Here is a 57,671-nt window from a genome sequence, read left to right as displayed (position 1 = left end):
TGAAGTACCTGGAAATTCGTTCGTCTCGGGCCGTCCCCCGGGTCGTCCATTCCCCAAATCCCGCGTCCGTGAGGACGGTTCGCGGGTGCCCCTTTGAACCTTGGGAGATGGCACCATGACCCACCAGTCAGTGGAGCCCAGGACCGCCGCCGAGGACGCAGGCGAAGGCAGCCGCGTCCCCGCGGGACGGTCCTGGCTCGACCGGTACTTCCACATATCCAGAAGAGGATCCACGGTCGCGCGCGAGGTGCGCGGCGGCATCACCACCTTCATGGCGATGGCGTACATCCTCCTGCTCAACCCGCTCATCCTGTCCGGCAAGGACGCGGCGGGGGACACGCTGGCCCAGAAGGCGGTGATCACCGCGACCGCGTTCGCGGCGGCCTTCACCACGCTGCTGATGGGCTTCGTCGGCAAGGTGCCGCTGGCCCTGGCCGCCGGCCTGTCCGTCTCCGGCGTGCTGTCCACCCAGGTCGCGCCCGAGATGACCTGGCCGCAGGCCATGGGCATGTGCGTGATGTACGGCGTGGTCATCATGCTGCTCGTCGTCACCGGCCTGCGTGAAATGATCATGAACGCGATCCCGCTCGCGCTCAAGCACGGCATCACGATGGGCATCGGTCTGTTCATCGCGTTCATCGGTTTCTACAAGGCCGGCTTCGTCCACCAGGGCAAGGGCGGCCCCGTCACCCTCGGCCCCGCCGGAGAACTGACCGGCTGGCCGGTCCTGCTGTTCGCCGGCACGCTCCTGGTGATCTTCATGCTCCAGGCCCGGAACTTCCCCGGCGCCATCCTCATCGGCATCGTCAGCGGAACCGTCGTCGCCCTGATCCTGAACACCGCCGGTGTCATCGACCCCGAGCAGTGGGCCAACGGCACGCCCGAACTGCACGGCAGCGCGGTCTCCATGCCCGACTTCTCGCTCTTCGGCGACGTCGAGTTCGGCGGCTGGGGCGAGGTCGGCGCGATGACCGTCGGAATGATCGTCTTCACCCTGGTGCTGGCCGGCTTCTTCGACGCGATGGCCACCATCATCGGCGTCGGCACCGAGGCCGACCTCGCCGACGACAAGGGCCGGATGCCGGGCCTGTCCAAGGCCCTGTTCATCGACGGTGCCGGCGGTGCCATCGGCGGTGTGGCGGGCGGCTCCGGCCAGACCGTGTTCGTGGAGTCGGCCACCGGTGTCGGCGAGGGCGCCCGCACCGGGCTCGCCTCGGTCGTCACCGGACTGTTCTTCGCGGCCTGCCTGTTCTTCACCCCGGTCACCGCGATCGTGCCGCAGGAGGTCGCCTCCGCCGCCCTGGTCGTCATCGGCGCCATGATGATGATGAACGCCCGCCACGTGGACTGGGCCGACCGCGCCACCGCGATCCCGGTCTTCCTGACCGTCGTCCTGATGCCGTTCACGTACACCATCACCACCGGTGTCGCCGCGGGCGTCATCTCCTACGTCGCCATCAAGACGGCCCAGGGCAAGGCGCGCGAGATCGGGGCCTTCATGTGGGGTTTGACGGTGGTGTTCCTGGTCTACTTCGCCCTCAACCCCATCGAGGGCTGGCTGGGAGTCCACTAGCCCGCCCTCGGAGCCCCCACACCCCGGGAGACCGACAGATGCTGGACATCGCCGAGGAACTCCACCGGTGGGCCGAGCAGGGCCGTCGCTTCGCCGTCGCCACCGTGGTGGCCGTCGGCGGCAGCGCCCCCCGCCCGCCCGGCGCCGCCCTCGCGGTGGACGCCGACGGCACGGCGGTCGGCTCGGTCTCCGGCGGGTGCGTGGAGGGCGCCGTGTACGAGCTGTGCCGGCAGGTGCTCCAGGACGGGCAGACCGTCCTGGAGCGCTTCGGGTACAGCGACGAGGACGCCTTCGCCGTCGGCCTGACCTGCGGCGGCGTCATCGACGTCCTCGTCGCACCGGTCCGGGCGGACGGTCCCGCCCGGACGGTGCTCGCGACCGCGCTGGCCGCCGCCGCCCAAGGGGAGGCGGCGGCGGTCGCGCGGATCGCCGAGGGCCCGGCCCCGCTGCGCGGCCGGGCCCTGCTCGTCCGCCCCGACGGCTCCTTCGACGGCGGCCTCGGGGGCCACCCCGGGCTGGACCGCACGGTCGCCGCCGAGGCCCGGGCCTTCCTGGCCGCGGGGCGTACCGGAACCGTGGAGATCGGAGCGCAGGGCTCGCGCTGCGGCGCCCCGCTCACCGTCCTGGTCGAGACCTCGGTCCCGCCGCCCCGGATGATCGTTTTCGGCGCGATCGACTTCGCGTCCGCGCTGGTCCGCCTCGGCAGGTTCCTCGGCTACCGGGTCACCGTGTGCGACGCCCGCCCGGTGTTCGCGACCAGGGCCCGCTTCCCGGAGGCCGACGAGATCGCCGTCGAGTGGCCGCACACGTACCTGGAGCGCACCGGGACCGACGCCCGTACCGTGCTGTGCGTCCTCACCCACGACCCCCGGTTCGACGTACCCCTGCTGAAGCTCGCGCTCCGGCTGCCGGTCGCCTACGTCGGCGCCATGGGCTCGCGCCGCACCCACCTGGACCGCGTCGAGCGCCTGCGCGCCGTCGGCGTCACCGAGGCGGAGCTGTCCCGGCTGCGCTCCCCGATCGGCCTGGACCTCGGTGCCCGTACGCCCGAGGAGACGGCGCTGTCCATCGCGGCGGAGATCGTCGCCACCCGCCACGGCGGCAGCGGCACGGCCCTGACCGGCGCGCACACCCCGATCCACCATGACACCCCGGCCGGCCCGGGGCGATCTGTCGGTTCGGTGGCCTGAGGAGGGGTCGTGGTGTCCGCCGTCCGCCGGTGCTTTCGGTGGGCGGTGCGTGTCCGGCTGTTGTGTCGGCCGAGGTGTCGGGGGTGTGGTGGGGGTCCGGTTCGTCGCGGGGGGCGGCGGTGGAGCGTGGGTCGGGGCAGCGGGAGGGGCCTGACCGGCGCGTACGCCCGGATTCACCATGACGCCCCGGCCGGCCCGGCGTGATTCGTCGGGTCGGCCGCCTGAGCGGGGGCCTGGAGGAGGGGGCGTGGTGTCCGCGGGCCGTTGGTGCTGCCGAGGCGGCCACGAGCGCGGGTCGGGGCGCGGCGGTCCGCGCGCCGGGCGAGCGTGTCTCCGGGCGGGGCGGCCCCCTTCGAGCGGGCGGTGCTCCTCGCCGTCCGCTCAGGGCCGTCCGAGCAACCGGTCCGCCGCCCGGCCGAACATCCGGCGGGCCGCTCGCTCCAGTACGCCGTCGAAGACCCGCGGCAGGAAACGGACCCGCAGGTCCTCGCGCCACACCGTCCGGCTGCCGCCCGGGGCGGGGCGGACCTCGATCTCCGCCCAGCCGAGGATCACCCGGCCCCGCTTCTCCAGCCGGCAGACCCCGGCCTCCTCGCCGGCCGGCGGCTGCCAGACCGTGATCTCCATGACGTCGTCCACGGTGAACGGGCCGAGCCGGGACCGGGCCACGAAGCGGGTGCCCGCGCGGGTCGGGGCGGGCGTGAGCACTCTGATCCGGGTCAGCGGGACGGCGTCGGCGTGGCGCGGCCACTCGGTGAGCCGGCGCCAGGCCTCATGGGGCGGGAGGGGCACCGTGCGCGTGAGGGAGAAGGGGGGCACGGCACGATCGTAGGCACGCCGGGGCCGCCGTGCCGTCGGGCACCCGCCGAGGGGGCTACGGGCGGTACACCTTGCCGGGTTCCGCCTTGCCGGGGGCCAGCAACTGGGGGACGGTCACGAAGACGTAGCCGCGCTTCTTCAGCGCGTCGATGATGCCGGGCACGGCCGGCACGGTCCCCGGGTAGATGTCGTGCAGCAGGATGATCCCGTCCCGGGACGCCTGGTCCAGGACGCGCTGGGTGATGAGTGCCGAGTCGTTGGTCGTGTAGTCCTTGGCGGTCACGCTCCACAGCACCTCCGCCAGGCCCAGCTCCTTGCAGATCTCGTGCACGTTGGCGTCGGTGCGGCCCTGCGGCGGGCGCATCAGGGTCGGCTTGTGCCCGGTGAGCTTCTCGATCGCCTCGTTGGGCCGGTTCAGCTCCTCACGTATCTCCTTGTCGGATATCTTGGTGAGGATCTTGTGGTCCCAGGTGTGGCTGGCGACCTCGTGGCCCTCCGCCGCCATCCGCTTGACCAGCTCCGGGTACTTCTCGATGTGCCGCTTGCCGAGCAGGAAGAAGGTCGCCGGGACCTTCTTCTCCTTGAGGATGTCCAGCAGCCGCGCCGAGTTCTCGCTGGGCCCGGCGTCGAAGGTGAGCGCAATGCACTTGGCCTTGCGGCAGTCGACGCTGCCGAACGCGGCCGGCGCGCCGTGCGCCGCCTCGCCGCGGACGGTGCTCGGGGAGGTCGTGTCCACCTGGGCGCAGCCGGCCAGGGAGAGGGTCAGGCCGGCCGCGGCCAGAGCGAGGGCCCCGCGGCGCAACCCGCGGCCCGTTCCGCGCATCTTCCCGGGCGCGTGCTGCGGCATGGCGATCGTGTCGGTCAAGAGAGGCATGCCGGGACTATACACTGCGTGTATAGTGCACGCGTTCGAGCCCCTTGGGTGATACCGGGCGAAGACCCCGTGCACACCAGTAGTACCGACCGGGTACTCCGAGTAACCTCAAGGACCATGACGCGCACGGGGGAGCGAGTCGGCACGGCACGGTTACGGACACCCGCCTGGATCGCGCGCATCGAGACGCCGGACGGGCGGGTCCTCGGTGCGGGGGTGCTCCTCGCCCCCGAACGCGTCCTCACCGCCGGCCACGTCGTCCGGCCCGGCCGCCCCTACACCGTCCGCCTGGTCGGCGTACCCGGCCTGGGCCCCGTCACCGCCACCGTCCGCCCCGACGAGCACGTGCCCCAGCGCGAGGACACCTTCGGCGACCGCAGCGGCGACCTCGCCCTGCTGCGCCTGAGCCCGCCGCTGCCCGCCGAACACACCACCCGGCTCTACCGCCTCGCCGCCCCGCACGGACCCGTCAGCATGTACGGCTTCCCGGACGGCGACGACGGCGGACGCTGGCACGGCGCCACCCTGGTCGCCGCCCGCGGCCGCGACAGCCAGGTCCAGCTGCGCCCCCTCACCCCCGGCGAACTGGCCGCCCCCGGCTTCAGCGGCGGCGGAGTCGTCGACCACGCCACCGACCAGGTCATCGGCATCGTCCTCAGCGTCGACGAGGGACCGGGCTCCGCCTTCAGCTACATGAGCCCCACCGAGACCATCCTCAGCCATCTGCCCCAGGTCGCCGCCTGGTCCGACGGCGCCGAGGCCGTCGACCCCCGGCTGCGCACCGGCACCGGCCCCGCCGCCGGCCGGCTCGACGTGTCCTTCGCCACCGAACTCGCCACCTGGTTCCGCGGCGAGGGCTGGCCGGTGCTCGTCACCGTCGTCCCCGCCGGCGGCGACCGCGCCTTCACCCTCCAGCGCGCCGTCACCCTCGCCGACCGCGAACTGCGGACCCACCGCAACACCAGCGCCGTCAGCCACGACCCGCCCGAGACCGTGCCGCCCGCCGGCGCCCACGACCTCGCCCTGGACGTCGAGGAACTCACCACCGCCCAGGTCATGGACCGGATCGCCGAACGCCTCGGCATCCGCGACGACCCCCGCCCCGAACGGCTCGGCACCCTGCGCCTGCCGCTCGCCGCCGTACTGGCCGGGGTGGACGAGGCGGCCGAACCCGACGCGCTGCTCGCCCTGCTGGACCGGCTCGCCCGGCAGGGCGCCCGGCTGCTGCTGGCCTTCCGCACCCCCGGCGAACGCGCCGCCCGCGCCGCCGAACTGCTCGTCCACCGGCCGCTGCGCGAACGCTGGGCCCGGCTGCGCACCGAACTCGACCGCATCACCGAGGACCTCGGCCCGGCCCTCGAAACCCGTCGGGACCGCGTCCTGCCCGGCCCCGGCACCCGCCCGCTGCTCGACCGCGCCGAGGCCGGCGTACGGCGCACCCGGATGCTGCGCGCCTGGGTCGCCCACACCCCCGACCCGGAGCGCGACCCCACCGCCACCGCCCTGCTGCTCACCTTCGAGGACGCCGTCGCCCGCCGCCGGCGGCGCCTGGAGAACGCCATCGGCCTGCTGGACGCCCGGCTGCGCCGCCGCGCCGAACTCCTCGGCCGCGTCGGCGCCGAATGGCCGCTGTGCCGGCAGCGGGCCGCCGCGCACGGCGACCGGGTCATGGCGGCGTACCGGCTCTACGAGGAGGCGCTGTCGCTGCTGCGGCAGACACCCTGCGACATCGAGCGGGCCGAGACCGCCGTCGAGCGGTTCGTCGGCTTCTGCTCCACCACCACCGCACCGGAGGAGGAGGGCGCGTCGTGACCTCGTGCGTACGGCCCGGCTGCGCGGGCCGCATCATGGCCACCGGCTACTGCGACAGCTGCGGCCACCGGCACGCCGAACCCCGCACCGAACGGAACCCCGGGCCCCGGGCCGGCGAACGGCCCCCGGCCCGGGCCGCCGCCGAGGAGCCGCCCGCACCGGCGGCCGTGCACGCCGTCGCCGGACTCGGCGAACTCGACCAGCACGGACTGGTCGTCCTGCCCGAGGTCCCCGCCCCCGACGACGTCCTCCTCACGGACCCCCGCCCGCCCACCGGCGGCCGCCGCTGCGGCGCCGGCGGCTGCACCATGACCATCGGCGTCGGCTACGGCGGCCAGCCCGGCCGCGCCACCGGACGGTGCCCCCGCTGCGGCACGCCCTACTCGCTGCTGCCCCAGCTCACCCCCGGCGACATCGTCGCCGGCCACTACGAGGTGCTCGGCTGCCTCGCCCACGGCGGCCTCGGCTGGATCTACCTCGCCGCGGACACCCGCGCCGACGGCCACCGCGTCGTCCTCAAGGGCCAGATCAACGCCCACGACGTCCTCGCCCGCCACACCGCCGTGGAGGAACGCCGCTCCCTCACCGCCCTGCACCACCCCGACATCGTCCGCATCATCACCTACGCCGAGCACCAGAGCGCCGGGCACCCCGCCACCGGCTACCTCGTCATGGACTACATCGGCGGACGCTCCCTGCAACAGCTCATGGACGCCGACGACGTCGAACGGATCTTCCACGGCCGCCCCCGCCTCGACCACGTCCTCACCTACGGCTGCAAGATCCTCGGCGCCCTCCAGTACATGCACGAACGCGGCCTGCTCTACTGCGACATGAAGCCCGCCAACGTCATCCACTTCGGCCGGGCCGTCAAGGTCGTCGACCTCGGCGCCGTACGCGCCCTCGGCGACCGCGCCTCCGCCTACGTCTACACCCCCGGCTACGCCCCGCCCAAGGAGGAGATCGACCGCCGCGGCTGGCACGTCGACAGCGACCTCTACACCGTCGGCATGACCCTCCAGGCCCTGGCCCGCGGCACCGAACCCGCCCGCGGCCTCGCCTCCGACTCCTTCCGCCGCGTCATCGCCCGCGCCACCCACGCCGAACCCGGCGCCCGGTTCCGCTCCGCCGCCGAGATGTCCCGCCAGCTCTGGGAGGTGCTGCGCGAGTTCCGCGCGCTGCGGTTCGGCGAGCAACTGCCGGAGAGCTCCACCCTGTTCCGCCCGTCCGGCGCCGGCCTCGACGCCGGCCTCGGCTCGATCCCCGCCCTCGGCCACTGGACCCGCCGCACCGGCGACCGGCCCGCCGCCCTGGACGTCTCCCCGCCCCACCCCGCCGAGGTGGCCGGCGCGCTGCCCGAACCGGTCCCCGACCCCGACGACGGCGCCGCCCTGCTGCTCGACACCTTCCCGCCCGACGCCCCCGACCGGGTCGCCCGCCAGTGGCCCCGCGAATCCCGCCTCGGCACCCCCGAGACCGCGCTGTGGCTGTGCCGCGCCTACCTCAGGAAGGGCGAGCAGCGGGCCGCCGAGAGCTGGCTCGCCGAGGCCGAGACCCAGCTCGGTGAACGCGCCGCCGCCCACGACTGGCGCATCGCCTGGCACCACGGCGTACTGCACCTCAGCAAGGGCGAGGTCGACCTGGCCGGCACCCGCTTCGACGCCGTCTACCAGGCGCTGCCCGGCGAGTACGTGCCCAAGCTCGCGCTCGGCTACTGCGCCGAACACACCGCCGGCCCCCGCCGGGCCCGCGCCATGCGGTACTACGAGGCCGTCTGGAAGCGGGACTTCGCGCACACCGCCGCCGCGTTCGGTCTGGCCCGCGGCCACCTCGCGGCCGGCGACCGGGACGCCGCCGTGCACGTCCTGGACGAGGTGCCCACCACCTCCCGCCACCACGACGCCGCCCGCATCGCCGCCGTCCGCATCCGCGCCGGCATCCTGGGCGCCACCCCGCCCACCCCGGCCGGCCTGCGCGACGCCGCCCGGCGACTGCCCGAACTGCGCCTGGACGGCGGCGCGGGGGACGGCGAGTCCCGCGCCCGGCTGGTCGCCGAGGTCCGCGAGAACGCCCTCCACGCCCGCCCCGCCCAGGGCTGGGGACCGGGCTTCCCCGCCGGGGACCTCCTGGGCGACGGGGACGAGGACGGGCTGCGCACCCGGCTCGAGCAGTCCTTCCGGCAGCTCGCCGCGCAGGCCCGCACCGCCGGGGAACACGGCCGGCTGCTCGACCTGGCCCACGCCGTCCGGCCCATGACCACCTTCTGACCCGCCCACCAGCTCCGGGAGAGACAGCGATGACCGTGGCCGAGGAGACCGAGGTGACGCTGGAGGTCGGCCAGCGGACGGAACTGCCCGCCCTGCCCGACCCGGCCGGGCACCCCGAACGCGAGATGCACGCCATCCTGGAGATCGGGGTCCGCGGCCCGGCCGGCGCGTCGCACACCACCCCCGCGCCCGGCACCGGTCCCGCCCTCGCCGAGGTGCTGATCGTGGACACCTCCCGCTCGATGCTCCACCCGCCGGCGAAACTCCACGCGGCCAAGGACGCCACCGCCGCCGCCGTCCGGATGCTGCCCTTCGGCACCGCCTTCGCCGTCCTCTCCGGACGGTTCGACGCCACCGTGGTGCACCCCGGCCCCGGCCGCCAGGTGCTCGCCGTCGCCCGGCCCGGCGAACGGGAGGCCGCCGAACGCGCGGTCCGCCTCCTGGACGCGGACGGCGGCACCGCCATCGGCGCCTGGCTCGACCTCGCCCGGCGGCTGCTCAGGGACCAGCCCGCGCCCGTCAAACACGTGCTGCTGCTCACCGACGGCCGCAACGAGCACGACCACCGCTCACGCCGGCCGCTGGAGACCGTGCTCGACGCGTGCGCGGGCCAGTTCGTCTGCGACGCCTGGGGCATCGGCGACGACTGGGACGCCGAACTCCTGCTGGCCATCACCCGGCGGCTGCACGGCCGCGCCCGGGCCGTCCGCCGGGAGGCCCAGCTCACCGCGGCCTACGAGGAACTGATCGCCGGCCTGCTCGGCACGGCGGTGCCCGAACTGCGCATCCGGATCACCCCCACCACCCCCGGCACGGTGATCCGCCAGGTCAAGCAGGTGGTGCCCAACGAGCAGGAGCTGCAGCCCGTCCCGGTGGGCCCCGGCGGTCGCGCCGCGGAGTACGTCACCCGGGCCTGGGGCGACGAGGTACGGCACTTCCAGGTCGTCCTGACCGCCGACCCCACCGGCCGGGAGAGCGGCGAGGAACTCCAACTGGCCGCCGTGGAGGTCGTCGTGCCCGGCGTCCGGCGCCCACTGCGGCTGCCGCCGCCCCGGCCCGTCCTCGTGCGCTGGACCGACGATCCGCTCGACGCCTCCCGGCAGCACCCCGGGGTCCGCCGGCACGAGCTGTACCAGCGGGCGAGCGCCGCCGTCGCCCGGGCGTACCGGGCCTGGCTGCGCGGCGCGGACGCCCGGGAGGAGGCGGACCGGGAACTGGCCCGCGCCCTCGCCCTGGCCGCCGAGCTGGGCGACGCCCAACTGCTCGGCGCCCTCCGCCTCATCGAGTCCGCCCCCGGCGGCGGCCGCATCCGCCCCGGCCTGAAGGACGTCGACTGGCAGCACCTCATCCTCTCCAGCGCCCTGACGACCCCGCCGGAACCGCCTTCAGGGGCGGACGGCCAGGGACCCGGGGGTTCCGGGGGATCGCCGGGTGCGGGGCACGCGACGGGGGCGCGGGGGCCGGTGCGGAGTGCGGGAGGGCGGCCGGAGGCGGCGGGAGCCGGTGACCCCGGGAGCCGTGACGGCGGCGGGGCGGCCGGGGCCGAGGCGGGTGCCGGCGGCGCGGGCAGGGGTGGTGCGGCGCCGGGCGGTGCGAGCTCCGGCGGGGTGGGGCCGGTGGACGCGAGCCCGGCCGGCCCGAGCCCGGACCACGCGGCTGAGGGTGGCGGGGGCGCGGACCGGGCCCGAACACCCGGATCGCCGGGACCGGATGCCGTACGGGCCACCGGTGCCGCCCTGCCCGTCCGGCCCGACGGGCTCATCGAGTGCCCGGAGTGCCGCTGGCTCGGCCCGGCCGACGCGGTCTACTGCGGCGGCGACTGCGGGCGGCTGCTGAGAGGGGAGTCGGCATGAACCCGGGGAACACGGGGATACCCGGCGCGGGCGCGGGCCGGGGTACGGCTCCGGGAACGGGCGACGGTTCACCCGCCCACCCGCCGTTCCCGCCCAAGCCCCCGCACCCCCGGCAGGCGCCCTCTTCCCAGCGGTTCCCGGCCCCCCGCACCGGCCGCCGTGCGCCCGGCCGATGGCCCGGGGCCCTCGCCCGGCTCATCGCCCGACCGGTCTCGTGGGCCACCGGCGCCGGGATGCGCCCCTCCGACGAGGGAGGCAGCACCACCGCGCGTGACCTGGCCCTCCGTCACCGCCTGCTGCTCGCCCTGTCGGCCCTGCTCACCCTGTCGCTGTTCGTGTCGTACCAGGGCGTGCACGGCGACGCCGATCCGCTGCGCACCTCCACCGCCCCGGCCGTGCTGTCCCTGGACACCGCGCTGTACGCGCTCGGCGAGGCCCAGCGGGACGCCGCCCAGCCGGCCCCGACGAGCGACTTCCAGAAGCAGATCTCGGTCGCCGTGCAGAGCCTCGCCGCCGCCGCGGCCGACGACGACCTCGGCGGGGCCGGGGGACGGCAGGCCCTGCAGACGGTGGCCGGACTGATCACGGTCTACGCCGACAAGGTGCAGCGGTCCCAACTACAGCCGGACGGCAGCGTGTTGCGCGAGGCGTATCTCAGCTACGCCACCGGTGTCCTGACGGAGAAGGGCTCCGGCATACGGGCCCGCCTGAAGACCCTGCAACGGCAGCAGCGCGCCGCCGTGCACCGGCAGACCTCCTTCGGCCCGCTGCTGTGGCTCGGCTGGAGCGTCACCCTGCTGCTCGCCCTGGCCCTGGCCGCGGCGCTGCTGGAGACCCAGCGCTTCCTGCGCCGCCGCTTCCGGCGCCGCTACAACCGACAGCTCATCGCGGCCGGGCTGCTGTCGCTCACCGGTGTCGTCGTCACCGTCCTGTTCACCGTGTGGACGCAAGCGGGGCTGTCCGACACCCGTGCCCTGCTCGACCGGCCGCTCACCGGGCCGCACATCCCCGACGCGGGGCGGCTCACCGCCTCGTACCTGGCCGGCACCGGCCTCCGCGCGGCGGCGGCGGTGTGGATCCTGATAGGAGGCGTTCTGCTGATGGCACTGGCCGAGACGGGCCTGCGGCGGCACATCAACGACTACCGGTTCAGGCCCCGGTGAGCGCGCCCCCCGGCGGCCCGGCGACGGCCGCCCCCGCCCCCCGTCGCCGCCCCTCCCGCCGTCCGGTCCGCGTGGTCACCGTGGTGGCGAGCTGTCTGGCCGTCCTGGCGGCGGCCGCCGTGGCCGGCGTCCGCACCCTCGGGCACGAGCCGGCCGTCACCCTGCTGGCCAACTGGACCGGCGGCGACGAGACCCACTTCCGCGAGGCGGTCATCGAGCCGTTCGAGCGGAAGTACCGCATCCGCGTCGACTACCAGGGCAGCAACGCCGAGAGCCAGGTGCTCGGCGCCGACGTCGAGGCCGGCACACCGCCCGATGTCGTGGTGCTCACCGGGCCGGGCGAACTGGCCGGCTACGCCCGGCAGAAACAGCTCGTACCGCTCGAGAAACTGGTGCGCCGCGAGGACTTCGGCCCCTCCTGGGCCACCCGGCTCACGGACGGGCACGTGTACTGGTTCCCGCTGAAGGCCGACGTGAAGAGCATCGTCTGGTACCCGGCCGACGTCGGCGCACAGGAGCTGCGGAAGGCCGCGGGCCGGCCGGCCGCGTGGTGCGTCGGCATGGGCTCCGGCGCCACGAGCGGCTGGCCCGGCACCGACTGGATCGAGGACATCCTGCTCCAGCGCTACGGCCCCGCCGTCTACGAACAGTGGGTGCGCGGCGATCTGCCCTGGGACTCCCCGCAGGTGAAGGCGGCCTGGACGACCTGGCAGCGCCTGGTCGGCGCCGGCGGCGACCGGGAACTGGTCCGGCGGGCCCTGAAGACGCCGTACCAGTCGGCGTCGCTGCCGGTCGCCCGGCACCCGCGGGACTGCGTGCTGGAGCACCAGGCGTCGTTCATCCGCGGCCGGCCCGCCTGGCAGCAGGCCGACGGCCGCTACGTCTCCTCCGCCGAACTGATCCCCGGGGCGTCCGCGCCGCGCGGCTGGGAGGTCTCCGGGGACCTCGTCGCCCTGCTCCACGACACCCCTCAGGCACGGAAACTGATCCGCTACCTGGCCTCCGTCGACGCCCAACGGGCCTGGAACGAGGGGGAGTCGGGCTTCTCCGTGCACGCCGGTCTGCCGGCCGCCGCCGACCCCGGGTCCGCCTGGCACCGCTCCCTCGCGCTCACCCTGCGCGACCCACAGGCGGTGCACTGCTTCGACGCCTCCGACGCCATGCCGCCCGCGGTGCGCGACGCGTTCGCCGAGGCGGCCATCGAATTCCTCGCCCACCCCGGCCGCTTGGACCGCCTGCTGCGCTCCCTGGACACCCTGGCCGGCACCCCGGGCCTGACCTGGCTGCCGTCGGTGTGCGACGGGACGTAGCCGGGCACGGGGAAGCGGACGCTGGAAAGGGGGCGCTGCGGGCCGCTCGTGGTGGCCCGCAACGCCCCCCGGTACATACCCGAGGGGTACTCGGGAAATCTTCCGGGTTACGCGGTGACCTGCGCGGTCACCAGGTCCGAGAAGGTGGTCAGCCGGGTGTAGACACCCGGGTAACCGGCCTCCGCGCACCCCTCGCCCCAGGAAGTGATCCCTGCCAGGACGCCCCCGATGAGCAGGGGACCGCCGCTGTCGCCCTGGCAGGTGTCCACGCCGCCGGAGGAGTATCCGGCGCACACCATGTCGGACTGGACGAAGTCCGAACCGTAGGAGGAACGGCAGTTCGAGTCGGACACGACGGGCACGGTCGCGGTCCGCAGCTGGTTGGAGGAACTGCCGTTCTCCGAGGTGGTCCCCCAGCCGAGGATCCGCGCCGAGGTACCGGCCGCGTAGACGCTCGTCTGCGAGGAGGTGACGTACTTGGCCGTGGTGTACGGCATCGACGTCGACAAGGTCAGCACGGCCACGTCGTCGCCGTTGGTGGCGTCCGTGTAGCCGGGGTTGATCCAGATCCGGCTGACCCGGCTCACCGTGCCGTTGGTGCCGTTGAGGTAGGTCCGGCCGCCGACCACCCGGACGCTGCCCGTGGTCTCGCCGACCATGCAGTGCGCGGCGGTGACGACCTTCGTGGGCGCCACCAGGGTGCCGCCGCAGAACTGGTTCTGGGACGCGTCCGTGATCTGCATCATGAACGGGTACGCGCTCGTCGTGGTGGTCGTACCGCCGACGATGGGCTGGGGCGCGGCACTCGCCGTGGGGGAGGCGAGCAGCGCGGTCGCCGCGGCGGCGGCGGTGGCCACCAGGGTCGCGGCGGTCTTTCTCACACGTCTGGGCCCGAACATGAGTCTCCTCAGTGGGGGGTGCACCGGTGGGGGGTCGCGCGGGTGTCGGTGGGCGGTGTGCACGGGGAGGTCGCGGGACCGACCCCGTGTGCCCGGGCGAGCGGCACGCCCTTTACGCTAGGACCCGGAACCCACGGCTCCCAATGAGGGAACCCCCTAAGGGGCTGGGTGAGGGAAAACCCTCGGTCCGGCTCAGTTAACTAGGGCCGCGCTCAGCGCGCCCGTCGAGCCGCCGCCAATCGGACGATGTCGACCCGAGACCGGATCCCCAGTTTGCGGTAGACCCGGGTCAGGGTCGCCTCCACCGTCTTCACGCTGATGAACAGCCGGGCCGCGATCTCCCGGTTGGTGGCCCCCTCCACGACCAGCGCGGCGACCTGACGCTCCATCGCGGCCAGCACCTCCAGCACGGCCGGTGCCTCCGGCCGGTCCGGCACCGGGTCCGGCTCCAGGGCCGCGAGCGTGTCCTCCGCCTGGCGCAGCCAGGGCAGCGCCCGGCAGCGCCGGAACATCCGCACGGCCTCGTCGAAGGCCGCCGCCCCGGGGCCCCGGCCGCGCAGCCGGGCCAGCGCGAACGCGGCCCGGGCCTCCTCCAGGCCGTAGCCGAGCTTGCCGAGCCGGTCCTGAGCGGACGTCAGCTGGGCGACGGCGGCCTCCCGGTCGCCCCGGGCGGCGCGCACCAGTGCCTCGGACCGGTCCAGCACGGCGAGCACGCTCTCCCGGCCGAGCCGCAGCGCGTGCTCCCGGCTCACGTCGATGACGTCCTGCGCCTCGGCCACTTCGCCGGTGCGCACCAGCGCCTCGGCCAGATCCCCCTGCCAGCGGCCCCGGGCCGGGTCGGTGATGCCGAGGCCCAGCTCCAGGCTGCGCACCCGGCGCAGCGCACGCACGGTGCCCGCCGGGTCCCCGGCCACCAGCTGGGCGTACCCGAGCGCGCCCAGCGCCCGGGAGAGGTACATCTGGTCGCCGTCCTCCTCGGCGTGCTGCACCGCCTCGCGGGCGAGGGACAGCGCCCGGTCCACATCGCCGCCGGAGGCCTCCGCGAGGGAGGTGAGCATCGCCGAGGCGGTCTCGCCGATGCCCGAGTCCCGGGCCAGCCGCAGGCTGTCGCGGGCCAGGTCCAGGGCGCGCCCGCAGTGTCCGGCGCGCAGCTCGGTCTCGGCGAGGCCGCGCAGGAAGTGCACCTCGCTCTCCACCGAGCCGCGCCGGCGGACCTCGCGCAGCAGCGCGGTGACGGTGGTGCGGGCCTCGGCGAGCTGGTCGCCCATGACCAGCCAGCGGAACCGGGCGCTGCCCGCGCCGTTGTGATGGCAGGCCACCCGGGGATCCTGGGGCTCCCGCAGCGCCCGTTTGATGGTGCGGGGTGCCTCCGGATGGCCCATCAGGGTCTCGGTCTGCGCCTGGAAGGCGAGGGCGAGCAGCTCGGTGCGCCGGTCCTGGCCGCGCGCGGCCAGCTCGGCGGCGTGCGCGGCGGCCTGCCGGGCCTCGGTGAAGTCGCCCTCCACGATCAGCGCCCGCCAGGCCAGCTGGTAGTGGACCAGGGCCAGCAGCCGGGGGTCGTCGCCGGCGTCGGCGAGGGCCTGCGGGAAGACGGCGTCGACCTCGGTCATGGTGTGGCCGGCGGTGTCGATGACGATGATCCAGGCCCGCACCCGGTCGGCGGGCACGCTCGCCCGGGAGAGCACCTCCCGGGCGATGTCCCGGGCCAGGTCGACCTCTCCGGCGGTGATCGCGTCCTCGGCGGCGGCGAGCCGGCGCTCCTGAGGGCCGGGGCTGCCGTCGGCGGGGGTGTGCCGGGCGGCGAGCAGTCCGAGCTGGGCGGCGACCGAGGGCGCCCCGCGGTCCCGGGCGAGGGCGGCGGCCTCGGCGAGCCGGGCGGCGACCTCCGGGTCGGTGCCGGTGGTGGCCAGGGCCAGGTGCCGGGCCCGTTCTATCGGGTCGAAGGCGGCGGTGGACAGCGCCGCGTGCGCCGCCCGCCGCTCGTGCGCGGGCGCCTCCGCGTACAGCGCGGCGGAGATCAGCGGGTGCGCGAACCGTACGGCGGGGGCGTCGGGCCCGGTGGCCAGCAGCCCGAGTTCGGCGGCCTGGGCGCACTCGGCCTCGGCGTTCTCCCGGCCGGCCGCGCGCAGCAGGGCCGGGGTGGGGCGGGCGCCGGCGCTGGCCACCAGCAGGGTGCGGCGGGCCTGGACCGAGAGCATGTCCAGGCGGCTGAGCACCAGGGCGCGCAGTGAGGTCGGCACCGGCAGCGGCTCGCCGGGCCGGGGCGGGGTGGGGCTGTCGGCGAGGGCGCGGCCGAGTTCCAGGGCGAACAGCGGGTTGCCGCCGCTGGTGCGGTGGATCTCGCGGACCGTGGAGCGGGGCAGGCCGCCGTGGCCGCGGAGGTCGAGCAGCTGGGCGACCTGGGCGCGGCTGAGCGGGCCGAGCCGCACGGCGAGGGTGCCCGGCGGGCAGGCGCGCAGGTGACGGTCGTACTCCTGGCTCTCCTGGCCCTCCGTGCGTACCGCGCACAGCAGTTGCACCGGGGTGCCCTCCAGACGCCGGGCGGCGAACCCGAGGAGTTCCGCGCTGGCCGGGTCCAGCCACTGCAGATCGTCGGCGACGACCAGCACCGGGCCGTCGGCGGCGAGCGCGCGCAGCGCGGAGAGCACCGCCAGGCGCAGCGCGAGGCCGTCACGCTGGAGGCTGGACTCGCCGCGGCCGGTGAGCGCCGACTCCAGGGCGGTGCGCTGGGCGGCGGGCAGCCGGGCGGAGACCTCGTCGAGGACCAGGCCGAGCAGATCGGCGAGGGCGAGGAACGGAAGATGCGATTCTGACTCCGTCGCCGAGCACCGCAACACCGTGCGCGCGGTGGGGCCGTATTCCTCGGCCAATGCCCGCAGGACGGTCGATTTCCCTATTCCGGCGGGGCCGTGCAGCAGCACACTGCCCCCGGCGGCGAGTTGCCCGCGGGCGCCGGCGAACAGCTCCTCGCGGCCGATGACCAGGTCGGGGCGGCACCTGGCAGACTCCTGGAAGTCCCGTCGCACGGTCACCGCTCCCCTCCTGTGTCGTGTCCGGGCCAAATTCTAGGCAACGATCCCTGAAATTCGGCCGGAAGTCGTGGTGAGGGAAATAACAAACGGTCAAGCAGAGGGAAATTCAAAGCGACGCCGGATGAATGGGCGGGTTTCCCCGCCGTCTTCGGGCTACGGCAGCAGCCCCGCCCTCCGGGCCGCGCTCACCGCCTCCCCTCGCGTGCGCGCGCCGAGCTTGCGCATCGCCGAACGCAGATAGCTCTTGACCGTCTCGGGACCGATGCCCAGCCGCTCGGCCACCGCCGCGTTGGTGGCCCCCGCCGCCACCCAGGACAGCACGTCCAGCTCGCGTGGCGCCAGGGTCACGCCCCCGGCTCGGGGCGGCGCGGTCAGCAGCCCGCACGCGGCGAGCAGTTCGGCCCGCAGCGCCGGATCGGGGATCCGGGGTGCCAGCGCCCGCAGCGCCGCGTGCGCCTCGCGCACCTGTTCCCACGCGGCCCCCTGGCCGGCCGGCACGGGTTCGGTCCTCGCCGCCGCCAGCAGCTCCCGCGCCTCGTCCGCCACCACCAGCGCCTGCTCCACGTCCCGCGCCGCCGCCACCGCCGCGTCCAGCGTCCGGTCACCGAGCGGCCGGGGCGAGCGCAGCGCGCCGTAGAGCACCCCGCGCACCCGGCGCCGCACCACCACGGGCACCGCGAGCACCGCGCGGATGCCCTCGGCGGCCACCGGGGCGTCGTACTCGTGGCTGATGCGCCGCGACCGCGGGTAGTCCGGCACCGCGCACGGCCGGGCCAGTGCCACCGCCTTGCCGCCCAGCCCGGTGCCGGAGGTCACCGCGAGCGAGCGCAGCGCCGCCGTGGACGTGCCGCTCAGCTCGCTGATGCGGACGTGCGGCCCGCCGGACTCCACCAGGCCGCCGAAGGCGACGGGCAGGCCCGTGGCGCGCCGCAGCCGGGCCAGCGCGCCGCGTATCTCCGCCGTCGCCACGGCCTTGGCTGCCACCTTGTCGCTCCTTCGGTGCGGTCCACCCCGTTCGGGGGTAGTGAGACCCGCATCACGGATTAGACGATGCCGGGGAGCCGCCCGGCAATGGTCCGGCACCGAGGAGGACGTGGATGACGGCGACCGAGACGTTCCGCAGGGCCAGGGACTTCCTGCTGGCACACCGCGAGGACTACGCCACCGCCTACGAGGGCTTCCGCTGGCCCCGGCCCGGACACTTCAACTGGGCGCTGGACTGGTTCGACGTCATCGCCGAGGGCAACGACCGCACGGCGCTGCACATCGTCGAGGAGGACGGCACGGAGACCCGGCTGTCCTTCGCCGAGCTGTCCGCGCGCTCCAACCGGGTGGCCCGGTGGCTGCGCGAGCGCGGGGTGGCCGCCGAGGACCGGATCCTCGTCATGCTCGGCAACCAGGCCGAGCTGTGGGAGACCGCGCTGGCCGCGATGAAGCTGCGCGCGGTCGTCATCCCGGCCACCCCGCTGCTCGGCCCGGCCGATCTGCGCGACCGGGTGGAGCGCGGCCGGGTGCGGCACGTCATCGTCCGGGCCGAGGACACCGCCAAGTTCGACGACGTGCCCGGCACCTACACCCGGATCAGCGTCGGCGGGCTGCCCCGGGAGGGCTGGGAGCCGTACGAGGACGCCTGTGCGGCCCCCGCCGACTTCGTCCCGGACGGCCCCACCCTGGCCGACGACCCGCTGATGCTCTACTTCACCTCGGGCACGACCGCCCGGCCCAAGCTGGTCGAGCACACCCACACCTCGTACCCGATCGGCCATCTGTCCACCATGTACTGGATCGGGCTCACCCCCGGCGACGTGCACCTGAACATCTCCTCGCCCGGCTGGGCCAAGCACGCCTGGTCCAACCTGTTCGCCCCGTGGAACGCGGAGGCGACCGTCTTCGTCCTCAACTACACCCGCTTCGACGCCGCCCGGCTGATGGCCGAGATGGACCGCGCCGGGGTCACCACCTTCTGCGCGCCGCCGACGGTGTGGCGGATGCTCATCCAGGCCGACCTCACCCGGCTGAAGACCCCGCCCCGCGAGGCCGTGGCCGCCGGCGAACCGCTCAACCCCGAGGTCATCGAACGGGTCCGGCGTGCCTGGGGCGTGACGATCCGGGACGGCTTCGGCCAGACCGAGACGTCCGTGCAGGTCGCCAACACCCCCGGCCAGCCGCTGAAGACGGGTTCCATGGGCCGGCCCAGCCCCGGGTTCCGGGTGCTCCTGCTGGACCCGGTCTCCGGCGCGCCCGGTGTCACGGAGGGCGAGATCGCCCTCGACCTGGCCGAGCGCCCGGCCGGCCTGATGACCGGCTACCACGGCGACCCGGACCGCACGGCCGAGGCCATGGCGGGCGGCTACTACCGCACCGGGGACATCGCGACCCGGGACGAGGAGGGCTACCTCACCTACATCGGGCGCAGCGACGACGTGTTCAAGTCCTCCGACTACAAGGTGAGCCCGTTCGAGCTGGAGAGCGCGCTGCTGGAGCACGAGGCGGTGGCCGAGGCGGCCGTGGTGCCCGCCCCGGACGAGCTGCGGCTCGCCGTGCCCAAGGCGTACATCGTGCTCGCCGAGGGCTGGGAGCCCGGTCCCGGCACCGCGAAGGTCCTCTTCGAGCACTCCCGCAAGGTGCTCGCCCCGTACAAGCGCGTCCGCCGGCTCGAGTTCGGCGCCCTGCCGAAGACCGTCTCCGGCAAGATCCGCCGGATCGAGCTGCGCGAGGCCACGGCCGAGGGCTCGCCCGACGAGTACCGCGAGGAGGACTTCCGGTGACCGCGCGGACCCCGGCCCGGGGCACCGGGTCCCCGTACACCCGGGGGACTCGGCCCCCGTACACCCAGGGGACTCAGCCCTCGTACGCCCACGGGACGGGGACCATCCCGCTCCTCGGCGACACCATCGGCGCCAACCTGGACCGGGCCGTCGCGGCCTGGCCGGACCGGGAGGCGCTCGTGGACGTGGCGTCGGGCCGGCGCTGGACGTACGCCGAGTTCGGCGCCGACGTCGACCGGCTGGCGTACGCCCTGCGTGCGAGCGGCGTGGCCAAGGGGGACCGGGTGGGCATCTGGGCGGTCAACTGCCCGGAGTGGGTACTGGTCCAGTACGCCACCGCGCGCATCGGCGCGATCATGGTGAACATCAATCCGGCGTACCGCACGCACGAGGTCGCCTACGTCCTTCGACAGGCCGGTGTCTCCTTCCTGTTCGCCTCCTCGAGACACCGGACGAGCGACTACCGCGCGATGGTGGAGGAGGTGCGGCCGGGGCTGCCCGGGCTGCGGGAGACGGTCCACTTCGGCGACCCGGGCTGGGACGCGCTGCTCGCGCGCGCCACCCCCGAGGCCGCTGCGGAGCCGTTCGAGGAGCTGTCCTGCGACGACCCCGTCAACATCCAGTACACCTCGGGCACCACGGGCTTCCCCAAGGGGGCCACCCTCTCCCACCACAACATCCTCAACAACGGGTACTTCGTGGGGGAGATGATCGCGTACACCGAACAGGACAGGGTCTGCATCCCGGTTCCCTTCTACCACTGTTTCGGCATGGTCATGGCCAATCTGGCCGCCACGTCCCACGGCGCCTGCATGGTCGTCCCGGCGCCCTCCTTCGACCCGGAGGCCACGCTGGAGGCGGTCCAGCGGGAGCGGTGCACCTCGCTGTACGGCGTCCCGACCATGTTCATCGCGGAGCTGAACCTGCCGGGCTTCGCGGACTACGACCTGTCCTCCCTGCGCACCGGCATCATGGCGGGCTCCCCCTGTCCGGTGGAGGTCATGAAGCGGGTGGTCGCCGAGATGCACATGGAGCAGGTCTCCATCTGCTACGGCATGACCGAGACGTCACCGGTGTCGCTGCAGACCCGGATCGAGGACGACCTGGAGCACCGCACCGCCACCGTCGGCCGGGTCCTGCCCCACCTGGAGGTCAAGGTCGTCGACCCCGCCACGGGGGTGACCCGGCCCCGCGGGACGGTGGGGGAGCTGTGCACCCGCGGCTACAGCGTGATGCTCGGCTACTGGAACGAGCCGGAGAAGACGGCCGAGGTGGTCGACGCCGGCCGCTGGATGCACACCGGCGACCTCGCGGTGATGCGCGAGGACGGGTACGTCGAGATCGTCGGCCGGATCAAGGACATGATCATCCGGGGCGGCGAGAACATCTACCCCCGCGAGATCGAGGAGTTCCTCCACGCCCACCCCGGGATCCGGGACGTCCAGGTCGTCGGGGTGCCGCACGAGCGGTACGGCGAGGAGGTGCTCGCCTGTGTCATCCCGAGCGACCCCGCGCAGCCGCTCACCCTCGAGGAGCTGCGGGCCTTCTGCGCGGGCCGCCTCGCCCACTACAAGATCCCGAGCCGGCTCCAGCTGCTGGACTCCTTCCCGATGACGGTGTCCGGGAAGGTGCGCAAGGTCGAGCTGCGGGAGACCTACGGAACCTGACACGCGCCGGAGTCCTCCGGAGGGCCGCCCGTACCGCACGGGCGGCCCTCTCGTGCTTTCCGGGGTCCGGACGACTCTTGACGACCTTCGCCCGCCCGCCCTACATTGCTTCCAGATAGTAGAAGTTACATTCCGCAGTACGGAAAAGATTGCGGAGATTGACAATCGGGAGACTGTGCTCACCGCGGGGCGCGACGGGAGTACGCATCCGAGAGGCCGAAGCAGGAGTACTCGATGGCTCGTATGACCGCTGCCCGTGCGGCAGTTGAGATCCTCAAGCGCGAGGGCGTCACCGACGCCTTCGGTGTGCCGGGCGCGGCGATCAACCCGTTCTACAAGGCCCTCAAGGAGGGCGGCGGCATCCACCACACCCTCGCCCGCCATGTCGAGGGCGCCTCGCACATGGCCGAGGGCTACACCCGTACCAAGCCGGGCAACATCGGCGTGTGCATCGGCACCTCCGGTCCGGCCGGCACCGACATGATCACCGGGCTGTACTCCGCCATCGGCGACTCCATCCCGATCCTGTGCATCACGGGCCAGGCGCCGACGCACGTCATCCACAAGGAGGACTTCCAGGCCGTCGACATCGCCTCGATCGCCAAGCCGGTCACGAAGATGGCGGTGACCGTCCTGGAGGCCGCGCAGGTCCCCGGCGTCTTCCAGCAGGCCTTCCACCTGATGCGCTCCGGCCGTCCCGGCCCGGTCCTCATCGACCTGCCGATCGACGTCCAGCTCACCGAGATCGAGTTCGACCCGGAGACCTACGAGCCGCTGCCGGTCTACAAGCCCACCGCGACCCGCGCCCAGATCGAGAAGGCCATCACCTTTCTTCTGGAGTCGGAGCGCCCGGTCATCGTGGCCGGCGGCGGCATCATCGGCGCCGACGCCTCCGAGCTCCTGGTGGAGTTCGCCGAGCTGACCCAGACCCCGGTCATCCCCACCCTGATGGGCTGGGGCACGCTGCCCGACGACCACGAGCTGAACGCCGGCATGGTCGGCGTGCAGACCTCGCACCGGTACGGCAACGCCAACTTCCTGGAGTCCGACTTCGTCCTCGGCATCGGCAACCGCTGGGCCAACCGCCACACCGGCTACAAGCTCGACGTCTACCGCCAGGGCCGCAAGTTCGTCCACGTCGACATCGAGCCCACCCAGATCGGCAAGATCTTCCCGCCGGACTACGGCGTCGTCTCCGACGCCAAGGCCGCCCTGGAACTGTTCGTCGAGGTGGCCAAGGAGCTGAAGGCGGCCGGCAGGCTGCCCGACCGCGGCGCCTGGGTGGCCTCCACCCAGGAGCGCAAGGCCACCCTGCTGCGCCGTACGCACTTCGACAACGTGCCGATGAAGCCGCAGCGCGTGTACGAGGAGATGAACAAGGCCTTCGGCCCGGACACCCGGTACGTCACCACCATCGGCCTGTCCCAGATCGCCGGCGCGCAGATGCTGCACGTCTACAAGCCGCGCCACTGGATCAACTGCGGCCAGGCCGGCCCGCTCGGCTGGACGATCCCGGCCGCGATCGGCGTCGCCAAGGCCGACCCGGACTCCCCGGTCGTCGCGCTCTCCGGCGACTACGACTTCCAGTTCCTGATCGAGGAGCTGGCGGTCGCCGCGCAGCACAAGATCCCCTACGTCCACGTGCTGGTGAACAACGCCTACCTGGGCCTGATCCGCCAGGCGCAGATCGGCCTGGACATCAATTTCCAGGTCAACCTGGAGTTCGAGAACATCAACACCCCGGAGCTCGGCGTCTACGGCGTGGACCACGTCAAGGTCGCCGAGGGGCTCGGCTGCAAGGCCATCCGGGTCACCGAGCCGGACCAGCTGGGCGCGGCCTTCGAGCAGGCGAAGAAGCTGGCCGCGGAGTACCAGGTGCCGGTCGTCGTCGAGGCGATCCTGGAGCGGATCACCAACATCTCGATGAGCCGCACCATGGACATCAGCGACATCTCCGAGTTCGAGGACCTGGCCACCGAGCCCGGCCACGCGCCGACCTCGATCAAGACGCTGAAGGTCTGACACATGCGGCAGGCGGGTCCGGCACGGTTCCGGACGACCTGACGCAGCCAGGGGCGGCCCGCCCGGGGGGACGGGCCGCCCCTTTGCCGTGCCCGCGGCCGGACACCCCCGTACGGGGCCCGCCGCCCCCGTGCAGGCGGGCCCCGCGTGTCAGTACTGTGCCCGCCGAAGGGGCCCGCCGAAGCCTTGTCGGCGCTGTTCAGAGCTTGATTTGAGGATGGCGTAGCCCGGCTACGCCCCCTGCCGCAGTCGGCGTGCTAGATCTCGTACTCGCTCAGCCCGGGCCAGTCGTCCGGGCCGCCGCCCTGCCATTCGATCAGCTCGCCCTCCTCCACCTCGACCCGGTCCAGGTCGGCCAGCCGCAGGATCTCCACGACATCGTGCAGATGCGAGGCGATCCCCAGCGTCACGTCCCCCTCGGTGACCCGCCGCGAGCCGTCCAGCGCGGGGGAGTGCACCACGATGTGCGGATGCCGTATCGGATTGCCCATGCCTTCAGCGTGCTGCGGCCGGGAGGTTCCCGCACGCCGGCCCGGATTGTCAGCCCCGGCGTGCGGCACCAGCGGCAGACGCCGGGCGGGCAAGGAGCCCGTACGACTGCTGGAGGTCGCGCGGGCGACGGCGGCGGGCCGCCTCGCTGCGGGCCGTGTACGAGCGGCGGGTGGCGGAGGGCGACGCCCATGTGAGGGACCACCCCGGGGCGAGCGCGGAGGAAGCGCTGGAGCACTTCCGGACCGCGGGTGCGGACGCCGCGTTCCTGCGGGCTCCGGACGACCGGCCGGGACACTGTGTGATACCTCGCGGCACGGCCGAGCCCTCGCTGTGGCTGGAGCGCCTGCGTGACCCCGCAGACCTTCGCCCTGCTCGCCGCGGACGGGGACGGCCGTCTCCTCCTCCAGGCGCTCCCCAAGCGGTGGAACTGCGGCGTCGCGCCGAGAGCGTCAAGGCGCCGCGGGCCGGGGCCGAGGACCGTACGGCGAGGGAGGCGGATCTTCAGCGGGCCCTCGAAGGCAGTCACTGGATCTTCGGGGGCCGGTCCGTCGGTGAGACCGCTCGGCGCCGGCTGGTGCCGGGGGACGAGATCGCGGTGCCCGGGTGCCGGCCCGGGTGGTCCACGGGGCCGTCGGTCGGGCGGTCGGCTGCCTGGTGGGACCGGACGAACACCGCGCCCGCGCCCGCGAAGAGTCCGGCATCGGGACCCGGCGGGACGGCGCGCGGACCTTCGACTCGCCTGTCACGCGGGTCGAGGTGCTCACCTGCGAAGTGCTGCCGGACAACGCGGAACGCTCCCTCGCCGCGGACATCGAGGCGGCGTAGGGAGCGTTGCGGGTGGTAGCCGTCCGACGGCGCGAGGCTGGGCGCGACAGATCGTTCGCGCCGCCGGACGGGGCTCGGGGTCTCCGGAGCGGTGCCGGAGAGGGGGCTGGGACCGCGGTGGCCGCGACGGAGGCGGGCGTTCCTTCCCTCTGGTCGAGAAGGGAGCCCGGACTCCTTCACCACCGCACTGGCTCGCACGCCACCGCGGTCCTCACCCTGCCCGCCGTACCCGGTGATCACCCCTCATCCGGATCACCTGGGCACGGCGGGGTCTTCGCGTCCGGGGCGGACCTCCCCGTCAGTCCCGGACGCAGCCCAGGAGACTCAGTCCTCGCGCAGGGCGTGGACCGCCTCCTCCACGCGCTTGCCGTACTCGGGGTCGGCGGCGTGGAAGTGGGCCAGGTTCTTCTCGATCACGTCGTCGCGGGAGACCTGCGAGAGGCCGCCGGCGATGTTCGCGACCAGCCGGGACTTCTCCTCCTCGGACATCAGCCGGTACAGCTCGCCCGCCTGGAAGAAATCGTCGTCCTTGGTGTGCGCCGGGGCGACGTGGCTGCCGGTGTAGCCGGCCACCGCGAGGGGGGCCGACAGCGGGCGGCCGGTCTCGACCGGGCCGTCGTAGGAGTTCGGTTCGTAGTTCTTGGCGTGGCGGCCCTGGCCGTTGACCGCCATGAAGCCGTCGCGGCCGTAGTTCTGGGCACCGCCCGGGACCGCCTTCGGGGCGTTCACCGCGAGCAGGGTGTGGTTGACACCGAGGCGGTAGCGGTGGGCGTCCGCGTAGGCGAACAGCCGGCCCTGGAGCATCTTGTCCGGGGACGGGCCGATGCCGGGCACGAAGTTGTTCGGGGAGAACGCGGCCTGCTCGACCTCGGCGAACACGTTGTCCGGGTTGCGGTCGAGGACCAGGCGGCCCACCCGCTGGAGCGGGTAGTCCTTGTGCGGCCAGACCTTGGTCAGGTCGAACGGGTTGAAACGGTAGTCCTCCGCCTCGGACGCCGGCATGATCTGGACGTACAGCGTCCAGGACGGGTGCACGCCCCGCTCGATCGCCTGGAGCAGGTCGGTCTGGTGCGAGTTGGGGTCCTTGCCCGCCAGTTCCTGCGCCTGCTCGGTGGACAGGCAGCGGATGCCCTGGTTCGTCTTGAAGTGGTACTTGACGAAGAAGGCCTCGCCCTTGGCGTTCGTCCACTGGTAGGTGTGCGAGCCGTAGCCGTTCATGTGGCGGTACGACGCCGGGATGCCGCGGTCACCCATGAGCCAGGTCACCTGGTGCGTGGCCTCGGGGGCGTGCGCCCAGAAGTCCCAGACGTTGTCGGGTTCCTGCTTGCCGGTGAACGGGTCGCGCTTCTGCGAGTGGATGAAGTCGGGGAACTTCAGCGGGTCCTTGATGAAGAACACCGGGGTGTTGTTGCCGACGAGGTCGTAGTTGCCCTCTTCGGTGTAGAACTTCACCGCGAAGCCGCGGGGGTCGCGGACCGCGTCGGCACCGCCGAGGTTGTCGGCGACGGTGGAGAAGCGCACGAACACCTCGGTGCGCTTGCCGATCTCGCCGAGGAAGTCGGCGTGGGTGTAGCCGGTGACGTCGTCGGTCACCTCGAAGTGGCCGTACGCGCCGGAGCCGCGGGCATGCACGACACGCTCCGGGATCCGCTCGCGGTTGAAGCGCGCGAGCTTCTCCAGGAGGTGCTGGTCCTGGATCAGGAGCGGGCCGCCGACGCCGGCGGAGGCGGAATTCTGGTTGTCGGCGACCGGTGCGCCGGACTCTGTCGTGAGCACGCGCTTCGACATCGTGGACCTTCCGTGCGGGTGTCAGCGGAAAACTGTTTCCGCTTTGTGGAGCCTAGAAGTGGGGTGAACTGAGCGTCAACACTTTGTTGAAGTCGATTCCGGACCGCGGCGCCGCCTGGGCGCGACAGGACAGGTGTCAGCGGCGCCGCGGTCCGGAAGCGTGAGGGGTCGTCAGACCTGGGCGCCGGACAGGCGCTCGACGGCCCGCAGCAGGGCCGAGTGGTCCAGGCCGCCGTCGCCCTGGGCGCGCAGGCTGGCGACCAGCTGGGCGACCACGGCGCCGACCGGCAGGGCCGCGCCGACGTTGCGCGCGGCGTCGGTGACGATGCCCATGTCCTTGTGGTGCAGGTCGATCCGGAAACCGGGCTTGAAGTCGCGGTTGAGGAAGTTGTCCTTCTTGCGCGTCAGCACGGTGGAGCCGGCCAGGCCGCCGTTGAGGACGTCCAGGGCGGCCTGGAGGTTCACACCCGACTTCTCCAGGAAGACCACGGCCTCGGCGCACGCCTGGATGTTCACGGCGACGATGAGCTGGTTGGCGGCCTTCACCGTCTGGCCCGAACCGTGCGGACCGCACAGCACGATGGTCTTGCCGAGGGCCTCGAAGATCGGCTTGGCCTCGTCGAAGTCGGCCTGCTCGCCACCGACCATGATCGACAGCACCGCCTCGATGGCGCCGGCCTCGCCGCCGGACACCGGGGCGTCCAGCACCCGGACGCCCTTGTCCTTGGCGGCCTTGGCCAGGTCCACGGAGGTCTGCGGGGTGATCGAGGACATGTCGATCAGCAGGGCGCCGGGCTTGGCGTTCTCCAGGATGCCGTCCGGGCCGTAGGCGATGGCCTCGACCTGCGGGGAGGCGGGCACCATCGTGATGACCACGTCGGCGTCGCGGACGGCCTCGGCGATGGAGCCGGCCGCGGTGCCGCCGGCGGCGGCCAGGCGGTCCAGCTTCTCCTTCTCCAGGGTGTAGCCGGTGACCTGGTAACCCGCCTTGATCAGGTTCTCGGACATGGGGGAGCCCATGATGCCGAGGCCGATCCACGCGATCGCGGGGCGGGTCGGGTGGGAGGAAGCTGCGAGGTTGCTCATGTTCAGGGTGCCTCTCTTGCTGCGGCGTACGTCTGTGAAGGGCGGCTGGTGCCAGGGGGCCGGCGGCTCAGCGGGCCGCGCGGGCCTCGCGCGGCAGCCAGTCGAACGCCTCGGCGCTCGGACGGTCGCCCGGCTTGTACTCCAGGCCGACCCAGCCGTCGTAACCGGCCTTCCGCAGCCGGTCGAGCAGCTCCTCGAGCGGGAGCGAGCCCGTGCCGGGGGCGCCGCGGCCGGGGTTGTCGGCGATCTGCACGTGCCCGGTCTTCGCCGCGTGGGCGTCGATGACCGCGGGCAGGTCCTCGCCGTTCATGGACAGGTGGTACAGGTCCATCAGGAACTTGGCGTTCCCGAGACCCGTCGCCGCGTTCACCTTGTCGACGACCTCGATCGCGGCCGGCGCCGAGACCAGCGGGTACAGCGGCGACTCGGGCTTGTTCAGCGCCTCGATCAGCAGGATCGCGCCGATCCGGTCGGCCGCCCGGGCCGCGAGGACCAGGTTCTCCAGGGCGAGCGCGTCCTGCTCGGCCGGGTCCACGCCCTCGACGCGGTTGCCGTACAGCGCGTTGAGCGCCGTGCAGCCGAGGGAGGCCGCGAAGTCGGCCGCCACGTCGATGTTGGCGCGGAACTTCTCCGACTCCTCGCCCGGCAGCGACAGGGCGCCGCGGTCGGGACCGGGCAGCCGGCCGGCGTAGAAGTTCAGGCCCGTGAGCCGGACCCCCGCGTCCTCGATCGCCTTCTTCAGGGCGTCCAGCTCGGACCGGGGCGGGGTGGGGGAGTCGATCCAGGGCCACCACAGCTCGACCGCGGAGAAGCCCGCCGCGGCGGCGGCCGCGGGGCGCTCCAGGAGCGGGAGTTCCGTGAAGAGGATCGACAGGTTGACGTTGAAGCGCTGGTCTGCGGCGGTGCTCCACTCGAAACCTGGCATTCGGGCCGCGCTCCCTTCCGTGGGTCGAGATTCCGTATTACGGAAGTTCGTTTCTGCGTAATGGAAGATTGCCGTCGGGTGTCGCCGCTTGTCAAGGGGCGTCCGCAAGACCCGCCCCGCCCGGCCGCCTCGCGCGTTAGGTTGACCGCGTGCGATTGAGAGTGGAGTTCACGACCGAGCCCTTCGACCTGGACGAGGCGCCCGCGCACGCCCTGGTGGCGCGCGAGGTCATAGAGACCGCCGAGCTGGACGCCGTGGACGTCGGCCCGTTCGGCAACACCGCCGAGGGCGGCGCAGACCGCGTGCTCGGCGCGGTGGACGCGCTGCTGCGCAAGGCCCTCCAGGCCGGCGCCACCCGGGTCTCGCTCCAGGTCAACGTGATCGGTGACGAGGCCGGGGAGGGTGATAGGTGACCGGGGACGAGCCTTTCATCGCGGCGGTGAAGCCGCTGGTCGACGCCATGGGCGGAACGATGCTCCCGCCCGACGAGGCCGGCCCCGAGGACGTGGTCCTCGCCTGGGAGGGCGCCGACGTCGTCGCCGTACGCCTGCCCCAGCTCGCCGACTCCCTCGACCACATCCTGGCCGCCATGGAGCGCAAGGAGGGCCGGCCGCTGGCCGACCTGGACCGCAAGGCCAAGCAGGAGGTCGTACGGATCCTGGAGGCGCGCGGCGCCTTCGCGGTACGGCATGGCGTGGAGACCGTGGCGGGCGCGCTCGGCGTCAGCCGCTTCACGGTCTACAACTACCTCAACCGCGAGAAGGGCGTCTGACCGGGGCGGGAGTGGGGCGGGAGCGGGGGCGCAAGGGCCGTTCGGTCCCCAACCCCGCTTGTTACGCGGAATTTTCAACAAAGTGTTGACGTGATGTTTCCGAGGGCGTTAGCTATCCGCAGCCCGTTCAGCACAACGGCCCGAAGCGGCCACGGAGGCTCCCGTGACAACCACTTCCACGCCCCCGGGCCTGTCCCGGTTCAACGACCTGGAGGAGCGCGAGGCCCTCGCGGCCCTCCATGAGGCGTGCGCCTCCACCGAGTGGGCCCGGCGACTGCTCGCCGCCCGCCCGTACGCCACCCCGGAGGACCTCTACACCGCCAGCGACGCCGCCATGGCCGAGCTGACCCCCGCGGATCTGGCGGAGGCGATGGCCGGACACCCGCCGATCGGGCGGCCCAAGCCCGGCGACCCGACCTCCGCCCGCGAACAGCGCGGCATGGCCGGCGCCTCCGAGGAGCTCAAGGCGGAGATGCTCGAACTCAACCTGGCCTACCAGGAGAAGTTCGGGCATGTCTTCCTCATCTGCGCCACCGGCCGGACCGGCGAGCAGATGCGCGACGCGGTCAAGGAGCGGATCGGCAACTCGCCCGAGCAGGAGCGGGAGATCGTCCGCACCGAGCTGGGCAAGATCAACCGCATCCGACTGGCCCGACTCGTCGAAGAGGACGCCTGACACCATGAGCACCAGCACCACCGCCTCCGTGTCCACGCACATCCTGGACACCTCGATCGGCCGCCCCGCCGAGGGCGTCGCCATCCGGCTCTCCGCCCGCTCCGGGCGCGAGGCGGACTGGCAGGCGCTCGGCGGCTCGGCGACCGACGCCGACGGCCGGTGCAAGGACCTGCCGGCTCTGCCGGAAGGGACCACCCACGTGCGGCTGGACTTCGCGGTCGAGCCGTACTTCGAGACAAAGCAAGCCGATGCGCAGCAGGACGCCCCCGCGAATCGGGACAGCGGTGCCGTGTTCTTCCCCGAGGTGGCGATCACCTTCGCCGTGGTGCCCGGGGAGCACTACCACGTACCGCTGCTGCTCAACCCGTTCGGCTACTCCGTTTACCGAGGGAGCTAGCTACATGCCGACCATCCTGGGACAGAACCAGTACGGCAAGGCCGAGAACCGAGTCGTCAAGATCACGCGGGACGGCGCCACCCATCACATCAAGGACCTCAACGTCTCCATCGCGCTGAGCGGCGACATGGAAGAGGTCCACTACTCGGGCTCCAACGCCAACGTCCTGCCGACCGACACCACCAAGAACACGGTGTTCGCGTTCGCCAAGGAATACGGCATCGAGTCCGCCGAGCAGTTCGGCATCCACCTCGCCCGGCACTTCGTCACCAGCCAGGAGCCGATCCACCGGGCGCGCATCCGCATCGAGGAGTACGCCTGGGAGCGGATCGAGACCTCGGACGCCAACAGCAGGTTCATCGGCGCGGACGACGTCAAGCACTCCTTCGTCCGCAAGGGCCAGGAGGTCCGCCTCACCCAGATCACCTACGACGGTGAGAAGTGGGAGGTCATCTCCGGCCTGAAGGACCTGGTCGTGATGAACTCGACCAACTCCGAGTTCTGGGGCTACGTCAAGGACAAGTACACCACCCTCCAGGAGGCGTACGACCGTATCCTCGCCACCCAGGTCGCCGGCCGCTGGCGGTTCAACTGGACCGACGACGCGCAGAAGATGCCCAACTGGGAGAAGTCCTACGAGCAGGTCAAGAAGCACATGCTCCACGCCTTCGCCGAGACCTACTCGCTCTCGCTCCAGCAGACGATGTACCAGATGGGCTCGCGCATCATCAACAACCGCAGCGAGATCGACGAGGTCCGCTTCTCGCTGCCCAACAAGCACCACTTCCTCGTGGACCTGGAGCCGTTCGGACTCAAGAACGACAACGAGGTCTACTTCGCCGCCGACCGCCCGTACGGCCTCATCGAGGCCACCATCCTGCGGGACGGCTGTGAGGCCCGTATCCCGGTCGACATGACCAACCTCTGACGCGGGACGCCCGCCCCCGGCCCGGCCTGACGGGCCGGGGGCGCGCTACACCGGAGGGAACAAAATGGCACAGCCTGCAAAGGGGCCGGCGAAAGCCCCGTGTTCCACCCCGCCGGTGCACATGGAGGACGCCGTCACGTCCGTGCACCCGGTGGACGAGAAGCTCCACCCCTCGCGGCTCGTCCCCGCCGCGCTCCAGCACATCGCCGCGATGTACGCAGGCGTTGTCACTCCTCCGCTCATCATCGGTCAGGCCTGCGGGCTCGACATCGGGGCCCGTACCCGGCTCATCGCCGCGAGCCTGCTCATCGCGGGCATCGCGACCATCCTCCAGACCATCGGCGTCAAGGGCGTCGTCGGCAACCGGCTGCCCTTCGTCAACGCCGCCTCCTCCGCCGGCATCGCCCCCATCCTGGCGATCGCCGAGACCAACAGCAAAGGACACCAACTCCCCGCGATCTACGGCGCGGTGATGGTGGCCGGCGCCTTCTGCCTGGCACTCGGACCGTTCTTCGGCCGACTGCTGCGCTTCTTCCCACCCCTGGTCACCGGTGTGGTCATCACCCTGATCGGCGTCACGTTGATGCCCGTCCCGGTGGGCTGGGCACAAGGCGGCGACGAGACCGCGGCCGACTTCGGCGACATGCGCCATCTGGCGCTCGCCGGATTCACCCTCGCCGTCATCCTGCTGATCCAGCGCTTCGGCAAGGGCTTCGTCAAACAAGTCGCCCTGCTCTTCGGGCTGCTCATCGGCACCCTGGCCGCGATCCCCTTCGGCATGGCCGACTTCAGCGGCATCAAGTCCGCGCCCGTGGCCGCGCTGCCCACCCCGTTCGCCTTCGGCGCCCCGGAGTTCCAGCCCGCCGCCATCCTGTCGCTGTGCATCGTGATGCTGGTGCTGATGACCGAGTCCAGCGCGGGCATGCTCGCCCTCGGCGAGATCTGCGACCGCCGCGCCGACGGCCGGACCATCACCCGCGGCCTGCGCACCGACGGCCTCGCCACCCTGATCGGGCCCGTCTTCGGCGGCTTCCCCACCTCCGCCTTCGCCCAGAACGTCGGTGTCGTCTCGCTCACCCGGGTGCGCAGCCGGTACGTCGTCGCCGTCGCCGGCGGCAGCCTGATCGTGCTCGGCGCCTTCCCGGTCCTCGGCGCGGTCGTCTCCCTGGTCCCCATGCCGGTCCTCGGCGGCGCGGGCATCGTCCTCTTCGGTTCCATCGCCGTCAGCGGCATCCGGACGCTCTCCGAGGCGGGCCTGGACGACAGCTCCAACATCATCCTGGTGGCCGTGGCACTCGGCGCCGGCATCATCCCGCTGGCCGCGCCGACCTTCTACGCCGACTTCCCGGCGTGGGCCCGGACCGTCCTCGGATCCGGCATCAGCGCGGGCGCGCTCGTCGCCGTCCTGCTGAACCTGTTCTTCCACCACCTCGGCGCCCGCGGCCGGCATCCGGCACCGGTGCTCGAGTCCTCCTAGGGGCCCTGCCGTCCCCTCCCCCCGTGGAACCCCCTGGTCCACGGGCCGCCACCGAAAGACAAGGAAGCACGATGGCACCATCGGCAGCCCCGCGCACCGTCATCGAGAACTGCGCGATCGCGACCGTGGACGCGGGTGACACGGAGTACGCCTCCGGGTACCTCGTCCTCGCCGGCAACCGTATCGAGGCGGTCGGCGCGGGCGAGGCCCCCGAGGGACTGGAGAACGTGGTGCGCCGGATCGACGGGCGCGGCCTGCTGGCCACGCCCGGCCTGGTCAACACCCACCACCACTTCTACCAGTGGATCACCCGGGGCCTGGCCACGGACCACAACCTGTTCGACTGGCTGGTCGCGCTCTACCCGGTCTGGGCGCGGATCGACGAGCGGATGACGTACGCGGCGGCCCAGGGGTCCCTCGCCATGATGGCCCGGGGCGGTGTCACCACCGCCATGGACCACCACTATGTCTATCCGCGCGGCTCCGGCGACCTGTCCGGCTCGATCATCCGGGCCGCCGCCGAGATGGGCGTGCGCTTCACACTGGCCCGCGGCTCGATGGACCGCGGCGAGAAGGACGGCGGACTGCCCCCTGACTTCGCCGTGGAGACGCTGGAGGACGCGCTCCGGGCGACCGAGGAGACCGTCGAGCGGCACCACGACCCCTCCTTCGACGCCATGACCCAGGTGGCGGTCGCCCCCTGCTCCCCGTTCTCGGTCTCCACCGAACTCCTGCGCGAGGGCGCCCGGTTGGCCCGCCGGCTGGGGGTGCGGCTGCACACCCACGGCTCCGAGACGGTGGAGGAGGAGAAGTTCTGCCACGAACTGTTCGGCATGGGCCCCACCGACTACTTCGAGTCCACCGGCTGGCTCGGTGAGGACGTGTGGATGGCGCACTGCGTCCACATGAACGACTCCGACATCGAGGCCTTCGCCCGCACGAGGACCGGCGTCGCCCACTGCCCGTCGTCCAACGCCCGCCTCGCCGCCGGCATAGCCCGCGTCCCCGACCTGCTGAAGGCCGGCGTCCCGGTCGGCCTCGGCGTCGACGGCACCGCCTCCAACGAGTCCGGCGAACTCCACACCGAGCTGCGCAACGCCCTGCTGATCAACCGGCTCGGCGCGCACCGCGAGGCCGCGCTGAACGCCCGTCAGGCGCTCCGGCTCGGCACCTACGGCGGCGCCCAGGTGCTCGGCCGCGCCGGCCAGATCGGCTCGCTGGAACCCGGCAAGCTGGCCGACGTGGTGCTGTGGAAGATGGACACCCTCGCCCACGCCTCCATCACCGACCCGGTGACCGCGCTCGTCCTCGGCGCGCCGGCCCCGGTCGCCGCGTCCTTCGTCGACGGCCGGCAGATCGTCGAGGACGGCCGCCTGCTCACCGCCGACGAGGACGCCATCGCCGTCAGCACCCGCGAGGAGGCCCGGCGCCTGGCCCGGATCGCCGCACAGGGCTGACCGGGCGGGCCATTCCCCAGACTCCGGCAGGGAGGGACGGCTCCCGGCCGGGACCCGTGGATCCGAGCGGGATCCACGGCACGCCGTCTCCGGGGTGCGTGCGGACGCACGCCCCCGGAGACGGTCATCCCCACACCACCGTCAGGATCCCCACACCCCCGCACACCCCCACAGACTCGTCACCGCTCGTTTTCGCCACCCCCCTGCGAGGGTTCCGCACGACCCCGCACCACCTCCATGAAACCCACGTCAACGATGACGTGTCACCCGCCCGGAGGAGCCGCCGTGGCCGCCCATCCCGTAGACGAGAAACTCCCCGCCCTGAAAATGGCGACCAGCGGACTGCAGCACGTGGCCGCCATGTACGCCGGTGTCGTCGCACCACCGCTCATCGTCGGCGCGGCCATCGGCCTCAGCGCGACCGAGCTGACCTTCCTCACCGGCGCCTGCCTGTTCACCGCCGGCCTCGCCACCTTCCTCCAGACGCTCGGCATCTGGAAGATCGGCGCCCGGCTGCCCTTCGTCAACGGCGTCACCTTCGCCGGTGTCGCCCCCATGACCGCGGTCGTCGCCTCCACCGAGGACAAGTCCGACGCCCTGCCGGTCATCTTCGGCGCGGTCATCGTGGCCGGCCTGCTCGGTTTCCTTGCCGCGCCCTTCTTCAGCAAGGCGATCCGCTTCTTCCCGCCGGTCGTCACGGGCTCCGTCATCACCCTGATCGGCGTCTCCCTGCTGCCCGTCGCGTTCGGCTGGGCCCAGGGGCCGAATCCCAAGGCCGACGACTACGGTTCGGCCACCTATCTCACCCTGGCCGGTCTCACCCTGCTGATCGTCCTGCTGCTGCGCCGCTTCACCCGAGGCTTCGTCAAGCAGATCGCCGTACTGGTCGGCCTGGTCGTCGGCACGCTCATCGCGATCCCGTTCGGTGTCACGGACTTCGGCCCGGTCGCCGACGCCGACGTGGTCGGCTTCCCCACCCCGTTCCACTTCGGCGCGCCCCAGTTCCAGCTCGCCGCGATCCTCTCCCTGTGCGTGGTCATGGTGGTCTCGATGACCGAGTCCACCGCCGACATGCTGGCCCTCGGCGAGATCGTCGAACGGCCCGCCGACGAGAAGACCATCGCGGCCGGCCTGCGCGCCGACACCCTCGGCTCCGCGATCAGCCCGCTGTTCAACGGCTTCATGTGCAGCGCCTTCGCCCAGAACATCGGGCTGGTCGCGATGACCCGGATCCGCAGCCGGTACGTCGTCGCGACCGGCGGCGGCTTCCTGGTCCTGATGGGCCTGTGTCCGATGGCCGCCTCGCTCATCGCGGTCGTGCCCCGGCCGGTTCTCGGCGGCGCGGGCATCGTGCTGTTCGGCTCGGTCGCCGCGAGCGGCATCCAGACCCTGGTCCGGGCCGGCCTGGACAAGGACAACAACGTGCTGATCGTGGCCGTGTCCCTGGCGGTCGGCATCATCCCGATCACCGCGCCGGAGTTCTACCACTCCTTCCCGGAGACCGCGAAGATCGTCCTGGACTCGGGCATCTCCACCGGCTGTGTCACGGCCGTGGTGCTCAACCTCCTCTTCAACCACCTCGGCAAGGGCCGCGAGGCCCAGGACGTCACCCATCCCATGGAGGCGGGGGAGGAGATCGCCGCCGTCCGCTGACACCGGGCGCCCGCACCACCCGGCCGGGGGAGACGTGGACACCGTCACCCCCGGCCCTTCCCGTGCGCGCGTGCCTACAGGCCGAACAGGCCCGGGTCCGCCGCCAGTTCCTTGAACACCGCGCGGGGATCGGCGACCAGCTTGCGCGCGGTGAGGTCCATGAGGCCGGCCACCGCGGTGACCTCGGCCGCGAGGGTGCCGTCGGTCCTGCGTATCTCCTGCCGGATCCGGAACGTCTTGCCGTCGCCCCACTCGAAGGCGCACGTCACGTCGACCTCGTCGCCGGCGAGCAGCTCCCGCCGGAAGCCGATGGTCGTCTCCAGCGCCACCGGGCCCACGCCCCGGCCCATCAGCCGGGTCTGGCCGATCCCGGCGGCCTGGAGCAGCGACCAGCGGGCGTGTTCCGCGTAGTTGAGGTATACCGCCTGGTTGAGGTGTCCCTGGGTGTCGGTCTCGTAACCGCGGACGGTCACCCGGACGGAAAACGGTTCGGTCACTGCGTGCCCTTCTCGTGTGCGGTGCTGCGGTCGTTCGGTGGTGCGGTCGTTCGGTGGTGCGGTCGTCCGATCCTGACACGCCGGTCACACCCGGCGCGGTGAGGCCAGCAGAAAGCGGGCCCGCGTCCGGGGTTCGGTGTGCTCGCCCGCCTGCCAGCCGGCCTCCTGGAGCGTCGCCGCGCAGGCCGCGAGCGCCCCGGCGTCCGGCGCGTACACCGCGACCGCCTCCGGCTGCGGGGTCGCCCGGACCCGGTACCCGTCCGCGCCCCCGCCCGCCGGACGGTGCCCGGCTGCCTCCAGCGCCAGCGCCGCGGCCCGCACCAGATGGGTCCGCTCCCAGCCGCACGGCCGGTCGGCGGCGCCGTCCGGGTTCGTCATCCTGCGCAGCTCCAGCAACCCCTGCCAGGCGCCGCGCACCTCGCGGAGCCGGGCCGGGCCGGACACCGGCTCCTCCTCGCCGCCGACCCGGGCCGCGAACACCCCGCTGTCCGGCGCGGACCCGCCGGGCGGCTCGGGCCCGGGTGCCGCCTCCCGGACGCGATGGCCGGCCGGGGTGAGGAAGTGGTCGTGCGGCGGCCGGGGGTGCCGGAACGCCAGGCCCCGCTTCACCAGCGCCGCGAGCTGGGCCGGCGTACCGCGCAGCCGTCCGGTGACCGGATCGGCGGCCTCGATCACCCGCCGCTGCGCGGCGGTCGGCGCTGGGGACATGGCATGCTCCTTCCGGCACCGGTCACTGCGGAGGACCGCCCGGGAGGACGCCCGCCCGGGCCCGTCGTACGGCCCACTGGAAGCGTACGGCCGGGGTCTGACAACGGCCGGGGCGTGCCGGAACGTCACCCGTGTCCGTGAGGCGGGTCCCCGCTACCCCGGGGGCCGGATGTTCCAGCCCGCCACCACGTTCCGGCCGTGTTCCGTGCCGAGGCGGCACAGCGCGCCCGTCGCGAGCTGGAAGAGGGCGCCGTGCCGGGGTGAGAGGCCCAGGCGGCGCGCGGTGAGGACGCGGAGGAAGTGGCCGTGCGCGATGAGCACGACGACCCCCTCCGTGTTGGCGAGGGCGGCGTCGGCCCTGGCCAGCATCCGGTCGGCGCGCGCCCCGACCTGCTCGGGGCTCTCACCGGGATGGTCCGGGGGGCCGGGCGGCACCCCGTCGGTGAACAGGAACCAGCCCGGCCGGGTCCGCTGGATCTCCGGGGTGGTCACCCCCTCGTAGCCGCCGTAGTCCCACTCGCACAGGTCGGCGTCGACCCGCGCGTCCGGGATCCCGATCAGCTCGGCGGTCTCCCGCGCCCGCTGGAGGGGGCTGACGAAGGCCGCCCCGATCCGGTGCGAGCGGATCAGCGGGACCAGCCGGCGCGCCTCGTCCCGCCCGCGCTCGGTGAGCGGTACGTCGGTCCGGCCGGTGTGCCGCCCGGACCGCGACCACTCGGTCTCCCCGTGCCGGACGAGAAAGAGGTCACCCATGACGGCACGGTGTCACAGGGCCCCCGCCGCCCGCAGGACGGACTGCGCCAGACGGTGATCCCCCGTCCGCGGCCGTCAGCTCCCCGCCCCGGTACGGCGCGGGGCGGTCATGGCGATGGTCTCCCCGCACGCGTCGAGCACGGCCGCCCTCCCGTGCGCGTCCGTGACCGGGACGACCGTGCCGCGGGTGTCGTGCGGGGCCGTGACGGCGGCCTCGTGCTGCCGTACGCACCAGGTGTCCGCGCCCGGCGTGCCCCGGCGGGTGTAGCGGAGGTCCACGGAGACGGCCGCGTGGCCGGGCAGGGCGACGGGTGCGGGGCGGCCGGAACCGGCGCCCTCGATGCCGTCCGCCTTGCCGTTGTGGAGCTCCAGGCGTGGGTAACCCGCGAACACGCAGGCGCCGGAACCCTTGTTGACGGCGGTGAGGCGCGCCCCGGACCGGGCGTCTCCCCGCCGGCCGCCGTCGAGCAGTGACAGCGTCCAGGTCAGCGTGGCGGTCCGGCAGGGCGGTGCGGTGGCGTCCGGTGCGGCGGTCGTGGTGGTGCCGCAGGCCGTCAGCGTCAGGCCGGCCGTGAGCGCGAGGCCGGCCGTGAGCGCGGCGAGGCCGCGGGCCGGTCGGGTGGTGGCCGGTCGGGTGGTGGCGGGCATCGTTCCCCCTGGAAGTGCCGTGGTGCGGTCAGGTGCCGGGATGGACCAGCGTGTACTCGGTGCCGAGGGACTTGGTGCCGGTGTCGGCGTACAGCGTCGTCTCCCCGTCGGACCATTGCACGACGAGGTCGTCGGCCCGGCCGTCGTGACGGAAGGCACCGGCGGTCAGCCCCCGGGCCTGCTGCCACAGCTTGTTCGGGCCGCGCACCCGGGACTTGGTGCCGGGCCCCGCGGCCGAGGTGCCGGCGTAGGTGTCGAGCGCGCCGTCGGTCCAGCGCACCAGCAGGTCCCCGGCGGCCGTACCGCCGAAGTCGCCGCCGGTCAGCAGGGCCGCCTCGGTCCAGGCGCCGCCCGCCGGCAGGACCCGGGTGCCGGTGCCGAGGCCGCCGGTGCCGGCCCCCGGGTACAGCGACAGCCCGCCGTCGGCCCAGCGGACCAGCAGTCCGGTGCCCCCGTCCGCCCGGAACGCCCCGGCGGTGAACTGGGCGGCGTTCTTCCACGCGGAACCCGGCGCCGCCATCCGGATCTCCCGGCCCAGTCCGGCGGGGCCGGGCTGCGGGTAGAGGGTGACCTCGCCGTCGGACCAGCGCACCAGCAGCCCCGCCCGGCTGCCCCCGGCGAAGGTGCCGCCGGTCACGGTACGGGCGTGGGTCCAGGTGGAGTTGGCCGGCCGCAGCCGCTTCTCCGCGCCGAACCCGCCCCTGCCGTCGCCCGGGTGGAGGGTGACCCCGCCGTCGGACCACACCACCAGCAGATCACCGTGGCGGTCGCCGGTGTACTCGCCCGACGCCATGAGGGCCGCCTTGCGCCAGCGCGCGGCACCGCCCGGCAGGCTGCCGCTCAGGCCCCGGTACGGGGGCAGGTCGGCGGGCGGGGCCTGATCGGCGACGGCGTGACCGAGGAGGCGTGCGGCGTCGGCGCCGAACGCGGTGGCGTAGCTGATGTAGTCCACGTCGGCGTCGTTGCCGCCTCCGTTGTAGCCGCCGAGGTTGCCGATGACGTGTCCGGTGCGGGCGTCGTCCTTGTAGTCGGTGATCCACGGGCTGCCGGACACCCCGCCGAAGTAGCCGCCGCAGGTCATCGACAACTGCCGGTAGCCGCGCAGCTGACGCGTGGGCACCGTGCACTTGACCGCCCGCCCGGCGCTGTTGTGCCGGTGGGAGGGGTAGCCGACGACGGTGACGCCCCGGTGGGTGTAACCGGCGGGCCGGGTGAAGGTCAGTCCGCCGCCCACCGCGTCCTGGAGGGACCTGCCCCACTGGTTGGCCGAGACCCGGGCGAACGCCGTGTCCAGGTCGGAGGCCGCCTTCTTGGTGGTGGACGAGCCCCGGTCGGGCACGTACCGCGGGTCGATGAAGATCCGCTTGACGGGGAAGATGCCGTACGGCTGCCGGTCCGGGGCCGCGCCCTTCACGAACTTGGGGACGAAGAGGTAGTCGCCCTTCATGTTCCGCGCGCAGTGGGCCGCGGTGAGCACGATGTTCCGGGACTTGGTGTCGATGACGCTGCCCGTGCAGTGCCAGGTCGTCCCGCGCGGCCCGTCGGAGCCGAAGAACGTGCCGACCAGCCGGGTGCCCCGGAACAGGGTGCCCTTCGGCCGGGCCGCCGCCCCTGCGGCCGGCGACGCGGGCGCCGGCGGGGTGTGCCGCAGCGCGTCGAGCGGCCGGGCCCCGGCCATGCGCTCGGCGGTCCAGAACCGCGCCGCCTGCCGCGCCTCCTGCCCGGCGGCCGGCGCGGGGGCCCCGGCCCGCGCGGCCGGCACCGCGGCCTGGGTCAGCGCCGCGCAGAGCAGGGCGACGGCCACCCGGCGCCGGCCGCGGCCGGAGGGTCTTCCGGAAGAGACCGGCTGTGCGGGTGGGTCCGGTTCTCCCGAGTTCGGTCTGCCGTACGAGAACACTGCTGCTTCCCCCTGGTCGATGGAGCGGACCGGGGGCGCGGCGGTGCGGTCGGCGGTGCGGTGCGGCGCTGGTCGGGCGCGCACCGGGGACCCGCCGTGGAAGTCCCCCGATCACGAGCGGTGATCTTCGCACAAGCGAGCGAAACGGGCCAACTCCCTTGCCGCCGTGGGCCTTCCTACTGCCGGTAACCGGCGAGGAACCTGCCGATCCGGCCGATGGCCGCCTCCAGGTCCTCCGCGTGCGGCAGGGTCAGGATGCGGAAGTGGTCGGGGGCGGGCCAGTTGAAGCCGGTGCCCTGGACCACCTGGATCTTCTCGCGCAGCAGCAGGTCCAGGACGAACTTCTCGTCGTCGTGGATCGGGTGCACCTTGGGGTCGATGCGCGGGAAGGCGTACAGCGCACCCTTGGGCTTCACGCAGGACACGCCGGGGATCTCGTTCAGCTTCTCCCAGGCCACCGTCCGCTGTTCGTGCAGCCGCCCGCCCGGCCGGGTGAGTTCACGGATGGACTGGCGTCCGCCGAGCGCGGCCTGGATGGCGTACTGCGCGGGCGCGTTGGCGCACAGCCGCATGGAGGCCAGCATGGTCAGGCCCTCCAGGTAGTCCCTGGCGTGCTGCTTCGGTCCGGTGACCACCAGCCAGCCGGAGCGGAAGCCCGCCACCCGGTAGGTCTTGGACAGCCCGCAGAAGGTGAGGACGACCAGGTCGGGGGCGAGCGCGGCGGCCGAGTGGTGCACGGCGTCGTCGTACAGGATCTGGTCGTAGATCTCGTCCGCGAACACCATCAGGCCGTGCCGGCGGGCGAGATCGAGGATGCCCTCGACGACCTCCTTCGGATAGACCGCGCCCGTCGGGTTGTTGGGGTTGATGATGACCACGGCCTTGGTGCGGTCGGTGATCTTCGCCGCCATGTCGGCCAGGTCCGGGTTCCAGTCGGCCTGTTCGTCGCACAGGTAGTGCACGGCCTTGCCGCCGGCCAGCGTGGTGGCGGCCGTCCACAGCGGGAAGTCCGGGGCGGGTACGAGGATCTCGTCGCCGTCCTCCACCAGCGCCTGGATGGCCATGGAGACCAGCTCCGAGACGCCGTTGCCGAGGTAGACGTCGTCCACGTCGACGTCCAGGCCCAGGGTCTGGTAGCGCTGGGCGACCGCGCGGCGGGCGGAGAGGACGCCCCGGGAGTCGGTGTAGCCGTGCGCCCGCGGCAGCATCCGGATCATGTCCTGGAGGATCTCCTCCGGCGCCTCGAAGCCGAAGGCAGCGGGATTGCCGGTGTTCAGGCGCAGCACGCTGTGCCCCGCCTCCTCCAGCGCGTTGGCGTGCTCGATCACCGGACCGCGGATCTCGTAGCACACCTCGCTGAGCTTGTTGGACTGCCGGAACTCCATGCGCCCCTCCGGAAACTCGTGGTGCTTGGTTTTACCAAGCGCGAGCTTGGAAAGTCCAACAACGCGTCTACACTGCGTCGCATGTCACCTCGCCGAAGCTACGACCAGTACTGCTCCGCAGCCCGCGCCCTCGATCTCGTCGGCGACCGCTGGACGCTGCTGATCGTCCGGGAGCTGCTGACCGGCCCCCGCCGCTACACGGACCTGCACGCGGACCTGCCCGGCGTGAGCACGGACGTACTCGCCTCGCGGCTGAAGGAGATGGAACGCGACGGCCTGGCCACCCGGCGCCGGCTGCCCCCGCCGGGCGTCGCGTACGTGTACGAACTCACCGTCCGGGGGCGCGCGTTGCTGCCCGTGCTGCAGGCGCTGAGCAGCTGGGGCGCGCGGGAACTGGGCGAGCGCAGGCCCACCGACGCGGTGCGGGCGCACTGGTTCGCGCTGCCGCTGCTGCGGGCGCTGGAGGGCGAGGGAGTCGTCGAAGTGGGCCTGGAGGAAGGCGAGTTCCACCTGCACGTCGGCGCCGGGGAAGGACCGGTCTACGGCGACGGACCCGCCCCCGGTACGGCCGACGCGCGCCTGGTGATGGACGCGGCGACCTGCGAGGCCGTCGCCCGCGGCGAGCTGGCCCTGCCGGACGCCGTACGGGACGGACGGGTGACGGTGACCGGGGAGGGCACCCTCGCCAAGGCGCTGCGCGAGGCGTGACGGGCGGCGCGGCGGAGTGACGCGCGGCGTGGCGGAGCGAGGGGCGGGATGCCCGGTCGCGGCGGCCGGAGCGGCAAAGGTGAAGGCCCGCCACGCGGGCGGGCCTTCACCGGGTCTCGGGGTGCCGTACGGCTCAGGCGCCCGGCGGCACGCGGGACGGCCGGCCCGAGCCGCGGGTCAGCGCGTAGCCGCCGATGCCGGCGAGCGCGGCCAGCACGCCGCCGATGCCGGTCCACACCCAGCGGTCCGACCACCAGCCGGACGACCAGCCGTCCCGGCCGAAGCTGGACAGCACGGCCCCCTTCGCGTCCTCCTTGTCCTCCCCGGACTTGACCGCGATCCCCGGGACGAGCGGCTTGCCCAGCGAGCCGTCGACCGCCGCCGCGCCGCCGATGTCCTTGGAGCCGACGCGCACCTCGGCGCCGACCGGCTGGCCGAGGTCGGCGCCGGCGAGGTCCACCACCGTCAGCCGGATGTAGTACGTGCCCGGCAGCGGGTCGTTGGCCCACGCCTCCGACCAGCCGCGCACCGTACGCAGCACACAGGCCAGTTCGACCGAGCCGGCGTCCGCCCCGGCGGTGCGCGACTGGGCGCCGTACTGGCAGGCCTGGCGGCGCCGCAGCCCGTCGTACACGTCGAGCTGCCAGGTCTCCGGGCCGTGCCGAACCGGGAGTTTCACCGTCGCCCTGACGGTGGGGCGCTGCCCGGTGTCCGCCGGGAAGGACCAGTACAGGTAGTCGCCGGTGGAGCCGTCGGCGGTGGCCCGCTCGCCCTGTTCGATCTCCGTCGCCGTACGGAACGAGGTGCCCGCCCGGGTGGGCGCGCCGTCGTCGGCGGACGCGCCCGGGGAGGGCGAGGAGTCGGCGGCGGCCGGTCCGGCTGCCAGCCCCAGCGCCAGCAGCGCGGCGCCCAGCACTCGTGTGATCCGCATCAGTTCGTCCTCCAGACCGCGACCCGCCAGCGTGACAGCCAGCCCCACAGCAGACCCGCGAGGAACCCGGCCAGCACCAGCGCGCCGAGCAGCCACCAGCCGCGGCCGAGGCCGAAGGAGGCCACGTCGTGGTGGCCCGAGGGGCCGTCCACCACGTCCACGGTCAGCTCCAGCGGCAGGCCCGGCGTGGTCTTCACGCCCGAGGCCGCCGAGAAGGACTGGGTGACCTGGAGGCACACCGTCTCGGCGGGGGCCGAGTCGTCGTCGCTGTCCTGCTTCGGGTAACGCAGACCGGTGGAGATGACGTCCGTGCGGCCGGTGCCGGCGGCCTCGCCGCGCACGATCTCCCGGCCGTGCACGGTCACCGCCCGCAGCAGCACCCCGTAGTGGGGGTTCACGGCCCGGTCGTCCGCCACGCTCACCGAGGCGCGCAGCTCCTGGCCGGGCTCGACGGCCACCTTGTACCAGCGCTGCTGCCCGAACTCCTCGCGGTCGGTGTAGAGGCCGGACGTGAGGACGGGAGCCTTCTCGCACCGGTCGGCGCCCTCGGTGGCGACCGGCGTCACCACCGGATCCGCCGCCTGGTCCACCAACTGGCCGACGCGGTCGCTCAGTTCCTCCTTGTGGCGGACGTCGGTGTAGGTACCGCCGGTGGCGTCCGCGATGCAGCTGAGCTGTGCGCGGGTCTTGGCGTCCGGCACCAGGCCGAGGGTGTCGATGGTCAGGCCGATGCCCTTGGCGGCTATCTCCCGGGCCACCTCGCACGGGTCGAGCGGCTGGCAGGTGTCCTCGCCGTCGCTGATCAGCACGATGCGGCGGATGCCGTTCCCGCCGTTCAGGTCGTCCGCCGCCTTCAGCAGCGCGGGCCCGATCGGGGTCCAGCCGGTGGGCGCCAGCGTGGCCACGGCCGTCTTCGCGTCGGTACGGTTCAGCGGGCCGACCGGGTACAGCCGCGCGGTGTCCTTGCAGCCCTCCTTGCGGTCGTCGCCGCGGTAGTTCGCGCCGAGCGTCCGGATGCCGAGCTGCACCTCCTCGGGCGTCGCGTCCAGCACCTCGTTGAACGCCTGCTTCGCCGCGGCCATCCGGGTGCCGCCGTCGATGTCCCGGGTCCGCATGGACCCGCTGACGTCCAGCACGAGTTCGACCTTCGGAGCGCCCTGCTCCGTCTCGTCGGCGACCGCACCCGAGGGGAACGCGATCCCGGCGGTCAGGGCGGCGAACAGCGCACAGACCCCCACCGCCAGCCGTTGTCTTCTGATCATCGCCGGATCCTATTGACCGGACGGGCCGGACTCCAAAACGCCGGGCGGGCCGGCAGACCAACGCCGGTGCCGGTCAGGCGAGTCGGCGCACGGTCAGTGCGGAACCGACCGTGGCTGCGGCAGCCCGGTCCAGAGGTCGCCCGTGCCACCGGGGGACAGCCGCATCAGGGTCAGGGCCTTGGCCGGGAGGGGTGCTTCGCGCAGGTAGGGCAGGTCCGGGGTGGCGGGCAGCTCCGGGAGGGCCGTCTCCAGGGCGGAGGCCAGGGCGGGGGCGGAGCCCGCCGTGCCCGCCAGGGCGCCGCACAGCAGGGAGCCGAACAGCTTGCGGCGCAGGGCCGTGGGGTCGTCGGTGATCAGACGGCCCGTGAGGGCGGGCGGGGCGATGCCGTGCCGGGACAGCCGGGCGGGGCTGATCCGGATGTCGGCCAGATCGCGGTAGACCAGCCGCAGCGGGGTGCCGTCCGCCCCCAGCACGACCAGCAGGTTCTGGCCGTGGGCCTCCAGTGCCACCCCCAGCTCCAGCAGGCGCAGGCCCACCGTGAGCGCCAGCCGCGCGAACCGCGCGAGCCAGCCCGGACGGCCGGGCAGGGACGTGGTGGCGAGCGCGGCCACCGGCACCACCCGCTCGCCCGGCCCCGCGTACTCCTCCGGTGGCTGCCGCAGCAGCGCCGCCAGGTCGGGGGAGTGCGCGGTGACCGCCCCGAGCGTACGGGTGAGGTGCAGCAACCCGTCGGTACGCGCCGTCAGTTCCCCGGCGAAGTCCGACAGCGGCGCCGCCGCCCGCACCGAGTACACGGAGATGTCCCGCACCGACGACGTCAGCCGGGCGCTCAGCGCCGTCTTCACGTGCGGGCCGCCGGGCAGCGCCAGGGTACGCAGCGACATCAGCGGCCGGGCCGGGCGCCACACGTCGTACGTCCGCTTGAGCACATGCGCGGCCTGCCAGGGATGCACCGGCAGCAACAGCCGTTCCCCGTCCCGCAGTTCCGCGGGCCACTCCCCGGACACCAGGCACTCGCCCGCCGGCACCGGCACCGTGCCCAGCTCCACCACCGGCCCGTGCTCCGGACCGTACGCGAGCTGGTCCGCCACCGAGAACCCGGGCCGGGACCGGCAGCCCGGGTGGAACGGGTGCCCGTCCGTCACCCGCCGCTCCCACTCCCAGTCCTGCCGCGGCCACTGCTCCCGCCGCTCCGCTCCCGCCCGGGACAGCGCCAGCGACGCCACGCTGTGCGCCAGCTCCGCCGCGAACCCGGCCGCGCCCGGCCCCCCGAGGGCGCCCATCAGCCGCGCCGGATCGTCGTACCGCTCCCGGTCCAGGTGGACAGCGTCGACGTAGGCGGCGGTGGCGTACGGGTCCGCGTGCGGTCCGCGCAGCCGCCGGCCGTCGGACAGGCGCAGCGCAAGGCCGTGCGCCCCGCACGCGCGGCCGGTGACGAACGGCAGCGGCTCGTGGGCCAGCGCCCGCCACAGCCGGGTCAGCACGGCGGCCCGGGCACCGGGCAGCTCGGCCGCGTATCCCGGCAGCAGGCCGGGCCGGACGGCGGCCAGTTCCTCGGCGATCACGGACTCGGCGGCGCGGTCGGGGTGCACGGTCGGCTCCTGGGGCAGTCGGGACACGGCACGATTGTCGGGGACCGCCCGGCAGGGCGGAGCCGGGCGCGCTCTGCACGGCCGTGGCGGAAGCCGCCCACGACGGCGGCCATACTGTTCGTCTCCGGCTGCGCGCCGACGCACCACCCGGCGTGTGCCGGGCCGACCACGGGCCCCTGGACGACGGACGAATGGAACGCGTGGACCTCACACCCCCCACCGGCGAGACGGGCCGACCGGCCGACGCGTACGCGGCAGCGCCCCTGCTCAACTGCCTGCTGCGGGAGGTGGCGGAGCCGCTCCCGGGCGCCGGTGACCGCCGGGTGCACCGGCTGCCCGACGGCCGGCTGCTGCGGGTGCGCGCCGGGCGCCGGCCCGCCGATCCCGAGCTGTACACGGCCGGTGCCTGGCACCGCGTCGGCCATCCGGAACTGGTCAAACTGGTCGCGGAGGTGCTGCGCCGGCACACCGGGCTGCCCGGCGGCGACCTGCCCGCCGAGATGATCGACAGCCGGGACGCGGTCGCCGCCCTGCTCACCGCCCGCGCCCGGGCCACGCCCCCCGCGGACCCGTATCTGCGCTCCGAGCAGTCCCTGCTCACCGGCCACCCCTACCACCCGGCCCCCAAGGCGCGCGGCGGCGGCCCGGTCGCGTCCTGGCTGCCGTACGCCCCCGAGGCGCACGCCCGTTTCCCGCTGACGCTGCTCGGCGTCCGCGAGGACCAGGTGGCCGAGGAGGGCGACACCGGTGCCCTGGACGCCCTCGGGACCGCCCCGCCCGGCTACCGGCTGCTGCCGGCCCACCCCTGGCAGCTCGACCTGGCCGGCCGCGACCTCGCCCCCGCGTTCGCCGACGGCCGGCTGCTGCGGCTCGGCAGCACCGCGTTCCCGGTCTGGCCGACGGCCGCCGTCCGTACGGTGTACGAGCCCCGCCGCGACCTGTTCCTGAAGTTCAGCCTGGACGTGCGCATCACCAACGACATCCGCCGGCTGTGGCGCCACGACCTCGGCCGGCTGCGCCGCACCGACACCGCCGCCACCCGCGCCTTCGCGGCGCTCGGCCCGGCCGCGGCCTGGCTGAGCGACCGCGGCTACCGCACCGCCGCCTTCGCCTTCGAGGAACTGGCCGTGCTGGTCCGCGACGGGCTGCGCGGCCACCTCGTGCCGGGCGCCACCCCGCTGCTCGCGGCGGGTCTCGCCGAGGGCTTCGACGGCAGCCCGCTGGCCGCCGCGCCGGACCCGGCCGGCTGGTGGCGGGCCTATCTGCGGCAGGTCGTCCCGCCCGCCCTGACCGCGTTCCACGCCCACGGCGTCGTCCTGGAGGCCCATCTGCAGAACACGCTGGTCGCCGTGGACGCGTCCGGCACGCCCGTGCAGGCCCTGTTCCGGGACGCCGAGGGCGCCAAGCTGCTGCCGGACGTCGGCCGGGCGTCCGGCTGGGAACGGCTGGTGTACTGCCTGGTCGTCAACCACCTCACCGAGATCGCCGGCGCCCTCGCCGACCACCACCCCGGCTACGACCCCTGGCCCGCCGTCCGCCGTGAACTGGCCCGGCACGACCTGCCCGAGATCCCCGCGCTGCTCACCGCGCCCACCCTGCCCGGCAAGACGAACCTGCTGCTGCGCTGGACCGGCGCGAACGGCGCCACGGCCCGCTATCTGCCCTTGCCGAACCCGCTGCTGGGCGACTAGACGATCACCTGCTGGGGCCGCGTCGACCCCCTGCGCACCGGCGAGCGGGACCACCGCTGGAAGATGCTCGCAGGAGAGCTGGGGGTTCCGCTGCCGACGGACTACACGGACTACAAGGAACTCTGCGAGGCGTTCGGCGGCGGCGTCTTCAGTGAGTGCGTGTACTTCCCGGGGAGTGACGAGGGCGTCTCGTTCGACCTCCTGGCACAGTGGCGGGCCGCCCTGTCGGTGGACCGGGACGGCGGGTTCGGTGACGTGTCCGCCGTCGATCCCCATGCCGTCTACGCGCCGGGCGGCAAGGGGCTGGTCCAGTGGGGCTCCACCGAATGGGCCGACGAGTACTTCCGGCTGATCGACGCGGAGCGGCCGGGCGAACACCCCGTCCTCGCCCGGTCCAACGACATCGACGCACGGCACCGGTACGACATGCCCACCTCGGAGTTCCTCGACCGCGTCCTCGCCGACGCCGATTTTCACCCGTTCGGGATCGCGCGGTACGGCCTCGGCACGGCGTTCGAGTCCGGCTCCGGCGGCCCCGTCGACGGTCACCCGCTCTGACGGACGGCCGCCCGGTCTCGGCAGACACGCTCCGGCACCGCCGCCCCCGGTCAGCGACCGCCTCTACGGGCTGCCGAGGAACTCGGCCACCAGCCGGCGGGCGTACGCGGCGTCGAGGCCGGCCGGACGGAAGAGGATGCGGTACATCATGGGGGCGACGACGCGGTCCATGGCCGCTTCGACGCCGGGCGTGTTCTCCCCGCGGCCGGCCGCGCGGGCGAAGATGACGCCGATCTGTTCGGCCGCGTAGGCCGAGCACTGGCCGGCGTTGCTGCCGTCCGGGTCGCCGAGGAGGGCGTCGCGGACGTAGGCGCGCCCCGAGCCGGACGCCATCTCGTCGAGGAACTGTTCGGCCCAGGCCGTGAGGTCGGACCGCAGGTCGCCGTGGTCCTCCGGCTCACCGTCGGGACGGAGCCGTTCCACCGCGACGTCCGACAGCAGCTCGGCCAGGTCACCCCAGCGGCGGTAGACCGTCGACGGGGTGACGTCGGCGCGCCGGGCTATCAGCGGGACGGTCAGCGCGTCGCGGCCCACCTCCGCCAGGAGTTCCCGCACGGCGGAGTGCACCGCGGCCTGGACCCGGGCGCTACGCCCGCCGGGGCGCACCATGTGCTTGCGGCTCATGCGCACCAGTTTAAAGCGTAGGTTTAGCGTTTAGAGGGCGCCGGGCCCACCGCCTCGCTCAGGCGACCGGCGCGAGCGCCCGGGCGGGCTGCGTCCGCTCGTAGGCGCGGCCCACCCGCAGCAGGGTCCGTTCGCCGAGGGGCCGGCCGAGCAACTGCAGGCCGATGGGCATGCCCGCCGTGTCGTGGCCGACGGGGACGGACAGGGCGGGCACCCCGGTGATGTTGGCGGGGGAGGAGAGGCGTACGTAGGCGTCGGACACGCTCTCCGTCGTGCCGTCGGGCCAGGTGACGGTCTCCTGGGCGGCCGGGACCGCGGTCATCGGGACCGTCGGGGCGGCGATCACGTCCACCTCCTCCAGCAGGCGGGCCCAGGCGCGGCGCATCAGGGTGCGGGCGCGCTGGGCCCGCAGGTAATCGCCTGCGCTCATCAGTTCGCCGGCCTCCAGGAGGATCCGCACGTCCGCCTGGTACAGCTCGGGCACGGTGCGCAGGGTGCGCTCGTGGTAGGCGGTGGCCTCCGGCACCATGAGGCCCCACTGGGTGGCCTGGACGTAGCGGGTCATCGGGATGCCGGTCTCGACGATCCGGGCGCCGAGCGCCTCCAGGTGGGCGATGGCGCGGTGGACGGCAGCGGCCACCTCCGGGTCGGTGCGGTCGAAGTAGTAGTTGCCCGGCACTCCGACGCGCACACCGGTGAGGTCCGGGTCGTGTTCCGGCCGGTGGCCGGGGCCCGGGGTGTCCAGGGAGGCGGGGTCGTGCGGGTCGTGCCCGGCGAGGACGGCCAGGACCAGGGCCGCGTCCTCGACGGTGCGGGTGACCGGGCCGACGTGGTCGAGCGACCAGGACAGCGAGGTGACGCCGTGGCGGGACACCAGCCCGTACGTCGGCTTGAGGCCGACCACGCCGTTCAGCGCGGCGGGCACCCGGATCGATCCGCCGGTGTCGGTGCCGAGGGCGAAGGTCGCCGCCCCGGTGGCGACCGCGACGGCGGACCCGCCGCTGGAACCGCCGGCGACCCGGCCGCCGTCCCAGGCGTTGCCGGTCTGCGGGGTGGTCAGCCCGTAGGCGAACTCGTGGGTGTGGGTCTTGCCGGTCAGGATCGCGCCGGCGGCCCGCAGCCGGGCGGCGACCGTGCTGTCGGTGGCCGCGCGGTGGCCGTCCCGGACCCGGGAGCTGGCGGTGGTGGCCGTGCCGGCGACGTCGATCAGGTCCTTGAGCCCGGCCGGAACGCCGTGCAGCGGCCCCCGGTACCGGCCCCGGGAGATCTCCCGGGCGGCCTCGCGCGCCGCGCTGCGGGCCTGCTCCGCGGCGACCGTGACGTACGCCTCCACCTGGGGATTCACCCGGTCGATGCGTTCGAGGACGGAGTCGGTCAACTCGACGGGTGACAGCCGCCGTTCGCGGATCTCGGTGGCGGCGGCGGCGAGGGTCAGCTCATACGGCCGCATCGTGCTTCCCCTCTCCCGCGCGGTAGGCACCGGCGGGCGGGGTGTCCCCGAAGTCCAGCTCGCGCAGGACCGCGACGACGGCGTGGATGTGGTTGACGGTGGCCGCGACCGCGGCGTGGCGGTCAGGGGGCAGCACGAGCCCGGCCCGGGCGGCCCAGCGGGCGGCCTCGGGCGGCGTGAGTTCGGCGGAAGACACGGATCCCTCATCTGGTCGGGGCCGGAGCGGCGAGGCACTCCACGCCAAAAGCTAACCGTTTGCTTTAAGGGACGGTAGGGCCTAGCCTTCCTTAAGGCAAATTCATTGCGTTTGTGGGAGGTCAGGTGACGGCCGCCCCGCGACCCGCCTCCGCCGAAGAGCAAAGGAAACGAACGACCATGCAGTCCCCCTCCGCGGCCGCCCTCCCCTCCTGGACCGTGGGCGACGTCACCGTCCACCGCGTCGACGAGGTCCTGCTGCCGCCGGCGACCGGCTCCTGGCTGCTGCCCGACGCCACCCCCGAGGTGGTGACCGGCCAGGACTGGCTGCGCCCCGACTTCGCCGGCCACGACGGCGTCCTCCGCCTCGCCAGCCACAGCTTCGCGTTCGTCGTGGACGGGCTGCGCGTGCTCGTCGACACCGGCATCGGCAACGGCAAGCAGCGGGCCAACCCGGCCTGGCACGACCTGCGCACCGATTACCTGGAGCGCCTCACCGCGGCCGGCTTCCCGCCGGACTCCGTCGACCTGGTGGTCCTCACCCACCTGCACGCCGACCACGTCGGCTGGAACACCCGGCGGGTGGACGGCGCGTGGACTCCCACCTTCCCCGCCGCCCGCTACGTCACCGCCCGCGCCGAACGGGAGTTCTGGGCTGGGTACGACATGGAGGAGGCGCGCCGCCAGATGTTCCGTGACTCGGTGACCCCGGTCGAGCGGGCCGGCCTGCTCGACCTGGTCGACGTCCCGGCCGGCGGCCTGCGGCTCGTCCCGGGCCTGCGCCTCCTCCCCACTCCGGGCCACACCCCCGGCCATGTCGCCGTGGAACTGACCAGCCGGGGTGGGACGGCGCTGATCACCGGTGACTGCGTCCATCACCCGGTCCAGCTCGCCCACCCCGCCATCGGCGCCTGCGTCGACATCGACCCCCGGCGGTCCGAGGCCACCCGTCGCGCGCTGCTCGCCTCCCTCGCCGGTACCGGCACCCTGCTGCTGGGCACCCACTTCGCCCCGCCCACCGCCGGCCGGGTCGTCGCCCACGGGGATGCCTACCGGCTGCTCCCCGTCCCCCCGGCCTGACCGGGCCCCGCGTCCCTGGCATCCGTACGGAGCGGCGGCGGCCTTCCGGCCGCACACGGCGGAGCCCCGGCCGGCCCCCCTCCCACGGGGGCCGGCCGGGGCCGGTGTGTGCGGCCGTGCGGTGACCGTCAGACTCGCTCCCACAGGGCGGGGACGTTCGGCGGCTCCCAGCCCGGGTAGGCGGTGTGGCCCTGGACGCACCGGTAGCTGACGCCGTCGTAGGTCACGATGTCACCGGCCGCGTAGGTGGCGCCCACCTGCCAGGTGGTCCCGCCGCCGTCACCGCCGGGCACGGTGAGGGTGTACGTGGTGGTGTGGCCGACCTGGCCCGTTCCCGTGATGGTGAGGGTGTACGTGCCGCCGGACGTGCCCGCGGCGACCTGCACGGTGGCGGTCGAGGACTGGCCGGAGGTCACCGTGGACGGGCTGAACGACACGCTCACACCCGCCGGAGCGCCGGACGCCGACAGCCGGACGCTCTGGGCGTTCCCGCTGGTGGTGGCGGTGGATACGGTCACCGTGGCGGACGAGCCGGGCGATACCGTGCCGGCGGCGGGGCTGGCGGAGACCGAGAAGTCGTCGGCCGGTGCGGGCGCGTCACCGACGGCCGTCTTCCAGATCGTGTACGCGATCCCGTCCGCGCTGCGGTTCAGCGCGGTGGCGTTGATGTTGCCGGTGGTGTCGCAGGCGGAGTGGTAGCACGAGTCGTAGGCGCGGCCCGCGGTGCCTCCCCACTTGGCGGCCTCGGCGGCGGACTTCACGGCCGAGGCGCCGGTGGCGTAGCCGGAGGTGGGGATGCCCACCTGCTGGAAGGAGTAGTCGTCGGAGCGGCCCTGGCCCTCGACGTTCTCCTGCGGGGCCAGGCCCAGGGAGTCCCAGTAGGCCTTCATCGGCGCCGAGGCGGCCGAGTTCAGGTTGTTGACGAAGTAACCCGCGTTGGTCGAGGCGACCATGTCGAAGTTGTAGTACGCCTTGATCCGGGCGCGTTCGGCCGTGGAGAGCGAACGGGCGTAGAAATCGGAGCCGTTCAGGCCCTGCTCCTCGTCGGTCCACCAGGCGAAGCGGACCCGGTTCTTCATGGTGGGGCCGGACTGCGCCAGGGTCAGCGCGGTCTCCAGGAGCGCGGCGGAGCCGGAGCCGTTGTCGTTGATGCCGGGCCCGGCGGACACGCCGTCGAGGTGCGCGCCGAACATGTAGACGTTGTTCGCGTCGCCCTTCGGCCACTCGGCGATCAGGTTGTTGCCCGCTCCCGCGGTGCAGCCGGAGGTGCAGCTCTGCTCGGTGACCGTGTAGCCCGCCGTCTGGAGCCGGTCCTTGACGTAGGCGAGCGAGGCCCGGTAACCGGCCGTGGTGGAGCGGCGGTTGCCGCCGTTCTGCGAGGCGATGGTGTTCAGCTGGGTCAGGTGCGCCTGCACCTTGGCCACGTCGACGTCCGGCGGGGTGGACGGGTTGCCGCCGCTGCCGCCGCCCACCCTCAGCGTGTACTGGGCGGTGTGCGCCTTGGTGCCGGCGGCGCCCGTGACCGTGATCTGGTAGGTCCCGGCGGCCGTGGCCGACGAGGTGGAGACCGTCATCGTGGAGCTGCTGCCGGAGGTGACCGTCGCCGGGCTGAAGGAGACGTTCACCCCGGCCGGTGCGCCGGAGGCGGTCAGCGAGACCTGCTGGGCGCTGCCGGAGACGGTGGTGGTGTTGACGGTGGCGCGCGCCGAGGAGCCCGCGTCGACGTCACCCGAGGCGGGGCTGAGCGCCAGCGAGAAGTCGGTCTGCTCTCCCGTGCAGGTCGGGTCGCCGGTCTGCGCGGACACGCTGATCGCGTCCCAGGCGGCCTTGGTGGAGTTGAACAGGGAGCAGCTGGCGTCGAGGTTCTTCGCCGTGGTGAGTGTGGCGGTGCGGTAGCGCTTGTACGTCATGCCGCTGGTCTTGAGCAGCATGGCGCCGTAGAAGACCTTGCCCGCGTTCTGGATGCCGACGCCGGTGACGGTGGAGTTGTTGCAGGTGGGGCTGGAGGGCTTGCCGCCGCCGGGGCTGGAGCCCTCGGCCAGCAGGTAGAACCAGTGGTTGAGCGGGCCGGCCGCCGCGTGTTCCTCGGTCTGCGGGATCGACGCGGAGTAACAGTTGGGGTTGTTGCCGACCAGGCTGGGGTTGTACATGTTGCGGATCGGGCCGCGGCCCTGGAGGTTGATCATCTCGCCGACGGTGTAGTCGGGAGTGTCGTACGGCGCCGGCTCGTTGGCGTACGCCTCGGTGAGGGCGCCCATGATGTCGCCGGTCGCCTCGCCCAGCCCGCTCTCGTGGTTGGCGCCGCCGGGGGTGAAGGAGTCCAGGCCGTGGCCGAACTCGTGGCCCACCACGTCGATCCCGGCGATCCACTCGTTGGCGCTGTTGTGCCCGATGGTGATGGTGGAGCCGTCCCAGTACGCGTTCAGCTCGTTGAGGCCGACCCGGACCGGCCAGCTGCCGCCGTTGCCGTCGTGCCCGTTGCGGCCGAGCCAGTTCTTGAGCATGTCGGATTCCTTCTGCGCGGCGAACATCGCGTCCACACAGCCGGTTTCCTTGCTCGTGGGGCTGCCGGTGCCCCAGGTGTCGGTCGCCTTGGTGAACAGGCCGCCGCTGTAGTCCGAACACTGCAGTCCGGGCCGGGTGGTGTCGCGCAGCACGTAGGAGGAGCCCGACCGGGAGGTGTCGATGGTCAGCGGGTTCGGGCCGTTCCACTTGCTGGTGCCGCTGCCCGCCCGCACGTCGTCGTAGGTGTCGACGACCTTCCCGGTGCGCGCGTCGACGAAGACGTGCAGCCGGCTGGGGACGTCCGCCGCGGTGCGCCCCGTCAGCACGGTCTCCCAGGCGAGGGTGGCGCGGTCGCCCCCGGCCCGCACGACCAGCCGCCGGGAGTCGACCTTCTCGGTCTTCGCGAGCCTGGCCCGGCTGGTGCGGACCGCCTGGGCGGCGGTGACCCGGGCCCTGGTGGAGAGCGAGATCCTGGCCTTGGTGGCGGACTGGACGGAACGGACCTTGCCGGCGCCGTCGGCCAGGACGACCACGTCACCGCCGACCACGGGCAGGCCCCGGTAGGTGCGCTCGTAGGCGACGGAGTACAGGCCCTTGACCCAGGGGGTGACCTGCCGCCGGTCGTACTGCTCCTCGGGACCCTTGGCCAGCGCGTCGAGGCCGCTGCGTGCCGCCTGGTCGGCGGCGGCGACGGCTCTGGCGACGGGGGTCGGTGCCGGTTGGCCCGCCGGGGGAGCGGCGTGGGGCGCGGCCGAGGCGAAGGCGGCCGGCATCACCACCCCACCCAGCGTCAGGGCCAGGGATGTCCCGGCCACCGCCAGCTTTCTCAGCATCGTTGCTCCTTGTGAGAGGTCGTGGGGCGCACCCGACGGCCCGGAAAGGCATGCTCATGCCAATCAATGGGCCGGCGTCCGCGGTGCGTCGGTGTCTCCGTCCGCCCCGCGCCGGAGCGGCACGCCGCGCCGCCGGGCTGGCCGAACCCTCACACCACCCCGCGCCCGGGTCAACGGCCCGCGGCCCGCCGTCCCGTCCTGGCAAAAACCGGCAAAGGCCGGGGGCGCCGGGACCCGCTCAGATCCCCGCGGCCCACAACCGGTCGCGGTACTCCCTGACCTCCGGCACGTCACCCCAGCGGGAGAGCAGCCTGCCGTGCAGTCCGCGCAACTCGGCGTTGATCACCAACTCCCGTGAGGACACCGCCTCGTCGAGCACCGGGGCCGCCAGGGCGACCGCCGCGCCGGGATCACCCGCGCACGCCCAGCTGTCGGCCAGGCGGAGGGTGAGCAGCAGCCGGGTCTCCCGCATCGCCGGGGGCAGTTGGGCACGGGAGCGCGCGGTGGCGTGGACGGCGCGCCGCGCCGTCATCCGGTCACCGGTCGCGGCGGCGAGGTCGCGCAGCGCCCCGCCGATCGCCGACTCCACCCTCATCTCGCCCTCGGCGCCGGACAGCCAGGGCGCCTCCAGGAGGTCCCGGTGGCCGAGGCGGGCGAACCCGCGCCGGGCCAGGGCGATGTTCCGCCGGCACTCGGCGGCGTCGTGGCCGAGCGCGTGCCCGCGCGCCCGGTACAGGTGGGAGAGGGTGACCACCCACCGCCGCCCGGGGTCCACCGCGCCGATGGCCTCGGCGTACGCGAGCGCCGACCCGGCGTCCCGGTCGAGCCGGACCAGGGTGCACACGTCACTGAGCAGGGTCGCCCGGGCCGGCACATCGTGCACCGCGTCCGCCCAGCCCAGGCCGTGACCGAACCAGGCCATGCCGATGCTGCTCTGCCCCCGCTGCATCCGCAGCCGCCCGGCGACCTGGGCGTACTGGGCGGCCAGCCGGAGCTGCCCGTACGGCAGCCGGCCGGCGGAGTTCACCGCCCCGGCCCACCGCACCAGGACCCGTAACAGCCGCTCCACCGTGGTCAGGCCGTCGGACGCGCCCCGGTGCAGCGCGCCGCGGATCAGGCAGGCCAGGACCGCGGTGAGTGCGTGGAGCACCTCCGGCTCGCCGCCTGCCGGCCCGTCGAACCCGCCCTGCGGCCTGGTCAGCAGGTCCAGCAGGTACGGGGTCCCCGCCCGGTCGGGCACCGCACAGCCCACCGTGCCGTGCAGCGGGCACGCCAGCCCCTCGGCGGGCAGCTCCGACGGCCACAGCGCGGGGTCCAGCACCTCCTGGCCGACGGGTGCTTCCCCGCCGCCCGGCACCGGCGCGAACAGCCGCGGGTCCGCCGGCGGGCGGTCGGGGCGGTACGGCGTGCCGCGCGGCGCGGCGGCGACGGCCGCCAGCTCGCCGCCGGTCCCCAGGACGGAGTCGAGCCGGCCCACGAGCCCGGCCGGCGGTTCGCGCAGCCCCGCTTCGAGCCTGCTGATGAGGCTGTGGTGGTATCCCACCTTCAGCCCGAGCTGTGACTGGGTCAGTCCGGCCTGCCGGCGCCAGGCCCGCAGCCGCCGCCCGAACTCCGCCCAGGATTCCACCGGCTGTGCCGTCTCCACAGACCTGCCCCTCCTGACGAAGGCCCCACCGCCGATGGCGTGACGCCGGGTGCTGCAGGTCCGCGGCACGGGTCGGGGGTGCGGGGGCCGGCGCTGGTCCGGACCTGATTCGCTAGGTCTAGACCATAGCCGCGAACCGGTCCCGGTCAAGAGCCCGTACGAGGCGAACCGCGGCCCCGGGGCAGCCCCTTCCCGCGCCCCGGTGCCATGGCGCCCGGCTGCTTCCGCGCGCACATCCCCCACAGGCCCCGGTGATCACCACCGCTCCGCTCGACCGTCCGGAGGCGGAGGTCCTCCTGCCCGGCGGCCGCCTGTTCGCGCACTCGGCGGTCACCCGCGGTGCGCCGCGGTCGAAGCCGCGCGGAACGTCTCCGCCGGTCTCCTCCTCCTCGGCGTCACCGGCGCGCACCGCGAGGCGGGACTCACCCCCGGCGACGCCGAGGACACCGCGACGAAACGCGCCCTCGCGGCACATGCCGCGGACACCCACGTCCTCGCCTCCGCCGAGAAGACCGGCACCGCTTCCCGGTACCGCGGGCCTGCGCGGGCGCCTTCGTGCCGGCGCCGCCGGGCTCCCGGACGGGCACCGTCCCACCCCGCACCGGCCGGACACCCCCGGCCTCAGCCACCGCCGCCCGCCGGACGCGGCCGAGCCCGACCGCGTCGACCCCGCACCGGCCGGTGTGGACAGGACTCCTCGTACGACCGGCTGTCCGCCGTGACCCGGCCTCCTTCCCCGCCCGGCCTCCTTCCCGCCCGGCCTCCTTCCCCGCCCGGCCGCGGCCGGTGACGCAGGCGTCCGGCGCTCCGCGGAGGAGCACCGGACGCATCATCCTGGCCGTGCCGGGTCAGCGGCGCAGGAACTCGATCAGGTCCTGGTTGAAGCGCTCCTTGTCGCCGGGGACCATGGCGATGCCGTGCGAGCCGCCCTCGTACACCTTGAGTTCGGCGTCGGCGATGATCTCGGCGGACTTGCGGCCGGT

General features: G+C 73.5%; 46 protein-coding genes and 2 pseudogenes. 24 read left to right on the top strand and 24 right to left on the bottom strand.

All coding sequences use genetic code 11. From position 1 onward, the window contains the following. Positions 1-115: 115 nt before the first annotated feature. Both AB0E62_RS09080 and AB0E62_RS09075 read left to right on the top strand, forming a co-directional pair. On the top strand, positions 116-1,573 hold the full coding sequence (locus AB0E62_RS09080) for an NCS2 family permease (protein WP_362190249.1): 1,458 nt from the start codon (positions 116-118) through the stop codon (positions 1,571-1,573). A gap of 38 nt (positions 1,574-1,611) precedes the next feature. Continuing rightward, positions 1,612-2,763: an XdhC/CoxI family protein gene (locus tag AB0E62_RS09075; protein WP_362190247.1), complete on the top strand. Its 1,152-nt coding sequence runs from the start codon at positions 1,612-1,614 to the stop codon at positions 2,761-2,763. Positions 2,764-3,144: 381 nt separating this feature from the next. On the opposite strand, the gene AB0E62_RS09070 is transcribed toward AB0E62_RS09075, so the two are convergent. Both AB0E62_RS09070 and AB0E62_RS09065 read right to left on the bottom strand, forming a co-directional pair. Further along, positions 3,145-3,582 carry an SRPBCC family protein gene (locus AB0E62_RS09070; protein WP_362190245.1) on the bottom strand — a complete coding sequence of 146 codons (438 nt, stop codon included), beginning with the start codon at positions 3,580-3,582 and terminating at the stop codon, positions 3,145-3,147. Between the two features lie 55 nt (positions 3,583-3,637). Then, positions 3,638-4,405 carry a polysaccharide deacetylase family protein gene (locus AB0E62_RS09065; protein WP_362190756.1) on the bottom strand — a complete coding sequence of 256 codons (768 nt, stop codon included), beginning with the start codon at positions 4,403-4,405 and terminating at the stop codon, positions 3,638-3,640. 168 nt (positions 4,406-4,573) lie between these two features. Here AB0E62_RS09065 and AB0E62_RS09060 point away from each other — a divergent pair, with 168 nt between their 5' ends. The 5 genes from AB0E62_RS09060 to AB0E62_RS09040 all read left to right on the top strand — a co-directional run bounded on the left by AB0E62_RS09060 (position 4,574) and on the right by AB0E62_RS09040 (position 12,861). Then, the gene (locus AB0E62_RS09060) at positions 4,574-6,268 is read left to right on the top strand and encodes a serine protease (RefSeq protein ID WP_362190243.1); all 1,695 of its coding nucleotides are present in this window, start codon (positions 4,574-4,576) and stop codon (positions 6,266-6,268) included. After that, positions 6,265-8,535 carry a tetratricopeptide repeat protein gene (locus AB0E62_RS09055; RefSeq protein WP_362190241.1) on the top strand — a complete coding sequence of 757 codons (2,271 nt, stop codon included), beginning with the start codon at positions 6,265-6,267 and terminating at the stop codon, positions 8,533-8,535. The genes AB0E62_RS09060 and AB0E62_RS09055 overlap by 4 nt, the downstream gene beginning before the upstream one ends. A 29-nt stretch (positions 8,536-8,564) precedes the next feature. Then, positions 8,565-10,388: a VWA domain-containing protein gene (locus AB0E62_RS09050; RefSeq protein WP_362190239.1), complete on the top strand. Its 1,824-nt coding sequence runs from the start codon at positions 8,565-8,567 to the stop codon at positions 10,386-10,388. 233 nt (positions 10,389-10,621) lie between these two features. Continuing rightward, a complete protein-coding gene (locus AB0E62_RS09045) occupies positions 10,622-11,551 on the top strand; it encodes a hypothetical protein (protein ID WP_362190237.1) in 930 nt (309 codons plus the stop codon). Further along, the gene (locus AB0E62_RS09040; RefSeq protein WP_362190235.1) at positions 11,548-12,861 is read left to right on the top strand and encodes an ABC transporter substrate-binding protein; all 1,314 of its coding nucleotides are present in this window, start codon (positions 11,548-11,550) and stop codon (positions 12,859-12,861) included. The genes AB0E62_RS09045 and AB0E62_RS09040 overlap by 4 nt, the downstream gene beginning before the upstream one ends. 107 nt (positions 12,862-12,968) lie before the next feature. On the opposite strand, the gene AB0E62_RS09035 is transcribed toward AB0E62_RS09040, so the two are convergent. The 3 genes from AB0E62_RS09035 to AB0E62_RS09025 form a co-directional block, all read right to left on the bottom strand. Next, the gene (locus tag AB0E62_RS09035) at positions 12,969-13,760 is read right to left on the bottom strand and encodes a serine protease (RefSeq protein ID WP_362190233.1); all 792 of its coding nucleotides are present in this window, start codon (positions 13,758-13,760) and stop codon (positions 12,969-12,971) included. A 212-nt stretch (positions 13,761-13,972) separates the two neighbouring features. Further along, positions 13,973-16,792, bottom strand: coding sequence for an AAA family ATPase (locus AB0E62_RS09030; RefSeq protein WP_362190231.1), 2,820 nt, complete (start codon positions 16,790-16,792; stop codon positions 13,973-13,975). A 153-nt stretch (positions 16,793-16,945) separates the two neighbouring features. Next, positions 16,946-17,776, bottom strand: coding sequence for a LuxR C-terminal-related transcriptional regulator (locus AB0E62_RS09025; protein ID WP_362190229.1), 831 nt, complete (start codon positions 17,774-17,776; stop codon positions 16,946-16,948). 113 nt (positions 17,777-17,889) lie between these two features. On the opposite strand from AB0E62_RS09025, the gene AB0E62_RS09020 reads away from it, so the two are divergent. The 3 genes from AB0E62_RS09020 (at position 17,890) to gcl (ending at position 23,249) form a co-directional block, all read left to right on the top strand. Then, positions 17,890-19,560, top strand: a complete 1,671-nt coding sequence (locus AB0E62_RS09020; protein WP_362190227.1) for an AMP-binding protein — start codon at positions 17,890-17,892, stop codon at positions 19,558-19,560. Between the two features lie 104 nt (positions 19,561-19,664). Continuing rightward, entirely contained in the window at positions 19,665-21,227 is a 1,563-nt protein-coding gene (locus AB0E62_RS09015) for an AMP-binding protein (protein ID WP_362190754.1), read from the top strand. A 234-nt stretch (positions 21,228-21,461) separates the two neighbouring features. Further along, positions 21,462-23,249 (top strand): glyoxylate carboligase, encoded by a 1,788-nt coding sequence (gcl, locus tag AB0E62_RS09010; protein ID WP_362190225.1) that lies wholly within the window; start codon positions 21,462-21,464, stop codon positions 23,247-23,249. Positions 23,250-23,506: 257 nt separating this feature from the next. Here gcl and AB0E62_RS09005 read toward each other — a convergent pair whose 3' ends face one another. Continuing rightward, positions 23,507-23,740 (bottom strand): hypothetical protein, encoded by a 234-nt coding sequence (locus tag AB0E62_RS09005; protein WP_362190223.1) that lies wholly within the window; start codon positions 23,738-23,740, stop codon positions 23,507-23,509. Positions 23,741-24,395: 655 nt separating this feature from the next. Here AB0E62_RS09005 and AB0E62_RS09000 point away from each other — a divergent pair. After that, on the top strand, positions 24,396-24,566 hold the full coding sequence (locus tag AB0E62_RS09000; RefSeq protein ID WP_362190221.1) for a hypothetical protein: 171 nt from the start codon (positions 24,396-24,398) through the stop codon (positions 24,564-24,566). Positions 24,567-24,890: 324 nt separating this feature from the next. Here the strand turns inward: AB0E62_RS09000 and AB0E62_RS08995 are convergent, their stop codons facing one another. The 3 genes from AB0E62_RS08995 to AB0E62_RS08985 form a co-directional block, all read right to left on the bottom strand. Next, positions 24,891-26,354 carry a catalase gene (locus AB0E62_RS08995; protein ID WP_362190219.1) on the bottom strand — a complete coding sequence of 488 codons (1,464 nt, stop codon included), beginning with the start codon at positions 26,352-26,354 and terminating at the stop codon, positions 24,891-24,893. A gap of 171 nt (positions 26,355-26,525) precedes the next feature. Continuing rightward, positions 26,526-27,440 (bottom strand): 2-hydroxy-3-oxopropionate reductase, encoded by a 915-nt coding sequence (locus AB0E62_RS08990; protein WP_362190217.1) that lies wholly within the window; start codon positions 27,438-27,440, stop codon positions 26,526-26,528. Between the two features lie 67 nt (positions 27,441-27,507). Then, positions 27,508-28,365, bottom strand: coding sequence for a TIM barrel protein (locus tag AB0E62_RS08985; protein WP_362190215.1), 858 nt, complete (start codon positions 28,363-28,365; stop codon positions 27,508-27,510). 149 nt (positions 28,366-28,514) lie between these two features. On the opposite strand from AB0E62_RS08985, the gene AB0E62_RS08980 reads away from it, so the two are divergent. From AB0E62_RS08980 to AB0E62_RS08945, 8 genes are all read left to right on the top strand, one after another. Then, complete coding sequence (locus AB0E62_RS08980; protein WP_189990373.1) at positions 28,515-28,778, top strand: hypothetical protein; 264 nt, start codon at positions 28,515-28,517, stop codon at positions 28,776-28,778. Next, positions 28,775-29,137 carry a helix-turn-helix domain-containing protein gene (locus AB0E62_RS08975; protein ID WP_362190212.1) on the top strand — a complete coding sequence of 121 codons (363 nt, stop codon included), beginning with the start codon at positions 28,775-28,777 and terminating at the stop codon, positions 29,135-29,137. The genes AB0E62_RS08980 and AB0E62_RS08975 overlap by 4 nt, the downstream gene beginning before the upstream one ends. 163 nt (positions 29,138-29,300) lie before the next feature. After that, positions 29,301-29,813, top strand: coding sequence for a 2-oxo-4-hydroxy-4-carboxy-5-ureidoimidazoline decarboxylase (gene uraD / locus AB0E62_RS08970; protein WP_362190210.1), 513 nt, complete (start codon positions 29,301-29,303; stop codon positions 29,811-29,813). A 4-nt stretch (positions 29,814-29,817) separates the two neighbouring features. Then, positions 29,818-30,210 carry a hydroxyisourate hydrolase gene (gene uraH, locus AB0E62_RS08965; RefSeq protein WP_362190208.1) on the top strand — a complete coding sequence of 131 codons (393 nt, stop codon included), beginning with the start codon at positions 29,818-29,820 and terminating at the stop codon, positions 30,208-30,210. Positions 30,211-30,214: 4 nt separating this feature from the next. Next, positions 30,215-31,138: a factor-independent urate hydroxylase gene (gene pucL, locus AB0E62_RS08960; protein WP_362190206.1), complete on the top strand. Its 924-nt coding sequence runs from the start codon at positions 30,215-30,217 to the stop codon at positions 31,136-31,138. Positions 31,139-31,202: 64 nt separating this feature from the next. Further along, entirely contained in the window at positions 31,203-32,615 is a 1,413-nt protein-coding gene (locus AB0E62_RS08955; RefSeq protein WP_362190204.1) for a nucleobase:cation symporter-2 family protein, read from the top strand. Between the two features lie 71 nt (positions 32,616-32,686). Next, entirely contained in the window at positions 32,687-34,072 is a 1,386-nt protein-coding gene (locus AB0E62_RS08950; protein ID WP_362190202.1) for an 8-oxoguanine deaminase, read from the top strand. Positions 34,073-34,357: 285 nt separating this feature from the next. Further along, positions 34,358-35,725 (top strand): nucleobase:cation symporter-2 family protein, encoded by a 1,368-nt coding sequence (locus AB0E62_RS08945; protein WP_362190200.1) that lies wholly within the window; start codon positions 34,358-34,360, stop codon positions 35,723-35,725. A gap of 74 nt (positions 35,726-35,799) precedes the next feature. Here the strand turns inward: AB0E62_RS08945 and AB0E62_RS08940 are convergent, their stop codons facing one another. From AB0E62_RS08940 to AB0E62_RS08915, 6 genes are all read right to left on the bottom strand, one after another. Further along, positions 35,800-36,222, bottom strand: coding sequence for an acyl-CoA thioesterase (locus AB0E62_RS08940; RefSeq protein WP_362190198.1), 423 nt, complete (start codon positions 36,220-36,222; stop codon positions 35,800-35,802). 84 nt (positions 36,223-36,306) lie between these two features. Further along, positions 36,307-36,930 carry a hypothetical protein gene (locus AB0E62_RS08935; protein ID WP_362190196.1) on the bottom strand — a complete coding sequence of 208 codons (624 nt, stop codon included), beginning with the start codon at positions 36,928-36,930 and terminating at the stop codon, positions 36,307-36,309. Between the two features lie 153 nt (positions 36,931-37,083). Next, entirely contained in the window at positions 37,084-37,683 is a 600-nt protein-coding gene (locus AB0E62_RS08930) for a histidine phosphatase family protein (protein ID WP_362190194.1), read from the bottom strand. A 75-nt stretch (positions 37,684-37,758) separates the two neighbouring features. Further along, positions 37,759-38,331, bottom strand: coding sequence for a DUF4232 domain-containing protein (locus AB0E62_RS08925; protein ID WP_362190192.1), 573 nt, complete (start codon positions 38,329-38,331; stop codon positions 37,759-37,761). 28 nt (positions 38,332-38,359) lie between these two features. Continuing rightward, the gene (locus AB0E62_RS08920; RefSeq protein ID WP_362190190.1) at positions 38,360-40,135 is read right to left on the bottom strand and encodes a trypsin-like serine protease; all 1,776 of its coding nucleotides are present in this window, start codon (positions 40,133-40,135) and stop codon (positions 38,360-38,362) included. 269 nt (positions 40,136-40,404) lie between these two features. Beyond that, the gene (locus AB0E62_RS08915; RefSeq protein WP_362190188.1) at positions 40,405-41,613 is read right to left on the bottom strand and encodes a pyridoxal phosphate-dependent aminotransferase; all 1,209 of its coding nucleotides are present in this window, start codon (positions 41,611-41,613) and stop codon (positions 40,405-40,407) included. Between the two features lie 81 nt (positions 41,614-41,694). On the opposite strand from AB0E62_RS08915, the gene AB0E62_RS08910 reads away from it, so the two are divergent. Continuing rightward, on the top strand, positions 41,695-42,321 hold the full coding sequence (locus tag AB0E62_RS08910; protein WP_362190186.1) for a winged helix-turn-helix transcriptional regulator: 627 nt from the start codon (positions 41,695-41,697) through the stop codon (positions 42,319-42,321). 133 nt (positions 42,322-42,454) lie between these two features. Here AB0E62_RS08910 and AB0E62_RS08905 read toward each other — a convergent pair whose 3' ends face one another. From AB0E62_RS08905 to AB0E62_RS08895, 3 genes are all read right to left on the bottom strand, one after another. Next, on the bottom strand, positions 42,455-43,252 hold the full coding sequence (locus tag AB0E62_RS08905) for a hypothetical protein (RefSeq protein ID WP_362190184.1): 798 nt from the start codon (positions 43,250-43,252) through the stop codon (positions 42,455-42,457). Beyond that, positions 43,252-44,514, bottom strand: coding sequence for a VWA domain-containing protein (locus tag AB0E62_RS08900; RefSeq protein ID WP_362190182.1), 1,263 nt, complete (start codon positions 44,512-44,514; stop codon positions 43,252-43,254). The genes AB0E62_RS08905 and AB0E62_RS08900 overlap by 1 nt, the downstream gene beginning before the upstream one ends. Before the next feature lie 93 nt (positions 44,515-44,607). Continuing rightward, complete coding sequence (locus AB0E62_RS08895) at positions 44,608-46,107, bottom strand: IucA/IucC family siderophore biosynthesis protein (RefSeq protein ID WP_362190752.1); 1,500 nt, start codon at positions 46,105-46,107, stop codon at positions 44,608-44,610. Between the two features lie 191 nt (positions 46,108-46,298). Between AB0E62_RS08895 and AB0E62_RS08890 the strand changes: the two genes are divergently transcribed. Beyond that, positions 46,299-47,798, top strand: a complete 1,500-nt coding sequence (locus tag AB0E62_RS08890) for an IucA/IucC family protein (RefSeq protein WP_362190180.1) — start codon at positions 46,299-46,301, stop codon at positions 47,796-47,798. Between the two features lie 63 nt (positions 47,799-47,861). Continuing rightward, a complete protein-coding gene (locus tag AB0E62_RS08885; protein ID WP_362190178.1) occupies positions 47,862-48,356 on the top strand; it encodes a hypothetical protein in 495 nt (164 codons plus the stop codon). Positions 48,357-48,419: 63 nt separating this feature from the next. On the opposite strand, the gene AB0E62_RS08880 is transcribed toward AB0E62_RS08885, so the two are convergent. From AB0E62_RS08880 to AB0E62_RS08870, 3 genes are read right to left on the bottom strand one after another with little or no spacing between them, the layout of a single operon-like run. Beyond that, complete coding sequence (locus AB0E62_RS08880) at positions 48,420-48,980, bottom strand: TetR/AcrR family transcriptional regulator (RefSeq protein WP_362190176.1); 561 nt, start codon at positions 48,978-48,980, stop codon at positions 48,420-48,422. A gap of 58 nt (positions 48,981-49,038) precedes the next feature. Beyond that, positions 49,039-50,430, bottom strand: a complete 1,392-nt coding sequence (locus tag AB0E62_RS08875; RefSeq protein WP_362190174.1) for an amidase — start codon at positions 50,428-50,430, stop codon at positions 49,039-49,041. Beyond that, positions 50,417-50,626, bottom strand: coding sequence for a hypothetical protein (locus tag AB0E62_RS08870; protein WP_362190172.1), 210 nt, complete (start codon positions 50,624-50,626; stop codon positions 50,417-50,419). Before AB0E62_RS08870 ends, AB0E62_RS08875 begins: the two co-directional genes overlap by 14 nt. Positions 50,627-50,805: 179 nt before the next feature. Here AB0E62_RS08870 and AB0E62_RS08865 point away from each other — a divergent pair, with 179 nt between their 5' ends. Beyond that, positions 50,806-51,705: an MBL fold metallo-hydrolase gene (locus AB0E62_RS08865; protein ID WP_362190170.1), complete on the top strand. Its 900-nt coding sequence runs from the start codon at positions 50,806-50,808 to the stop codon at positions 51,703-51,705. Between the two features lie 128 nt (positions 51,706-51,833). On the opposite strand, the gene AB0E62_RS08860 is transcribed toward AB0E62_RS08865, so the two are convergent. Then, positions 51,834-55,043: a M20/M25/M40 family metallo-hydrolase gene (locus AB0E62_RS08860; RefSeq protein WP_362190168.1), complete on the bottom strand. Its 3,210-nt coding sequence runs from the start codon at positions 55,041-55,043 to the stop codon at positions 51,834-51,836. Positions 55,044-55,281: 238 nt separating this feature from the next. Next, positions 55,282-56,688 (bottom strand): helix-turn-helix transcriptional regulator, encoded by a 1,407-nt coding sequence (locus AB0E62_RS08855; protein ID WP_362190166.1) that lies wholly within the window; start codon positions 56,686-56,688, stop codon positions 55,282-55,284. Positions 56,689-56,933: 245 nt separating this feature from the next. Between AB0E62_RS08855 and AB0E62_RS08850 the strand changes: the two are divergent. Continuing rightward, a pseudogene (locus AB0E62_RS08850) lies at positions 56,934-57,223 on the top strand (DeoR family transcriptional regulator); the annotation flags it as partial. Positions 57,224-57,536: 313 nt separating this feature from the next. Here the strand turns inward: AB0E62_RS08850 and AB0E62_RS08845 are convergent. Next, positions 57,537-57,671: pseudogene (locus tag AB0E62_RS08845) on the bottom strand (alpha/beta hydrolase); the annotation flags it as partial.

This window comes from Streptomyces sp. NPDC038707 (assembly GCF_040636485.1).
In the GTDB taxonomy this organism is placed as follows: domain Bacteria; phylum Actinomycetota; class Actinomycetes; order Streptomycetales; family Streptomycetaceae; genus Streptomyces.
Note: the sequence above shows the minus strand (reverse complement) of the source record. Positions and strands in the feature narration are given on the sequence as shown.

Bases quoted from the DNA above. Each gene is read 5' to 3' on its own strand.
- AB0E62_RS09080 (WP_362190249.1), top strand. From the start codon at position 116: ATGACCCACCAGTCAGTGGAGCCCAGGACCGCCGCCGAGGACGCAGGC.
- AB0E62_RS09075 (WP_362190247.1), top strand. From the start codon at position 1,612: ATGCTGGACATCGCCGAGGAACTCCACCGGTGGGCCGAGCAGGGCCGT.
- AB0E62_RS09065 (WP_362190756.1), bottom strand. From the start codon at position 4,405: ATGCGCGGAACGGGCCGCGGGTTGCGCCGCGGGGCCCTCGCTCTGGCC.
- AB0E62_RS09060 (WP_362190243.1), top strand. From the start codon at position 4,574: ATGACGCGCACGGGGGAGCGAGTCGGCACGGCACGGTTACGGACACCC.
- AB0E62_RS09050 (WP_362190239.1), top strand. From the start codon at position 8,565: ATGACCGTGGCCGAGGAGACCGAGGTGACGCTGGAGGTCGGCCAGCGG.
- AB0E62_RS09045 (WP_362190237.1), top strand. From the start codon at position 10,622: ATGCGCCCCTCCGACGAGGGAGGCAGCACCACCGCGCGTGACCTGGCC.
- AB0E62_RS09035 (WP_362190233.1), bottom strand. From the start codon at position 13,760: ATGTTCGGGCCCAGACGTGTGAGAAAGACCGCCGCGACCCTGGTGGCC.
- AB0E62_RS09020 (WP_362190227.1), top strand. From the start codon at position 17,890: ATGACGGCGACCGAGACGTTCCGCAGGGCCAGGGACTTCCTGCTGGCA.
- gcl (WP_362190225.1), top strand. From the start codon at position 21,462: ATGGCTCGTATGACCGCTGCCCGTGCGGCAGTTGAGATCCTCAAGCGC.
- AB0E62_RS09005 (WP_362190223.1), bottom strand. From the start codon at position 23,740: ATGGGCAATCCGATACGGCATCCGCACATCGTGGTGCACTCCCCCGCG.
- AB0E62_RS08995 (WP_362190219.1), bottom strand. From the start codon at position 26,354: ATGTCGAAGCGCGTGCTCACGACAGAGTCCGGCGCACCGGTCGCCGAC.
- AB0E62_RS08990 (WP_362190217.1), bottom strand. From the start codon at position 27,440: ATGAGCAACCTCGCAGCTTCCTCCCACCCGACCCGCCCCGCGATCGCG.
- AB0E62_RS08985 (WP_362190215.1), bottom strand. From the start codon at position 28,365: ATGCCAGGTTTCGAGTGGAGCACCGCCGCAGACCAGCGCTTCAACGTC.
- uraH (WP_362190208.1), top strand. From the start codon at position 29,818: ATGAGCACCAGCACCACCGCCTCCGTGTCCACGCACATCCTGGACACC.
- pucL (WP_362190206.1), top strand. From the start codon at position 30,215: ATGCCGACCATCCTGGGACAGAACCAGTACGGCAAGGCCGAGAACCGA.
- AB0E62_RS08955 (WP_362190204.1), top strand. From the start codon at position 31,203: ATGGCACAGCCTGCAAAGGGGCCGGCGAAAGCCCCGTGTTCCACCCCG.
- AB0E62_RS08950 (WP_362190202.1), top strand. From the start codon at position 32,687: ATGGCACCATCGGCAGCCCCGCGCACCGTCATCGAGAACTGCGCGATC.
- AB0E62_RS08935 (WP_362190196.1), bottom strand. From the start codon at position 36,930: ATGTCCCCAGCGCCGACCGCCGCGCAGCGGCGGGTGATCGAGGCCGCC.
- AB0E62_RS08930 (WP_362190194.1), bottom strand. From the start codon at position 37,683: ATGGGTGACCTCTTTCTCGTCCGGCACGGGGAGACCGAGTGGTCGCGG.
- AB0E62_RS08925 (WP_362190192.1), bottom strand. From the start codon at position 38,331: ATGCCCGCCACCACCCGACCGGCCACCACCCGACCGGCCCGCGGCCTC.
- AB0E62_RS08915 (WP_362190188.1), bottom strand. From the start codon at position 41,613: ATGGAGTTCCGGCAGTCCAACAAGCTCAGCGAGGTGTGCTACGAGATC.
- AB0E62_RS08910 (WP_362190186.1), top strand. From the start codon at position 41,695: ATGTCACCTCGCCGAAGCTACGACCAGTACTGCTCCGCAGCCCGCGCC.
- AB0E62_RS08905 (WP_362190184.1), bottom strand. From the start codon at position 43,252: ATGCGGATCACACGAGTGCTGGGCGCCGCGCTGCTGGCGCTGGGGCTG.
- AB0E62_RS08900 (WP_362190182.1), bottom strand. From the start codon at position 44,514: ATGATCAGAAGACAACGGCTGGCGGTGGGGGTCTGTGCGCTGTTCGCC.
- AB0E62_RS08890 (WP_362190180.1), top strand. From the start codon at position 46,299: ATGGAACGCGTGGACCTCACACCCCCCACCGGCGAGACGGGCCGACCG.
- AB0E62_RS08885 (WP_362190178.1), top strand. From the start codon at position 47,862: ATGCTCGCAGGAGAGCTGGGGGTTCCGCTGCCGACGGACTACACGGAC.
- AB0E62_RS08880 (WP_362190176.1), bottom strand. From the start codon at position 48,980: ATGAGCCGCAAGCACATGGTGCGCCCCGGCGGGCGTAGCGCCCGGGTC.
- AB0E62_RS08875 (WP_362190174.1), bottom strand. From the start codon at position 50,430: ATGCGGCCGTATGAGCTGACCCTCGCCGCCGCCGCCACCGAGATCCGC.
- AB0E62_RS08865 (WP_362190170.1), top strand. From the start codon at position 50,806: ATGCAGTCCCCCTCCGCGGCCGCCCTCCCCTCCTGGACCGTGGGCGAC.
- AB0E62_RS08860 (WP_362190168.1), bottom strand. From the start codon at position 55,043: ATGCTGAGAAAGCTGGCGGTGGCCGGGACATCCCTGGCCCTGACGCTG.